The organism is Acinetobacter sp. ACZLY 512, assembly GCF_023614015.1.
Lineage (GTDB): Bacteria > Pseudomonadota > Gammaproteobacteria > Pseudomonadales > Moraxellaceae > Acinetobacter > Acinetobacter soli.
Window position 1 is genome coordinate 1 of record NZ_JAKIVI010000017.1, and the last position, 54,643, is coordinate 54,643.

At 44.0% G+C, this 54,643-nt stretch carries 48 protein-coding genes; 24 read left to right on the forward strand and 24 right to left on the reverse strand.

The window, feature by feature from the left end; translation table 11 throughout:
- Positions 1 to 282: 282 nt before the first annotated feature.
- From L2096_RS14865 to L2096_RS14880, 4 genes are all read right to left on the reverse strand, one after another.
- The gene (locus tag L2096_RS14865; protein WP_004933392.1) at positions 283 to 843 is read right to left on the reverse strand and encodes a peptidylprolyl isomerase A; all 561 of its coding nucleotides are present in this window, start codon (positions 841 to 843) and stop codon (positions 283 to 285) included.
- Between the two features lie 115 nt (positions 844 to 958).
- Positions 959 to 2,029, reverse strand: coding sequence for an alpha/beta hydrolase (locus L2096_RS14870; RefSeq protein WP_151746910.1), 1,071 nt, complete (start codon positions 2,027 to 2,029; stop codon positions 959 to 961).
- Positions 2,030 to 2,542: 513 nt separating this feature from the next.
- On the reverse strand, positions 2,543 to 2,779 hold the full coding sequence (locus L2096_RS14875; protein ID WP_004933398.1) for a hypothetical protein: 237 nt from the start codon (positions 2,777 to 2,779) through the stop codon (positions 2,543 to 2,545).
- 392 nt (positions 2,780 to 3,171) lie between these two features.
- Positions 3,172 to 4,035, reverse strand: a complete 864-nt coding sequence (locus L2096_RS14880; protein WP_250365742.1) for an MBL fold metallo-hydrolase — start codon at positions 4,033 to 4,035, stop codon at positions 3,172 to 3,174.
- Between the two features lie 107 nt (positions 4,036 to 4,142).
- Here L2096_RS14880 and L2096_RS14885 point away from each other — a divergent pair, with 107 nt between their 5' ends.
- From L2096_RS14885 to L2096_RS14920, 8 genes are all read left to right on the forward strand, one after another.
- The gene (locus L2096_RS14885) at positions 4,143 to 5,036 is read left to right on the forward strand and encodes a LysR family transcriptional regulator (RefSeq protein ID WP_250365743.1); all 894 of its coding nucleotides are present in this window, start codon (positions 4,143 to 4,145) and stop codon (positions 5,034 to 5,036) included.
- Between the two features lie 164 nt (positions 5,037 to 5,200).
- Positions 5,201 to 5,755: a nucleotide exchange factor GrpE gene (gene grpE / locus L2096_RS14890; protein ID WP_004933414.1), complete on the forward strand. Its 555-nt coding sequence runs from the start codon at positions 5,201 to 5,203 to the stop codon at positions 5,753 to 5,755.
- 119 nt (positions 5,756 to 5,874) lie between these two features.
- Positions 5,875 to 7,821: a molecular chaperone DnaK gene (gene dnaK, locus L2096_RS14895; protein WP_004933419.1), complete on the forward strand. Its 1,947-nt coding sequence runs from the start codon at positions 5,875 to 5,877 to the stop codon at positions 7,819 to 7,821.
- A 95-nt stretch (positions 7,822 to 7,916) separates the two neighbouring features.
- Positions 7,917 to 9,137 carry a lactonase family protein gene (locus tag L2096_RS14900; protein WP_025095841.1) on the forward strand — a complete coding sequence of 407 codons (1,221 nt, stop codon included), beginning with the start codon at positions 7,917 to 7,919 and terminating at the stop codon, positions 9,135 to 9,137.
- A 225-nt stretch (positions 9,138 to 9,362) separates the two neighbouring features.
- Entirely contained in the window at positions 9,363 to 10,859 is a 1,497-nt protein-coding gene (locus tag L2096_RS14905) for an anti-phage dCTP deaminase (protein ID WP_250365744.1), read from the forward strand.
- Between the two features lie 2 nt (positions 10,860 to 10,861).
- Entirely contained in the window at positions 10,862 to 11,020 is a 159-nt protein-coding gene (locus L2096_RS14910) for a hypothetical protein (protein WP_171076851.1), read from the forward strand.
- 92 nt (positions 11,021 to 11,112) lie between these two features.
- Positions 11,113 to 11,472, forward strand: a complete 360-nt coding sequence (locus L2096_RS14915; RefSeq protein WP_250365745.1) for a hypothetical protein — start codon at positions 11,113 to 11,115, stop codon at positions 11,470 to 11,472.
- A 115-nt stretch (positions 11,473 to 11,587) separates the two neighbouring features.
- A complete protein-coding gene (locus tag L2096_RS14920; protein ID WP_076033279.1) occupies positions 11,588 to 11,992 on the forward strand; it encodes a hypothetical protein in 405 nt (134 codons plus the stop codon).
- 57 nt (positions 11,993 to 12,049) lie between these two features.
- On the opposite strand, the gene L2096_RS14925 is transcribed toward L2096_RS14920, so the two are convergent.
- From L2096_RS14925 to L2096_RS14945, 5 genes are all read right to left on the reverse strand, one after another.
- A complete protein-coding gene (locus L2096_RS14925) occupies positions 12,050 to 13,345 on the reverse strand; it encodes a lytic murein transglycosylase (protein ID WP_250365746.1) in 1,296 nt (431 codons plus the stop codon).
- 535 nt (positions 13,346 to 13,880) lie between these two features.
- A complete protein-coding gene (locus tag L2096_RS14930; RefSeq protein WP_250365747.1) occupies positions 13,881 to 15,005 on the reverse strand; it encodes a 5-(carboxyamino)imidazole ribonucleotide synthase in 1,125 nt (374 codons plus the stop codon).
- Between the two features lie 10 nt (positions 15,006 to 15,015).
- Positions 15,016 to 15,531: a 5-(carboxyamino)imidazole ribonucleotide mutase gene (gene purE / locus L2096_RS14935; RefSeq protein ID WP_004933436.1), complete on the reverse strand. Its 516-nt coding sequence runs from the start codon at positions 15,529 to 15,531 to the stop codon at positions 15,016 to 15,018.
- Between the two features lie 350 nt (positions 15,532 to 15,881).
- The gene (locus L2096_RS14940) at positions 15,882 to 16,226 is read right to left on the reverse strand and encodes a DMT family protein (protein WP_004933440.1); all 345 of its coding nucleotides are present in this window, start codon (positions 16,224 to 16,226) and stop codon (positions 15,882 to 15,884) included.
- Positions 16,227 to 16,285: 59 nt separating this feature from the next.
- Positions 16,286 to 16,867: a hypothetical protein gene (locus L2096_RS14945; protein ID WP_250365748.1), complete on the reverse strand. Its 582-nt coding sequence runs from the start codon at positions 16,865 to 16,867 to the stop codon at positions 16,286 to 16,288.
- 198 nt (positions 16,868 to 17,065) lie between these two features.
- Between L2096_RS14945 and mpl the strand changes: the two genes are divergently transcribed.
- The 3 genes from mpl to L2096_RS14960 all read left to right on the forward strand — a co-directional run bounded on the left by mpl (position 17,066) and on the right by L2096_RS14960 (position 20,453).
- A complete protein-coding gene (gene mpl, locus L2096_RS14950) occupies positions 17,066 to 18,427 on the forward strand; it encodes a UDP-N-acetylmuramate:L-alanyl-gamma-D-glutamyl-meso-diaminopimelate ligase (RefSeq protein ID WP_250365749.1) in 1,362 nt (453 codons plus the stop codon).
- 168 nt (positions 18,428 to 18,595) lie between these two features.
- The gene (locus L2096_RS14955; protein ID WP_250365750.1) at positions 18,596 to 19,192 is read left to right on the forward strand and encodes an undecaprenyl-diphosphatase; all 597 of its coding nucleotides are present in this window, start codon (positions 18,596 to 18,598) and stop codon (positions 19,190 to 19,192) included.
- 295 nt (positions 19,193 to 19,487) lie between these two features.
- A complete protein-coding gene (locus tag L2096_RS14960; protein ID WP_004933450.1) occupies positions 19,488 to 20,453 on the forward strand; it encodes a TerC family protein in 966 nt (321 codons plus the stop codon).
- A gap of 56 nt (positions 20,454 to 20,509) precedes the next feature.
- On the opposite strand, the gene L2096_RS14965 is transcribed toward L2096_RS14960, so the two are convergent.
- The gene (locus tag L2096_RS14965) at positions 20,510 to 20,902 is read right to left on the reverse strand and encodes a DoxX-like family protein (RefSeq protein WP_250365751.1); all 393 of its coding nucleotides are present in this window, start codon (positions 20,900 to 20,902) and stop codon (positions 20,510 to 20,512) included.
- A 295-nt stretch (positions 20,903 to 21,197) separates the two neighbouring features.
- Here L2096_RS14965 and guaD point away from each other — a divergent pair, with 295 nt between their 5' ends.
- The 3 genes from guaD (at position 21,198) to L2096_RS14980 (ending at position 23,675) form a co-directional block, all read left to right on the forward strand.
- Positions 21,198 to 22,523 carry a guanine deaminase gene (guaD, locus tag L2096_RS14970; protein ID WP_250365752.1) on the forward strand — a complete coding sequence of 442 codons (1,326 nt, stop codon included), beginning with the start codon at positions 21,198 to 21,200 and terminating at the stop codon, positions 22,521 to 22,523.
- A 209-nt stretch (positions 22,524 to 22,732) separates the two neighbouring features.
- Positions 22,733 to 23,260, forward strand: a complete 528-nt coding sequence (gene hpt / locus L2096_RS14975; RefSeq protein ID WP_004933458.1) for a hypoxanthine phosphoribosyltransferase — start codon at positions 22,733 to 22,735, stop codon at positions 23,258 to 23,260.
- A gap of 157 nt (positions 23,261 to 23,417) precedes the next feature.
- Positions 23,418 to 23,675: a GlsB/YeaQ/YmgE family stress response membrane protein gene (locus tag L2096_RS14980; protein ID WP_004933462.1), complete on the forward strand. Its 258-nt coding sequence runs from the start codon at positions 23,418 to 23,420 to the stop codon at positions 23,673 to 23,675.
- A gap of 33 nt (positions 23,676 to 23,708) precedes the next feature.
- On the opposite strand, the gene L2096_RS14985 is transcribed toward L2096_RS14980, so the two are convergent.
- The 12 genes from L2096_RS14985 to rpmH all read right to left on the reverse strand — a co-directional run bounded on the left by L2096_RS14985 (position 23,709) and on the right by rpmH (position 36,871).
- Positions 23,709 to 24,404, reverse strand: coding sequence for a DsbC family protein (locus L2096_RS14985; protein ID WP_250365753.1), 696 nt, complete (start codon positions 24,402 to 24,404; stop codon positions 23,709 to 23,711).
- A gap of 173 nt (positions 24,405 to 24,577) precedes the next feature.
- The gene (locus L2096_RS14990) at positions 24,578 to 25,741 is read right to left on the reverse strand and encodes a hypothetical protein (protein WP_250365754.1); all 1,164 of its coding nucleotides are present in this window, start codon (positions 25,739 to 25,741) and stop codon (positions 24,578 to 24,580) included.
- Between the two features lie 12 nt (positions 25,742 to 25,753).
- The gene (locus L2096_RS14995; RefSeq protein ID WP_250365755.1) at positions 25,754 to 27,055 is read right to left on the reverse strand and encodes a TolC family protein; all 1,302 of its coding nucleotides are present in this window, start codon (positions 27,053 to 27,055) and stop codon (positions 25,754 to 25,756) included.
- Between the two features lie 21 nt (positions 27,056 to 27,076).
- Complete coding sequence (locus L2096_RS15000) at positions 27,077 to 28,681, reverse strand: GH3 family acyl-acid amido synthetase (protein ID WP_250365756.1); 1,605 nt, start codon at positions 28,679 to 28,681, stop codon at positions 27,077 to 27,079.
- Positions 28,678 to 29,436, reverse strand: a complete 759-nt coding sequence (locus L2096_RS15005; RefSeq protein WP_227265873.1) for a hypothetical protein — start codon at positions 29,434 to 29,436, stop codon at positions 28,678 to 28,680. Before L2096_RS15005 ends, L2096_RS15000 begins: the two co-directional genes overlap by 4 nt.
- A gap of 213 nt (positions 29,437 to 29,649) precedes the next feature.
- Positions 29,650 to 31,200 carry a DHA2 family efflux MFS transporter permease subunit gene (locus tag L2096_RS15010; RefSeq protein WP_055414715.1) on the reverse strand — a complete coding sequence of 517 codons (1,551 nt, stop codon included), beginning with the start codon at positions 31,198 to 31,200 and terminating at the stop codon, positions 29,650 to 29,652.
- 36 nt (positions 31,201 to 31,236) lie between these two features.
- Positions 31,237 to 32,304: an HlyD family secretion protein gene (locus L2096_RS15015; protein ID WP_250365757.1), complete on the reverse strand. Its 1,068-nt coding sequence runs from the start codon at positions 32,302 to 32,304 to the stop codon at positions 31,237 to 31,239.
- Positions 32,305 to 32,780: 476 nt separating this feature from the next.
- Complete coding sequence (gene mnmE / locus L2096_RS15020) at positions 32,781 to 34,136, reverse strand: tRNA uridine-5-carboxymethylaminomethyl(34) synthesis GTPase MnmE (protein WP_004944540.1); 1,356 nt, start codon at positions 34,134 to 34,136, stop codon at positions 32,781 to 32,783.
- A gap of 96 nt (positions 34,137 to 34,232) precedes the next feature.
- Positions 34,233 to 35,981 carry a membrane protein insertase YidC gene (gene yidC, locus L2096_RS15025; protein ID WP_151840477.1) on the reverse strand — a complete coding sequence of 583 codons (1,749 nt, stop codon included), beginning with the start codon at positions 35,979 to 35,981 and terminating at the stop codon, positions 34,233 to 34,235.
- 5 nt (positions 35,982 to 35,986) lie between these two features.
- Positions 35,987 to 36,307, reverse strand: a complete 321-nt coding sequence (gene yidD, locus L2096_RS15030; protein WP_004933497.1) for a membrane protein insertion efficiency factor YidD — start codon at positions 36,305 to 36,307, stop codon at positions 35,987 to 35,989.
- 10 nt (positions 36,308 to 36,317) lie between these two features.
- Entirely contained in the window at positions 36,318 to 36,713 is a 396-nt protein-coding gene (gene rnpA, locus L2096_RS15035) for a ribonuclease P protein component (protein ID WP_171063717.1), read from the reverse strand.
- A 23-nt stretch (positions 36,714 to 36,736) separates the two neighbouring features.
- Positions 36,737 to 36,871: a 50S ribosomal protein L34 gene (gene rpmH / locus L2096_RS15040; RefSeq protein ID WP_000831329.1), complete on the reverse strand. Its 135-nt coding sequence runs from the start codon at positions 36,869 to 36,871 to the stop codon at positions 36,737 to 36,739.
- Positions 36,872 to 37,533: 662 nt separating this feature from the next.
- Between rpmH and dnaA the strand changes: the two genes are divergently transcribed.
- The 4 genes from dnaA to gyrB all read left to right on the forward strand — a co-directional run bounded on the left by dnaA (position 37,534) and on the right by gyrB (position 43,853).
- A complete protein-coding gene (dnaA, locus tag L2096_RS15045; RefSeq protein WP_048763243.1) occupies positions 37,534 to 38,928 on the forward strand; it encodes a chromosomal replication initiator protein DnaA in 1,395 nt (464 codons plus the stop codon).
- A 162-nt stretch (positions 38,929 to 39,090) separates the two neighbouring features.
- Positions 39,091 to 40,239, forward strand: a complete 1,149-nt coding sequence (dnaN, locus tag L2096_RS15050) for a DNA polymerase III subunit beta (protein ID WP_004933506.1) — start codon at positions 39,091 to 39,093, stop codon at positions 40,237 to 40,239.
- A gap of 15 nt (positions 40,240 to 40,254) precedes the next feature.
- On the forward strand, positions 40,255 to 41,337 hold the full coding sequence (gene recF, locus L2096_RS15055; RefSeq protein ID WP_004944545.1) for a DNA replication/repair protein RecF: 1,083 nt from the start codon (positions 40,255 to 40,257) through the stop codon (positions 41,335 to 41,337).
- A gap of 47 nt (positions 41,338 to 41,384) precedes the next feature.
- Entirely contained in the window at positions 41,385 to 43,853 is a 2,469-nt protein-coding gene (gyrB, locus tag L2096_RS15060) for a DNA topoisomerase (ATP-hydrolyzing) subunit B (protein ID WP_004933512.1), read from the forward strand.
- 55 nt (positions 43,854 to 43,908) lie between these two features.
- On the opposite strand, the gene L2096_RS15065 is transcribed toward gyrB, so the two are convergent.
- A complete protein-coding gene (locus tag L2096_RS15065; RefSeq protein WP_004933517.1) occupies positions 43,909 to 45,843 on the reverse strand; it encodes an ATP-binding cassette domain-containing protein in 1,935 nt (644 codons plus the stop codon).
- 378 nt (positions 45,844 to 46,221) lie between these two features.
- Between L2096_RS15065 and L2096_RS15070 the strand changes: the two genes are divergently transcribed.
- From L2096_RS15070 to erpA, 3 genes are all read left to right on the forward strand, one after another.
- A complete protein-coding gene (locus tag L2096_RS15070) occupies positions 46,222 to 47,232 on the forward strand; it encodes a putative solute-binding protein (RefSeq protein WP_004933520.1) in 1,011 nt (336 codons plus the stop codon).
- A 244-nt stretch (positions 47,233 to 47,476) separates the two neighbouring features.
- On the forward strand, positions 47,477 to 48,484 hold the full coding sequence (locus L2096_RS15075) for a putative solute-binding protein (protein ID WP_151676313.1): 1,008 nt from the start codon (positions 47,477 to 47,479) through the stop codon (positions 48,482 to 48,484).
- A 130-nt stretch (positions 48,485 to 48,614) separates the two neighbouring features.
- On the forward strand, positions 48,615 to 48,950 hold the full coding sequence (erpA, locus tag L2096_RS15080; RefSeq protein WP_004933526.1) for an iron-sulfur cluster insertion protein ErpA: 336 nt from the start codon (positions 48,615 to 48,617) through the stop codon (positions 48,948 to 48,950).
- A gap of 60 nt (positions 48,951 to 49,010) precedes the next feature.
- Here the strand turns inward: erpA and L2096_RS15085 are convergent, their stop codons facing one another.
- The gene (locus L2096_RS15085) at positions 49,011 to 50,141 is read right to left on the reverse strand and encodes an anhydro-N-acetylmuramic acid kinase (RefSeq protein ID WP_004933530.1); all 1,131 of its coding nucleotides are present in this window, start codon (positions 50,139 to 50,141) and stop codon (positions 49,011 to 49,013) included.
- A 61-nt stretch (positions 50,142 to 50,202) separates the two neighbouring features.
- Here L2096_RS15085 and tyrS point away from each other — a divergent pair, with 61 nt between their 5' ends.
- The 3 genes from tyrS to L2096_RS15100 all read left to right on the forward strand — a co-directional run bounded on the left by tyrS (position 50,203) and on the right by L2096_RS15100 (position 54,363).
- Positions 50,203 to 51,435, forward strand: coding sequence for a tyrosine--tRNA ligase (gene tyrS, locus L2096_RS15090; protein WP_171429207.1), 1,233 nt, complete (start codon positions 50,203 to 50,205; stop codon positions 51,433 to 51,435).
- A 508-nt stretch (positions 51,436 to 51,943) separates the two neighbouring features.
- Positions 51,944 to 52,198: a hypothetical protein gene (locus tag L2096_RS15095; RefSeq protein WP_004933535.1), complete on the forward strand. Its 255-nt coding sequence runs from the start codon at positions 51,944 to 51,946 to the stop codon at positions 52,196 to 52,198.
- 230 nt (positions 52,199 to 52,428) lie between these two features.
- Positions 52,429 to 54,363, forward strand: coding sequence for a bifunctional metallophosphatase/5'-nucleotidase (locus tag L2096_RS15100; protein WP_250365758.1), 1,935 nt, complete (start codon positions 52,429 to 52,431; stop codon positions 54,361 to 54,363).
- Positions 54,364 to 54,643 lie beyond the last annotated feature (280 nt).

Sequence of the window (54,643 nt, forward strand, 5' to 3'; positions counted from 1 at the left end):
CTATTCTCTTAATGATCGATTTGCTCTTCGTCAGAGACAAATTCAACGCAAAACACTTTCTTTCAACTTAACCCTGTAAGCTAAGTTGCTTTCGTGTATCGCGTCGGGATGAGTGCATTATAGGAGATTTTTTTTGGCACGCAAGTGTTTTTAAACCTTTGTTTTGTCGAGTGTTCTATTTTTATGCACCAACTTGATGCAAAAATTACCAAATAACAACCTAAACCTCTAATTATAAAAGAGAAATATGAAATAAATATTTCTCTTTTATTTTATTTGCTTTTATTTGTGTGTGGTTTTTATTTGAACGCTCAAGATTTTTACCGCTTGTTTAGGTACGTTTTGGTGCATTCCCACATTGGCAGTAGGTACATTTGCGATTTTATCGACCACATCCATACCCTTGGTCACTTTACCAAACACTGCATAACCTGCATCACGCGATGATGCATTTAAGAAGGTATTGTCTGCCACATTAATAAAAAACTGACTGGTGGCCGAATTTGGATTACTGGTTCGCGCCATTGCCAGTGTACCGCGTGTATTACTCAAACCATTTGATGCTTCATTTTTAATGGGAGCAGCCGTTGGTTTTTCTTTCATGTTGGACTCTAGCCCACCGCCTTGAATCATGAAGCCTGGAATCACACGATGAAAAATCGTGCCGTTATAAAAGTTACTCTTAATATAGTTTTCAAAGTTTTTTGCTGAAACAGGTGCCTTTTGATCATATAGCTCAATTTCAATATTGCCCAGTGTGGTTTTCATTTCCACCTGAGTATTAGCAAGCGCATGCGCACTCATGAGCAAAGCAGCAGATAAACATAACGATTGTTTGAGCATTTTAATTCCTGATACATCATTCAAAAAATAAGCCTTAGGCTCTCATCTAATCAACTCATCTGATGATCAGTGAAGACCAGACCTGTTGACCTAAGGCATAAAGCGGATTCAGCATTTAAGCATATTTGTTCCAAAACTTACGAAAACCGCGACTCATCTGAATCAGGTTAGCTTTGGCTTGATGCGATACTGGCGTTAGATTAATAAAGCCATGTGTTTGATCGAGATACTCTTCAAAATGTACTTTAACGCCATTTTGACGTAGCTTGTGGCTGTAAATCTCACCTTCATCATGCAAGACATCATGCCCGGCCGTAACAATATAGGCAGGCGCCAGTTTTTTGAAATTACCATAGGTAGGTGAAATAATTGGATCATCTAAATGTATAGCATGCTTTGTTGCATAGTAATCAGTCACATAGTCGACATCATTTCCAGTCAACACCAATCCATCTTTATAGGCATAAAATGAGGGGTGACGGCTTTTAAAATCAACTACTGGATAAATCAGGAACTGTGCATCAGGCGCATAAACTTTACCCACTGCACGCTGCGCGATCACCGTACTGATGTTTCCGCCCGCACTATCTCCAGCCACCGCAATTCGATTTTTTAAGATTTTGAAGTGTCGTTTGTTTTGATATACCCATGCCAGTGCATCTTCACAGGACTGAATTAAACGTTGCGGCGAAACTTCGGGAGCGAGCGGATATTCAATACTGAGTACCTGAGCTTGACTGTATTTTGCAATTAAGCGACACGCTTCATCATGGGTATCTACACTACCAACGACAAATCCGCCTCCATGATAAAACACAATCATCGGCAATTTTTTGCTGGGTGCAGGATGATAATGCCGCGCAAAAATCGTTCCGCTTTGCAAAGGTAGACGGATATCCTCGACAGATGCAACAGCGGTGGGTTTACGCCGAATGGTTTGCATTTGCAGCTCAAACGCTTGACGAGATTGCTCTACATCGGAACCAATAAAGCCGACCAAACCTTGTTTAAGTTGGACAGCCATAAGGCATTTGGTAAAACTGTCTAACTGCGGATATTGATAGGGATAGCCCAATACGCGGACAAGCGATTCCTGCACAAATGAAGGAAGCTTATCGAGAACACGAGCCGCAGGCCCCTGACCTTTTTCAAGTAGTTCCTGAATATTTTGAGTAATGGCAACCACCGCTGTCTCCCTTCGATGTTTATATTTTTGGCATATGTGGGTCATGTATGACTATATTCTTGTTTAAAAGTGGCAATCAAGCCTGTTCTGTGTTGCTTTTATTAAACGTAGACGGTTTTTGTTAAATGTCATTGACCGCAGAAACACGGATTTTTCATGATTTGCCCATAAACATCAAATCAAATTGAGATGGTCGTTCAATCGACAAAAAATAAACCCCTAAATCATCAGGTGACTTAGGGGTTTATTGATGGGTTTGTTACTGCACAATCCGTTGTGACATATTGATAAACAAACCAGAGTGAACATCCTGTCCGCTTTCAAACATCTTAATCGAATACCTCATGCTTACCCAGAGGAGATTCCTGCGCAAGCTGTAGGTTATTTCTTCGGCGACTGTCATCTTATGTAGACACTTGATCTCAGTAGCAGCTTTGATCAGGTTAAGTTTTTCGCCTAGGTGGCATCCTGAAGGCAAATAAACGATCTAATTAAGTGACCCGTACGCTGATATTACTGAATTGTTGAAGCGTCAGTAGACGGCTGTGCCATTTCAGGCGCTGCTTGTACAGGCTGTTGAGTTTGAGTTGAAGCACCCGCTTCAGCTGCAACACCACCTTGTACTCCGGCTTGCGGACTAGATGTTGTTTGAGCAGAACCAGATGCATTCAAACCGGCTTCAGAGGCACAGCCTACAGCAGTTAACGCAACACCGGCACACACCAACGACATAAGCGCTAATTTTTTCATGGGATCTTTCCTTTCACTATGACAAATTAAAAATATGCAAAGTCCAACTTTGCGCTGCCTATCATTCCCAATTTTTTTTAGTGGTGCTCGCACAATTCGTTGGAGTTTTTAGGCTTGCCAGTAGCGATTGTGAAATTTTTTATTAATCGATTTTTTTGCATAAAAATCTTCATATTTTGCTTTAAAAGCTCGTAATTTTTTAATCTTTTTGATGTTTTTTGAAATTTTATGCTTTTTAGCGCATAAACCTGTTGTCTCATATATTTATAAAAACCATACAAAGAAGATTACGCCGCGAAACAATGATTTTCGCGGCTCAGATACCCTTCGCTATGTGAGTTGTATTTCATGCAGGCTTTTTTTTTAAAAAGTTCTGCATCTGCAGATCTTGATTAGGGCCATTTCATCTCACCTTTAACCACTTTTGCACCCAGTTCCAGATTGCTGTTTTCAGTTAAAGTGGGATACTGCTGTTGCATGATTTGAATCACGTCGGCCGATGTTTTACTGGCCTGAACGGCTTTTTCATAATCTTTGATGTAATTAATCGAAAAATTAACCGCAGCCAAATCTTGTGGTGCATGCGCTGCCATATGTGCTGGAATCACGACTTTCGGATGTAACGCCTGAATACTGCTTAAGGTCTCTAGTACGGCTTGACGGTCTTGAGTGCGCGGTGTATCCGCCATCCACAAATGAATGCCTGACGACACAGCAATTCCGCCCACCACAGCTTGAGCATCTGGAATATATAAATACGTCAGCTCATTTTTGCCTTTGATTTCGATCTTTTGATTTCCAAGTTTCAAAGTTTTAGCTCGATAAATTTCGGGCACGATGATCTTTGAAGGTGCATTTGCGCCCATGAGAGGTGCCCAGTAGTTCACTTTGAGGGCCTGAGTTTGCTGAATATGCTGCACTGTTTCTGGTGTAGCTAAAATTTTGGCTGCCGGAAAGTATTGTTTTAAGACATCCAAACCAAAGTAATAATCTGGATCGCCATAGCTGATAAAAATGGTATTGAGTGTTTTACCACTGTCGAGTATTTCGGCCGTAAGACGCAGTGCCTCAGATTTAGAAAACTGAGCATTGACCAGCATCACTTCTTTATCATTTTCAATGAGCGTCGAGGTCACACCAAAATGCTCTGGCTGTGCCACAAAGCTTTTAATCGTCACGGTTTGAGCAAAAGCCGTGCTGACTGCAAGGCTGGTCATTATGGCGGCAGCAAGTGTGGTATTTTTAATAAAATTCATGTGTGTCTCCTAAAGATGGAATACACTTTAAGCTGCAACTTATGTTTAATAAATCGGCATTTTCAAGATAAACTGTTGCATATCTTGCAACAAAAATGTGGTTAATGATGGATACTTTAAAAGCCATGCGGGTTTTTGTCGCAATTGCTCATCATGGCAGTTTAGCCAGAGCTGCCGATCAGCTGGATTATTCGCGCGCCATGGTGTCACGTTATCTCCATCATTTAGAGCACACCTTCTCGATTCGCTTGTTTCAACGTAATACCCGTAAAATCTCACTAACGCCATCGGGTGAAAAAGCACTGCGTTACTGTGAAAATATTTTACAGCAGCAGTTGTTACTGCATGATTTAGCCGCGCATGAACAACAAAGCGGCAGCATTCGTCTTACCTGCGGTTTGTTTTTGTACCAGTTGGGACTGAATCGTTGTTTACGTGCCTTTCAGGCAGCTTATCCTCAAATTCAGTTTGATTTAACGCTCACAGAAAATGCATTGGATTTAATCGACGGCAATATCGATTTGGCGCTGCGCATTACGCAGAAAATTGCCGATGGCTTGATTGCACGCCCCATTTACACCATTGCTTCAACCTTTTGTGCCCATCCAGACTATTTGGCTCAAGCACCTGAATTGAACCATCCGAGCCAGTTATTGCAACACGCCTGTATCAGTCATCAACATTATAGTCAGTACTGGACGCTCATTGATGCCGAGCAGCATCCGCAAAATTATCCAATCCAGAGCAGCTTTAAAAGTAATGATGTGAATGCTTTATATGATATTTGTATAAATGGTCAAGGCATTGCTATGTTGCCCAGTTTATTGGTACAGCAAGATTTGGCAATGGGTCGACTGGTTCGCGTCTTACCAGAGTATACCGCAATCGATTTATCGCTCTCGCTGGTGTATGCCTCTCGACAGCATTTGCCGCACATGACCCAGATTTTGATTGCATTTTTAATGGAACATCTAGGCAATTACCTGAATTGTGAAGAATAATTTTTTTATCTGTTTTCTATGACTTGAATTTTTAAGCAATGCCCATACCTCTATGATTATTCACAAATGAACAAAATTCGTGGCAGTTCAGGAATTTGCAGTTACAAACACTGATGCCCAAAGGACTGTACATGTTTAAGAACCCTTTTAAACGGAGATCATCAATGGCTAATGAGCAAAACGAGCAGGCTCAAGACTTATCTTCAGAGCAAGCAGCACTTAACACTGAGCACACTCAAACTGAAGAAACCGAGCAGGTCGCTGAGATTAGCGTTGAAGATTTGCAAGCTCAGATCAGCAAGCTTGAAGAAAGCCTCAAGCTTGAAAAAGCACGCGCAGCCAATGCCATTTACGAAGCTGAAAAAGTAAAAGAACGCGCTGAACGTGAAGCAGAAAGTGCCAAAAAATTTGCGCTTGAAAAGTTTGCAAAAGGCTTGCTCGACTCAGTCGACAACCTTGAGCGCGCCATTCAGGCTGCGGGCGACGAAAAAACACCTTTAGTTGAAGGTATTGAGCTGACCTTGAAATCATTGACCACTACGCTTGAAAAATTTGAAGTGGCTGCGGTAGATACCTCGAACGGCTTCAACGCCGACCTGCATCAGGCCGTCGGGATTGATCCAACAGCAAAGGCCGGTGAGATTGGTAATGTCTTACAAAAAGGCTATACCCTTTCAGGTCGTTTGTTGCGCCCAGCCATGGTGACTGTCGGTCAATAATTGAATAAATCGGAACGTGTTTTGATTTTTTTTGATGAAAATGCTTGAAAAAAATCAATTCACTCTCATATCGGATAACAAGCAAAAACATTGCAAAAAAATTTTGAGGAATTGAACTCATGGCAAAAATTATCGGTATTGACTTAGGTACAACCAACTCATGTGTCGCTGTACTTGAGGGCGATAAAGTTAAAGTAATTGAAAACGCGGAAGGCGCGCGTACTACACCATCGATCATTGCGTACAAAGATGGCGAAATTTTGGTAGGTCAGTCTGCAAAGCGTCAGGCGGTAACGAACCCTAAAAACACATTGTTCGCCATTAAGCGTTTAATCGGTCGTCGTTACGAAGATCAAGCCGTACAAAAAGATATCGGCTTAGTCCCTTACAAAATCATCAAAGCAGACAATGGTGATGCGTGGGTTGAAGTAAACGACAAAAAATTAGCGCCACAACAGGTTTCTGCTGAAATCTTGAAAAAGATGAAGAAAACGGCTGAAGACTATCTTGGCGAAACAGTAACAGAAGCGGTGATTACTGTTCCTGCATACTTTAACGATGCACAGCGTCAAGCCACTAAAGATGCTGGTCGTATTGCAGGTCTTGATGTGAAACGTATCATCAACGAACCAACTGCTGCGGCGCTTGCGTTTGGTATGGACAAGAAAGAAGGCGACCGTAAAGTTGCTGTTTACGACTTGGGTGGTGGTACATTTGACGTATCGATCATTGAAATTGCTGACCTTGATGGCGACCAGCAAATCGAAGTGTTATCGACCAACGGTGATACTTTCCTAGGTGGTGAAGACTTTGATAACGCATTGATTGAATACTTGGTTGAAGAATTCAAGAAAGAACAAAGTGTGAATCTGAAAAATGATCCGCTTGCGTTACAACGTTTGAAAGAAGCTGCTGAAAAAGCAAAAATTGAGCTTTCTTCGTCGAATGCGACTGAAATCAACTTGCCGTACATCACGGCTGACGCAACTGGTCCGAAACACTTGGTGATCAACGTTACTCGTGCAAAACTTGAAGGTTTGGTTGCAGACTTGGTTGCGCGTACCATTGAACCTTGCCGTATTGCGCTTAAAGATGCAGGTCTTTCGACTTCTGATATCTCTGACGTGATCTTGGTCGGTGGTCAGTCTCGTATGCCACTTGTACAACAAAAAGTACAAGAGTTCTTCGGTAAAGAGCCACGTAAAGACGTGAACCCGGACGAAGCTGTGGCAATCGGTGCTGCAATTCAAGGTGCAGTCTTGTCTGGCGACAAAAATGATGTATTGCTTCTTGACGTTACCCCATTGACTTTGGGTATCGAAACTATGGGCGGCGTACTCACAGCAATTATCGAGAAAAATACCACGATTCCTGCGAAGAAATCACAAGTGTTCTCGACTGCTGCTGACAATCAACCTGCTGTAGATATCTCGGTTTACCAAGGTGAACGTAAGATGGCTCAACAAAACAAATTGTTGGGTAACTTCCAATTAGGTGACATTCCACCTGCGCCACGTGGTGTGCCACAAATTGAAGTGTCTTTTGACATCAACGCCGACGGTATCTTGAAAGTATCTGCAAAAGACAAGAGCACAGGTAAAGAGCAATCGATCCAGATTAAAGCAAACTCAGGTTTGTCTGATGCTGAAATCGAAGCAATGATCAAAGATGCAGAAGCAAACGCAGAAGAAGACCGTAAGTTTGAAGAACTTGCAAAAGCGCGTAACGAAGCTGATGCATTAATTTCAAGCTCAAACAAAGCAGTGAAAGATCTTGGCGACAAAGTGACTGAAGATGAAAAAACTGCTGTTGCAACTGCGGTGACTGAACTTGAAGCAGCTACTAAAGAAAATGATGTAGACGCGATCAAAGCAAAAACTGAAGCGCTACAAAACATTTTGATGCCAATCACGCAACGTGCTTATGAGCAAGCTCAAGGCGCTGAAGGTGGTGCACAAGGTTTTGATCCAAATGCATTCCAAGGCGGCGAAGCTGGTCAGCAACAAAAAGCAGATGATGGCGTTGTCGATGCTGAATTCACTGAAGTGAAAGACGACAAAAAATAATTGATCGTTTTTTGAAAAAGCGTCCGATTTATCGGGCGTTTTTTTTATGTATATTGATATTATCCAAGAAACAACACTTTGCTGAAGGAACAGTAATGAAAAACAGCCTCTTTATTCAAACTCGCCATTCAAACACACAGCGCATTGAATGGATTAAACCGTCTGCGACAATCTTGTCACTCTTGGTTGTGCCCTTTGCATGGTGTGCGAGCGCCAATGTAGCAGCTCAGCAAATTGCGCTGGTGGGTACATGGACATCTATTCCGGATGCGCCGCTGGTGCAAAAGCCAGTTCAGGCCAGCGATGGGTTGTATCAACTTCAAATGAATGAGGATGGTACCTTAACGCCAACACATGTTTTTAAAATGAAAAGTCCTTCTTGGATTGTAAAATCTAAAGATGGACGTTTTGCTTACACCACCAACGAAGAAAATAAAGGTGAAGTGACTGCCATTTCAGTTCAGTCCAATCAAGTTAAAGTGCTCAATACAGTAGATAGTCATGGTGGACACCCGACGCATGCGTCCATCAGTCTCGATAATAAATTTCTGGTGGTTTCAAACTATTCAGCAATCGATAAAGATCGTGGTGGCGTGACTGTTTTTCCAATTTTGCCAAACGGCCATTTGGGTGAAAAAATTCAAAATATTGTTTTTTCGGAAGGATCAAACGTAGTAAAAGGTCGTCAGGACAGTGGCCATGCCCACTCGACGACGTTTAGTCCAGATGGTCAGTATTTGTATGCGGCCGATCTGGGCAATGACAAAGTATACGCCTTTCAATATCACCCCAATCAAACCCAGCCGCTCAAGGCAGATCCTCGCCGAGATGTGACCTTTGCTCCCGGTTCTGGCCCACGTCATATGGTCTTTTCCGCAAATGGTCAACATGCATACGTGACCGCAGAAATGTCGAGTGAAATAGTGACCTTCAAGGTGCAAGATGGTTATCTGAAAAAAGTCGCCCAGAATAAACTGGTTGCAGCGCATGCAACACCTAAATTTAAGAGTGCCAGCGGCATTATTCTCAGTCCAGATGGCAAATACATCATCACTGCCAACCGCGGCTCACATAACGCTCTTTTGGTGTTTAAAGTTCAACCGAATGGTTTACTTGCTCAACCCGTGTCTTATAAAGCCAATGGCATTGAACCGCGTGCTTTTTCATTCGATACCACAGGTCGATATCTGTATGTAGCCAATGTATTTAGCAATAACATCAGCTTATTTCATTTTGACTCGAAGCACGGCACACTAAAGCCTGCTGGTGATGCCGCCAAGATATCTACACCGACAGATATTAAGTTCTTTGAATAATCATCATTAGACGCAAGGCTCTAACACTGTAACTTCAGCTTTAGAGCCAATATGGTTTCGGTTCCAAATCAGGCTCCAATACTGATCATATCAGGACTTCATCTACTGAATGAAAAAAACGATTTTTTTTAGCGTTGAAAAAGATAGCATTGAAAATGCTTTTATTATTGATCTTTTAAATTAATTATTTAAACTAATATGAGAGTATCTAAAAAAGTAGAAAAAATGAATTATGAAGATATACTTAGTACAACAAATGACTCTGAATTATTTATTGCATTCGTCGGTGCAATTGGAATAGATTTGGATAATATATATAAAATATTAGAGAGTCGTTTAAGAGCATTTAGATACTCCGCTGAACATATTAAAGTGTCTAAGGATATTATTGCTGACCTGTTTGAAACATCAATTAATTTTGATAATGAATATGACCGAATTTCATATTTAATGGATCGTGGAAATGATCTTAGAAAAGACTTTAATGGTGCTACTTCATTAGGAATAGCGGCTACAATTTCAAGGAAAAGAGCCTCTAGAGATAAACCTGAGAAGCGAATTGCATATATTATAAATTCATTGAAACATCCAGAAGAAGTACAGCTATTAAGAAAAATTTATTCTCATGGCTTCTTCCTAATTAGTGTATTCTCTAGTGAGGAGAGAAGGATTTCCTACCTAAAAGAAACCAAACTAATTTCAAATGGAGATGCGATAAAACTAATTCAAAGAGATGCAGATGAAACCATTAAAAATGGTCAACATACTGCAGATACTTTCCATTTATCTGATTTCTTTATAAATGTAGATGGGGACTCAGATAAATTAAATAATGATATTTGGAGAATATTAGATTTAATTTTCGGTAATCCTTATATAACTCCTACATTTAATGAATATGCAATGTATATGGCTTTTTCAGCTTCATTAAGATCAGCAGATTTATCTAGACAAGTAGGTGCTGTTATTACACAAAATTCAAATATACTTTCAACAGGTGCCAATGATATTCCTAAAGCAGGAGGTGGTTTATATTGGCCTATCTACAATTATGATAAGAAAAAAGTAGAGGATTTAGAAAATGGTAGAGATTATAAAATTGGAAAAGATTCAAATGTTAAAGAAAAACAGGAGATTATTTCAGATATAATAAAAAATTTACCAAAAACCATTATTAGTAAGTTAAATAAAGATGAACTAAATGAGCTAAAACATCATTTAGCTCAAAGTAAAATCAAAGATATTACGGAGTATGGTCGAGTAGTTCATGCTGAAATGGAAGCTTTATTAGCTTGTGCAAGAAATAATATACCTACCCTTAATACAACTTTATTCTGTACAACTTTTCCTTGTCATAATTGTGCAAAACATATTATAGCCTCTGGTGTTGAGAAAGTTATATACATTGAACCTTACCCTAAAAGTAAAGCAATTAAGTTTCATCCAGATTCAATTTCACTAGAAACAGTCAAACAAGATAAAGTAAATTTTGAAGCGTTCGTTGGTGTTGGGCCTCGTAGTTTTTTTAATCTTTTTTCAACAAATCTTGGTAGTGGATATGCTATAACAAGAAAAGATAAGGAAGGAGATACTATATCTTGGAGAATGCAGGATGCTTCTGTTAGAATGCCGCTCCTCGCTGTTTCCTATCTTGAAAGAGAAATATCTATGGCAACTGATCTAAAAGCTCTGATTAAAAAAGCAATAAAAAAAGGAAATTAAATATGTCTGTATTACTAGATTATTTAAATAAAGTTGAAGAAGAAGTGAAAAAATGGCCTGCATGGAAACATGAAAGTTTAAAAAATGCTTTTCAAATTCCAGAAGATAAATTGAAAAAAAAATATACCAAGAGAACATCCCCATTAATATATGTTAAATAAAAAACCGCGCAATGCGCGGTTTTTTATTTGAATTTTCAATCATAACATTCTATAGAACCAGCTTAAAATACGTACAAAAGGAGCAACTCGCAATGAGTTATGACATACAAGTGTTTTCCATACACACCAAAGAAAAGCAACAACAATCAAATAACGAAAATTTTTTTGATGATCCAGAGCAGCTTGTTCCCTTTACGCCAGTTCAAATGCAATTTCTTCAACAGCAATTGATCACACTCAACTATGTGCTTCAACAAGATTATATCGAGAATTTGAGCTTTATCCACGCAGATGAAAATATTCATGCGCTCTTGACATCGCATGGTTTGTATTTTTCTGCTGGTTTGAATACTGACAGTATTTTTGAAGCAGGGATGACAGCTTCTGAGCTAACAGACAGCGGTGAATTTGCCAAATATGACCCACAAAATAATGGCTGGGAAGCGTTTTAACTGCATGACATCACTCTCTGGTTTCACGCCGACTGACTAAGCAAATCCTGCACAGCGTAAAAGGCGGTGATTGTATCTAAAATTTTGCCGTGCTACGGTATAAACAATATTGAAGATGAATGTTAGTCGGGAGATATCAGTGAGTTATTATCATATTTTGATTGAAGTGAACGATCACATCAGCACAATTGAGCAAACACGTGATATCGAGATTTTTGATATTATTGAGATCAAACCCTTTTTACATTCGATTTTACTGCCGTATTTCAACGAACAAATTATTGAATTAGAAGATGAAAATCTTGATTATCAGGATATTTTACATCTTGAAGTTAAACAAACGCTGCTACCAATTAAAGACTTGATTGAAGAAGAACAAAAACTGCTACCAAGCGACACCGATGTCACCATCACGGCTTACGAAATTTTTAATGATCGTGAACTCAGCCAAGATGTCACCACCGTCATTATGGATATTTTAGAAGCGGTAAAATTGGATCAGCCTCCAATCGAACTTTAACTATCAAACAGTCAGCATAAAAAAAGGGCGATACCGGTCTGATCGCCCTTTTTTATTTTATTGCATCATGCGTCTTGCTTGCTCTTGTCGGAAGGCACGTAAAATTTGTTGCCCCGCCCGACCCGTCGGATTTAGGCCCAATCGGGTTTGCTCTTGCTGAATCGCCTGACGACTTTTATCTCCAATCAAACCATCTACCGCTCCGATATCATAGCCACGCTGAAGTAAAAACTGCTGGATTTCACGGCGCTCGGCACGTGAGGTTCCCGGATCATCTGTGGGCCATGCGGTTAGAAAAGGTCCGGCACCTTGGAGACGATCTGACAAATGTGCAATTGCCAGACCATAACTTTCTGCCGCGTTATAGCTATAAATGGCATCGAAGTTTTTAAAGACCAAAAATGCTGGTCCGGTCGCACCTGCAGGTAGCATTAAGCCCGCTGGCGTATTCGACGAGAGATTTCCCTGAATTAAAGCCGTTCCATCTGCACGTGTTAGGCCTTGTGCCAACCAGTAGCTCAGTGGACGTTTATTACGACGCCCTTCGCCCGAGACAGACATCCCGGCAGGTAACTGCACTTCAAAACCCCATGGCATCCCCGTTTGCCAGCCTGCCTGTTTTAAGAAATTGGCTGTCGATGCCAAGGCATCTGGCACACTTGAAACCAAATCGCGACGCCCGTCTCCATCAAAATCGACTGCCAATCGATCATAAGTCGATGGCATAAACTGCGTATGGCCAAACGCCCCTGCCCACGAGCCTTTTAACTGATCTAAACGCAGATCGCCGCGCTGCAAAATACGTAGTGTGGTAAAAAATTCACCACGGAAATAACTTTGTCGACGCCCTTCACAGCTGAGTGTACCTAAAGCCTGTAATAACGGATATTTACCAGAAATATCACCATAATTACTTTCGACACCCCACACCGCCACAATGGTTTCAACAGGTACACCATACACCTGCGATGCGCGGTTCAACACATCTCGATACTGTGCCAGTTTTTGCTTTCCAGCGTCTACACGTTCGTTATCGACCAAACCAGACAGATAATCCCAGATCGGCGTTGAAAATTCGGGCTGGTAATTAAGTTTATCTATGACTGAGTAATCTGGAGTCAAATTTTGTGTGTATTGGTCGTAGGTCGATTCAGAAACACCCGATGCAATCGCCTGTGAGCGTAGATTTGCAAGACAACGCTGAAAATTATCATTTTGTGGTGTAACGGCTGTGGTCATGACAGATTTATTTGTGGTTGAGCCATTCACCACTTTTTCATTCAAAATTAATTCGGCATGCGCGGGCGCCATCAGCAATGAACACGTACCAAGAAAAAAAGACAAACGTCGCATTATTATCATCACCTGTTTTAAATTTAAAAAAGCAAATCCTGTGCTTACCTTAGCACTATGGCAACGAAATCAAAGCGTGAATTCGTAAATTTGAATTCATATTCTGCACTTTAAATTCAAAGTATAGAAAAAGTTATCCACACCACTCATTTTAAATTCAAAAACAGTCCGAAAAGTTTAAATTCAAATCCAGACATTTTAAATTCAAAAATTTTTCACGCTTTTATTGCATTCGAGCTGTGGATAAGTCACTTTAACTTGGTTTTGAATTCAAATAACATCTAAAGAAAAACTTTGAATTCAAAGTTTTCATATTGTTTTAAATTTAAAGTTTTATTGTGCGCAGAATTTGAATTTAAAACAGATCATTTGCAGGAATTCATCACGGCTAATTGTATTTTTTGAACACGATTTTAAATTCATTGCGGTGGCTGAATATCTACTGTTCCAAAATCAGGGCGGCTATCTTACCCAAAAAAAAGTTAAAAAAAAGCGACCAGCTTGCTGATCGCTTGATTTATACACCTGAAATGAACTAAATGGTTATGTCTTGAGTTAATGCCAACGGTTCTGGCAAAATTTCCGCCAATTGACGACATAAATGCGTCAATTCACTTTGATTCAACGGCATTAAAGTGATGTGTCCCAATTTACGGCCTTCACGTTCACTCTTGTTATACAAGTGCAAATGCGCGCCGTTTAGTGCCAAAACATCTTCAGATTTTGGATGCTGACCAATAATATTCACCATCACTGTCGGGCGAACCACCTCGGTCGAACCCAAAGGCAAGCCAGCGACGGCACGAACATGATTTTCAAATTGTGAGCACACCGCACCTTCAATCGACCAGTGGCCCGAATTATGAACACGTGGTGCCATTTCGTTGGCAAATAAGCCCTGTTCGGTGACAAACAGTTCAAGCGTTAGAACACCCACATAATTCAGATGATTCAGCAGACGCGTAATGTAATCCTGTGCAACAGGCTGTAAGGCTTCACTGCGAGGTGCAGGCACAATCGAATGCGACAAAATGCCGTGATGATGGTGATTTTCTGCCAACGGCCAAGTTTTCACTTCACCATCTTGACCACGCACTGCAATAATCGAAACTTCACGAGAAAACTGAACAAAACTTTCTGCAATCAATGATTTGGCAGGGCCAAGCTCTTGCCAAGCTTGATCAATTTGCTCCGCTTCACGCAGTACAAACTGACCTTTGCCATCGTAACCGCCAGTGGCTGTTTTCAGCACAATCGGTAAACCTAGCTGCGCTACAGCAGTTTGAAGCGATTCAAGGTTATCGACGGCTCGAAACGGCGCGACTGGAATCTCCAGACGCTGAAACAGCTCTTTTTCAAGCAAACGATTCTGCGCAGTTGCCAAGGCCTGACGTGGCGGATAAATGGCTTTGTCTTGACTCAGACGGTCTACATCGGCCAATGGCGTATTTTCAAACTCAAGACTAAATACATCTGCACTTTCAATAAATGCCTGCAATGCATTCGGATCTTGCTCGGTAGAGTAAACCTGACCCAAGATTGCTGCTGGACAATCCGCATTCGACTCGAAGAACGTACATTCAAGATTAAGGGGCAGGGCCGCTTGTGCCATCATACGGCCAAGCTGTCCACCACCAAAAATTCCGATGGTTTTATTCATGATCGCCTCGTTATGCCTGACCTGGAATGTTATTGCTGGCTACCTTATCGGTTTGTGCAGCACGAAAATCCGCCACGTTTTGCGCAATCTCTGGACGCGTCAGCCCTAAAATCTGTGCCGCCATAATCGCTGCATTGGTTGCGCCTGCCGGGCCAATCGCCAAAGTACCCACTGCAATACCCGCAGGCATTTGTACAATCGAAAGCAAAGAATCGACACCGTTTAAGATCGATGATTTGACTGGAACACCCAATACAGGCAAATCGGTTTTTGCTGCACACATACCCGGGAGGTGCGCCGCGCCGCCTGCACCGGCAATAATTACTTGAATCCCGCGATCACGCGCTGTCTCTGCATATTCAAACAAACGATCTGGTGTCCGATGTGCTGATACCACCTCAGCCTCAAATGGTACGCCAAGCTGTTTGAGCATATTGGCAGTATGTTCCAGTGTTGCCCAATCCGATTGAGACCCCATAATAATTCCGACTAAGGGTTGAGCATCTTTCGCTGCGACCGCGTTCATTGGCACTTCCAGAGAGTAATAAGAAAAACGGGATATCCTGACTTGCATCAAGACAAAAAAGATTATGCGCGCCATTATAGCGTCTTTTTTCGACGTCTCCAAAAATCTTCATCGATTCTGCGATGCTTTTGTACGCTTTTGCTGACAGCAATTCAGGAAATTTTCGACTGTTTTGATGCTGTCAGATCGCCTATTCTAAATTCATCAGGAACAGGACGTTCCAGAACATAAAACAACAATGATACGTTCATGCATCAGGATGTGAGGTACGACAGGCGTTATACCTAGGAACCAAGATACGAGAAAGCCCGACAGGATGTCGGGCTTTTTTGATGATCTCGATTTTTTCTTTACTGACTACGAAATACGAAATACACACAGCCCATCAAACACAGCATGGCCCACAAATAGTCAATCTTAAACGGCTGTTTAAACATAAATAGCATAAACGGCGTAAAGACCAGCAAAGTCACCACTTCTTGGGTAATTTTCATTTGTCCCAGACTCCAGCCATGCTGATCTAGATAACGCGTGGCCGGAATCATAAAACTGTATTCGAGTAGGGCAATGGCCCAGCCAAATAAAATCGCTTGCCAGAGTGGAGCGTGGTGCAAAAACTTTAAGTGTCCGTACCATGCCAAGGTCATGAAACAGTTGGAAATAATCAGCAGCAATAAAGGAAAGGAGAGGGCCATAATGTGCTCAAAAGTGATTGATGCCTGCTTAGCGTACACGGCAATGCTTAAAAGTAAAATCAGTCAATATCACGACTGGCATCACTATACCAATACACGCCATCGGCGTAATGCTTATAGCGCTGTCGTACAGGCAAAAAATTAAGTTCGCGCTGCGCAGTTTGCAGAAATTGCTTGAGGATTATCTGGGAGGATTCATCGACTGAACGCCGATAATCCGAATCGTTCAACATAATCTTCTGTCCGTTTCGTAAATAAAAGTGGATGCAAATTTTAGAACTTTTTAAGGCAGGTGCTTGAGTGGCATAGTCATAACTATAAAAACCTACAATATCGGCTTTGGCATAGCACTGTGGCAGCGCCTGACCCAACTGCACATACATGCAACTGGCATCAAACCAGATCTGAACCTGCTTTGAAAACATGCGCACCAACCCTGCCACCGTCCCGAAATACAGTAGAAATAAGAGACTAACAGGCCCTAAATGAAAGCCTGCACCCACTACATAGACATAGATCAGTACAAAAACCAGCAAAACAGGCACACACATCCATAGCACCTGAAATGCTGAATAAGGATACACCCGCTCAAAGCTAAAAATTCGGGTAGGTTGCGTCTGTATAATGGATGCTTTACTCACTGCTCAGCTTGCTACAAATTTACGCGCTAAGTATTACTATGCCGTATTTTTAGCCAGAATGCGACGACCTCAGCCGATAACAAGAAAAACTATCTTTTCAGAAACAGCCTTGATATCGTTGCACTCAAATTTTAACGATTTAGACAACAGCACCGAGCAAATGAAGTGATGTGTCAATGACAGTGGAGTAGGCAAGTAATGCATCTGCATATTTTGGGTATTTGTGGCACATTTATGGGTTCTTTGGCGCTTTTGGCCCGCGATCTGGGTCATAAAGTGACAGGTTCCGATGCCAACGTCTATCCACCCATGTCGACTCAACTCGAACATGCAGGCATCGAATTGATGCAAGGTTACGACCGAAGCCACTTACAACCACATCCAGATCTGGTCATTGTGGGCAATGCCATGAAACGTGGTATCGATGCGATCGAGTACATGCTAAATCAGGGCCTACCTTATATCTCCGGCCCACAATTTCTGGCCGATCATGTATTGCAAGGCAAACATGTGTTGGGCGTTGCAGGGACACATGGCAAAACCACCACTACAACTATGCTGGCCTGGGTGCTCGACCAGGCGGGTTTAAATCCCGGCTTTTTGATTGGCGGTGTTCCGCTGGGTTTTAGCGAAAGTGCGCGTTTGGGCGGCGGAAAATATTTCTGTGTTGAAGCGGATGAGTACGATTCTGCTTTTTTTGATAAACGCTCCAAGTTTGTTCATTATCACCCTAAAACAGCGATTTTAAATAACCTCGAATTTGACCATGCCGATATCTTTGATGATCTGGCTGCCATTCAAAAACAGTTTCATCATCTGGTACGTACCATTCCAAGTGAAGGCTGTATTATTAGTCCAACCACCGAAACCAATATTGATGAAGTCTTGGCTATGGGCTGCTGGACGCCTGTGGTTCGTACCAGCTTAAATGCCAACGATGCACAAATCAGTGCCGAGCAACTCAGCGCCGACGGTAGTCATTTTAAAGTCCTTGAACACGGCGTGGTTCAAGGTGAAGTTCGCTGGAATATGATCGGTCAGCATAGCGTCGCCAATGCACTTGCAACTATTGCGGCGGCTCAGCATGTCGGAGTGAGTATTGCACAGGCCTGTGAGGCGTTATCTGCTTTTGGCGGTGTGAAGCGTCGTATGGAACTGTTGGGAACCATTCGGGGGATTGAAGTGTATGACGACTTTGCCCATCACCCCACTGCAATTGAAACTACGCTCGATGGTGCACGTCAACGTTTGGGTAACCGCCGTTTATGGGCGGTGATTGAACCGCGCTCGAACACCATGCGCATGGGCAGTCATAAAGAGGGATTGGCAGATGCTGCACGTCTGGCTGATGAGGTCATCTGGTATCAACCAGAAGGTCTGGACTGGGATTTGCAACCCGTGATTGAGGCTGCGGTTAATTCTGCACAAGTCAGTCACTCGCTGGATGAGATTATTCAGCGAATTCGCTCAGAAGCCGCTGAAGGTGATGCGGTTGTCATCATGTCGAATGGTGGTTTCGGTGGGCTGCATCAAAAATTAATTTCTGCTTTACAAGATTAATTCAGCAGCGCTGCTTGAGTGAAGGGGCTTCATCTGTGCCTTCACTCGAATCATGTCTTCAATTGCTGCTTAAACAGTCAATTCTTACAAAACTGTGCGGATTTACAATTTCAGATTGTGCTGATTTCTTTATGATGCGTGCTTTCTTCATTTGAGAGTGGAGGGCACATGCCTATTGAAACGCTCAATCTCGAGCTGTTTAGCCTGATCAATGCATCGGCCGAAGCGAAGCCGTGGATCATTCATCTGGCTATTTTTATTGCCAATGATTTACTGTATCTGGTGTTAGGTCTGCTGGTTTTTTTGTGGTGCTTTGGCGATCTTGCCAACAAGGAACGTGCCTTAAGAGCAGTCTTATTGACCTCGATTGCACTCGGTGTTGGTTATTTGATTTCACTGTATTATCCACATTCGCGTCCCTTTGTACTGGGTGTTGGTCATACCCTGATTGAGCACAGCGCTACCGCTTCCTTTCCAAGTAATCACATGCTGATTTTTAGTACCATCGCATTGTCATACTTGAGTGTTGGGCGACGAGTGGCTGGCGGCATTTTATTGCTCATGGCGTTTGCAGTGGCTTGGTCACGTATTTATATTGGGGTACATTTCCCGCTGGATATGCTCGGCGCCTTTGGTGTGGCGTTGGCAATTAATGGCCTTGGCGTATATATATGGCCGCTGTGTCAAACGCATATTATGCACATGGCAGTTGCCGTATATTCATGGTTATTTTATCCGCTACTGCGTCGTGGCTGGTTGAAATAAAGCTGTGACTCGGTGCTTGATCTTTGATCGCGACTGTGGCATGCTTTGCAAACAATTGGATGCTTTTCATCCAAAGCAAAATTTAGTTTGACAAGGGGAGTAGCCTCCTCCAAGCGTTTCGAGCATGACTCAAACGCGTCAGATATCGTCAATACACTTTGAAAAAAGTCGGTATCTGAGCACAGAATACTTATTCTGTGTAGGCAAGACCTTGATCATGTTGTTTCAGATTATTATGTTATCTGGCAGCTGGTCGAGGTTTTTTTATGACTGCTTGCCGGATAGGGAGAAAAAAATGGACTCTATCGGCAATCCATGGCTGTATCTGGTCTTCTTTGGCATCGTGTTTGTGATGTTATTGATTGACTTTTTAGGCTTCAAACAAAAAAAAGCAGACGAAGTACCGCTCAAGCAAGCACTGACTTGGAGTATTGCATGGGTCACAGTTGCACTCTTGTTTGCAGGCGGACTCTGGCTCTATCTACAACAAACGGCAACACTGGCGATCGCTAATCAGAAGACCATGGAATATCTGGCAGGTTATCTGCTTGAAAAATCCTTAGCAATTGATAATGTCTTTGTCTGGCTAATGATTTTTGCGGCCTTTGCTGTGCCAGCAGGACTGCAGCGTAAAATTCTGCTTTACGGTGTACTGGGCGCCATTATTTTACGCAGTATCTTTATTTTTATTGGTGCTTGGTTCGTTCAAGAGTTTTCTTGGGTGCTGTACATCTTTGGTGCTTTCTTGGTGTATACCGGCTTTAAGTTCCTTAAAGGTCAGGGCGAAGAAGAACAAAACATCGAAGATATGAAGGTACTGAAATGGTTACGCAAGCATATGCGAATTACCCAGAACTTCCATGGCGATCGTTTCTTTATCCGTGAACAAGGTGTGCTCTGGGCAACACCGTTATTTATTGTGCTGATTCTGGTTGAATTTTCGGATGTGATTTTTGCAGTCGATTCAATTCCTGCAATCTTTGCCGTAACCACCGATCCGTTTATTGTTTTAACCGCAAACTTGATGGCGATTTTAGGCTTGCGTGCCATGTTCTTCTTGCTGGCAGGTGCGGCATCTAAAATGCACTATTTACCGTATGGTCTGGGCATCATCTTGCTGTTCATCGGTTTCAAAATGCTCATGCTGGATGTGTTCCACATGCCAATCTGGATCTCGCTCAGTTTTATTGTGATTGTATTGGGAATCACGGCGTGGCTTTCGATGCGTCACAACAAGAAACAAGAGTTGTCTGACTCTTAAGCTAAAGCACCACATAAAAATGCCTTTGACTTGTTCAAAGGCATTTTTTTATAGCATTAACGCTTTTGCGAGTGCCTTAAAGATGCCACATAGCGCACATACACCCATGAAAGCCCCATCATGGCCAGATTCATAATCACTGGATTAAAGGCCTGAACCAAAGTGGAGGGCAATAACAACATTACGAGCAGCAACAGAAACAGCAAACCTAGCAAATTAAAGTAATGCAGGACCTTGCTGGCATAGAACAAAAACAACAAGCCAAAGATTACCTCAGCCACACCTGAAGCATAGACAGCACGTAGTGCCCATACCTCAGAAACACCTAAAACCTGCCAGATTTTGAGCTCGTCGGGATGCTGCCATATCAATTTCGGTACCACCCCCTGATAGCACCAAAAAAAGGCAAGAAGGCGATTAATGGTTTTACAAATTGGATCATTGTGCACGTGGATTCATCTCTGAGCGTCCTTAAAGGAATAAATACGCTCACATATTCTACATCCACAGTCCGCAAACCTGTAAAGGATCAATCATTTATCTGTGCACATTACCAAGTGCCTTTCTTGGCAAGAAATTTGCAGCTATAAAAAATAAAAACCTTGCATTTTTTAGGGCTTGCTCAGGCCCTTTCTTTTTATCTGTATTTTTGAATAATCATGTTGCGCATCAACATATAGTGCCGCCAAGGTAGATGAAATACGTTACAATCAACCGAAAAAATTACACGTTGTAGGGTTCAGTATGTCATTTTCTGCTCCGCAAGCCATCATTCGTGGTCGCTTTTTGGATATCCAGTCTCTCGTTAATCAAGCCGATCAAATTGCAGAGCACGTACGCTATCTTGAAGATGGCGTGATGCTGATCGAGCAAGGTAAGATTGTGGCCTTTGATCACTGGGAAAATTTAAAAGACCACTTGCCTGCCCATGTAGAGATTACCCATTACCACGAGCAATTGATTATTCCGGGCATGATTGATACTCACATTCATTACCCGCAAACCGAAATGGTCGGTGCCTATGGCGAACAGCTCCTGAGCTGGCTCAATACCTACACCTTTCCAACCGAACTACAATTTAAAGATGCGGCCTATGCCAAAGAACTTGCCGAGTTTTTTCTCGATGAATTGCTTAAAAACGGCACCACAACGGCCTTGGTGTTTTGTACCGTACATCCTGAATCGGTAGACGCGTTATTTGAAGCGGCACAAGCGCGCCAGATGCGGGTGGTGGCTGGTAAGGTATTGATGGATCGTCATGCCCCAGACGGGCTCTGCGATACCGCAGAGCGTGCCTATAATGAATCTAAGGCGTTGATTGAAAAATGGCACGGGAAGGGGCGCGCGCTCTATGCGATTACGCCGCGTTTTGCTCCGACGTCTACGCCAGAACAACTGGCACGGGCAGGACAGCTTAAACAAGAATTTCCTGATGTCTATGTGCATACGCACTTGAGCGAAAATAAAGACGAAATTGCGTGGGTGAAAGATTTATTTCCCGAGCAGACGGGCTATTTAGATGTCTATCAGCACTACGGCCTCACCGGAAAACGTTCGGTATTTGCACATTGTGTTCATCTTGAAGAGCACGAATGGGACTGCATGCACCAGACCGACTCAGCAATTGCGTTTTGTCCGACGTCGAATCTGTTTTTAGGTAGTGGGCTGTTTCCACTGAAAAAAACATGGGATAAACAGGTTAAAGTCGGTTTAGGCACAGACATCGGTGCAGGTACATCGTTTAGTCTGTTACAAACCGTCAACGAAGCCTACAAAGTCCAACAGCTTCAGGGCGATAAACTTTCTGCCTATGAATCGTTTTATCATGCCACACTTGGTGGTGCCAAAGCGCTTGATCTAGACGATAAACTGGGCAATTTTGCACTGGGCAAAGAAGCCGATTTTGTGGTGCTCGATTTGAAAGCCACCGCTTTGCAGGCGCTGCGTCAGTCGAGAGCCAAATCGCTTGAAGATGCCTTGTTTGCACTCTTTACCATGGGAGACGATCGTAATGTCGAATCGACCTACGTGTACGGACAAAAAGTCTATCAAAAAGCGGCGTCGAACTAATCTCGTCCGTTGGACTGTGCTCTTACTGGGCTGTGCATGTTTACTCAAATCGGACCAGTCAGTTCAGCCTGACGCATGATGTATACACAACAAATGATGCATCGCAGGCTTTTTTGCTTTAAACTTTAGTCATCGATTTATGATTTTGAGGTGTTGCTGGTCAACACCTTTTTTATTTGAAAACTTTCTGATGTTTTAGGTTTCTGCACATGACCGTCGAAATGAGCGTAATGATCTCTGCCGAAGAGATTCAAGCCAAAGTAAAGCAGCTCGGTGAACAAATTAATGCTCACTATGCCAACAGCAACAAAGATCTGGTCCTGATTGGCCTGTTGCGTGGTTCATTTATTTTTATGGCCGACTTATGTCGTGCGATTGCAAAACCACATGAACTCGATTTCATGACGGTTTCAAGCTATGGTGCCAGCACGGTATCGAGCCGAGATGTCAGAATCTTAAAAGATTTAGACGGCGAAATTCGTGGCAAAGATGTTCTGGTGGTTGAGGATATTATTGACTCTGGCAATACCTTGAGCAAGGTTTTGGAAATCTTGCAAACGCGTGAACCGAATTCTATTGAGCTGTGTACGCTGGTGAGCAAACCTTCACGCCGTGAAATCGAGCTTGAAGTCAAATTCTTAGGCTTTGAAGTTGAAGATCGTTTTATTGTGGGCTACGGACTCGATTACGATCAAAAATACCGTCATTTGCCGTTTATTGGCGAAATCGGTCTTTAAGAAAAATGGTGCAATCGCACCATTTTTTTTGTTTACACTCTGCACAAAACACCTACAGGATGTATCTGAGTTTCTCTGTCACTTTGATCGGTTTCGTTTCATCATAATCAAACAACATCATGTAAAACCAAAAAAATGAGAAACAAGGAGAACATCCATGTGGTCATTAATTGTGGCAATTGTCGTGGGTTTCATTGCAGGCCTGATTGCACGCGCGATTCATCCCGGTGACGATAAAGCCGGATTCATCGTGACAACATTACTCGGTATTGCTGGCTCTTTACTGGCAACTTATGGCGGCCGGCTACTCGGGCTATACAGCAATAACTCCAGTGCAGGCTTTATTGCCTCTGTGATTGGGGCAATCGTGATCTTGTTTATTTACAACCTGATTACCAAACGAAGTAACGCCTAAACGGTTAGATTCAAGGTGAGGCAACATCTTGCCTCACTTGATCTCGCTGAGCACCTGTTCAATCTGCGCTGCACTTTGTGCGCCAGTCACTTTTAGTCCGTTGGCAAAAAACAAGGTCGGCGTGCCCTGAATCTTTAAGCGTTCGCCCAGCGCCAGATTACGTTCTACAGGCGTAGTACAGTTTGCGTTGGCCTGTGGTGCGACATTGTTCGAAATTAAATTCTTCCATGCATAACTGCGATTTGCTGAGCACCAAACCTGTTTTGATGGTGTAACAGATTGCGTTTTGAGCGGATAAAGAAAAGTATAAATGGTCACATTGTTGAGCTGACTCAAGTTTTGCTCAAGCTGTTTGCAATAAGGGCAATTCGGATCTGAAAATACCGCGATCTGGCGTTTACCATTACCTTTTACGGTTTTAATCGCATCCTGCAAGGGCAGATCACTCCAGCGAATGCGATTATTTTGCATCACCAGATCCTTGGTCAGATTGCGCTGGTCTTTCAGGCGAATCATTGAACCCACAAATATATGTTCTGCGTCTTCGCCGATATACACTACCTGATTGTCCAAGGTTCCGCTATAGAGGCCATTCATCGCCGTTTTTTCTAGATTTTCAATTTTGAGCTTGGGGTATTGAGTTTGCAGATGCTGTTGTACGTTTTGCAGATTGGCATGTGCCACACCCGTCATCGCTGTCAACAATGCCATCATTACACGAACTTTCATCGCCACGCCCTTCATTGCTTAAAAAAGTGCAGTGTAGTCGAATCGCTAAAAAAGTATGTTGTATTTTATAGTGAAGCAGATGAGGTTCCACGTGGAACACGTGACTTCTCATCGAAATGAGATTTAAGCCTCGTTATGTTGGAAAAAGCAGCCCCGAAAGACTGCTGTCGTCGTTAAATGCGTCCCGCTTCCAAAAAAGGAATCCGAGCTGCATCAAACTGCCCCCGAGGATCCTGCTCGAAGGTTAAAAAGCCATGCATGCCTACCAACACATCGCCTTTATAATAGGCGTTGAGCCGCTGTCTTGGGTCTTTATGCGATAAAGTAAAGGTAATCGCGTCGATTCCCCGTTGTTTAGATAACTTGAAGGCATCACGCAACATAGTGTCGTGTAGCGCGAGTTGTTCAGGTTCACACAGCAGTGAATGCAAAATATGATACTTAAACGATTGTCCTTTTTTTGGCAGTTGAATACGGCCATTGAGTTTGGCCCACACATTGTAAAGCGGGCGGAAGGTCTGAATTTTTTTACTATAATCGAGCACCTTACTTTGTTTAAATCCACTTTGGTTCCATAAACCAAACATTCCTACCAAACGATCCTGCTCAAAGTAAAGCTGAAAATCATCTAAAGTTAAGCCCTGAAAATACGGATCGTTGTGCAATAGCTGCGCAAAGTCATAGGCTGGAATAAAGTTATAGTGCGCTGCCATCTGCTGGATAAATGCATTCATTTGCTCGATATGGGCCGCTGTAGCGACGCAGCGCTTGAGCTTTGACAAATCGATCGATTGCTTGGCATGCAGCAGCGTTTTAGGAAACTGTGCGTGTTTAAAGCCCGTCAGGGTTAGGGTTTCAATGAGTCCTTCATCAAAATACTGAAAGCCTAGCCGACCACTTTGTATGGCACGGCGCGCGGCAATGTTGTCATCAAAAATAATCATCTGACAAAAATCGGGATTTTTTAAACTGGTTTTAAAATGCGGTGTCATCTGCTTCAACACTGCTTTACCACGCACTTGCGGTGAAAGACGCAAATCGCCCCCGTAGCGAAACGGCATTACGGTGCCGTTAACATAACAGGGCCGCAGACCAATGTTGTAACACCCGACCAAGCAACCAGTACTGTGATCCTGCGCTACGGTACTGTCAATTTGGGTATAAATCACTTGGCTGGCTTTAAAATAACTTGGTTCGCGCTGAAAACTGAGTGTCAGCCCTCGCGTGGTCATCGGCAGACTGACCAGTTTTCGTAGTTCTTGATCATCACTTGTCGCCACATGACGGACTTCAATTCCTTGCGGCTTTTTGGTTACGATTTGCTCGGCACTGTTCATGAATTTTAGTCCTTATGGCATCGGGGGAGCATCATTCGATGCGACTGTAAACACGCTGGAGAGGCGTCCCATCTGATCCAATAATTGATACGTTAAAACAAGCTCATCTTGCTGATTGAGGATTTTTTGCGTTTTGACATCGAGTAGGCTTTGTTCGGCATTGAGTACATCGCTACTGGTTTTGGTGCCAAATTCCAGCTCCCGTTTAGTGAACTGTAACGCAATCGTGGCCGACTGAATGGCCTGATCGAGTGCACGCTTGTTTTGTCGTACGACCTGTAATTGTAAATATGTGGTTTGTGCCTGCTGCTGAAGCGACTGTTGCAGCGCATTCATTTTTTGGCTGGCCAGCGCGACATCCACGGTAGCTTTTTGTCGATTGGCCTTGTTTAAGCCACTGTCATAAAGCGGAACATTAAACTGCAATCCCACCAGATAGCCCTTACTTTCACCATCTTTTTCTTCATATTGCATTCCCGCTCGCCCCGTCAGGCCAATCGACGGTTTGAGTTCCAATTTGCTTAAACGATATTGTTTTTGCGCAGATTGCGCATCTAAGCGGGCTTGTTGCAATGCTGGGTGCTGTTCTATCGAATAGGCAATATCGTCAATTGAGCCAGGAATTGGCGGTAATTCAATGGGTGTTTCTAAGTGATCTGCAGCTTGACCTGTCAGTTGATAAAACCGGGTTTGACTGATCTTGAGCTGCGCCTCGCTACGCATGGTATCGGCCTGTGCCTGTGCCAACTGCGCCTCGATCTTGGCCAGATCGGCACGCGTGATCACCCCCGCATTCAAGCGCTTTTGTGCATCACTGAACGAACGTTGCAGCGTACTTTGCACATTCAGCTTGAGGGTACGGATCGCCTCTTGCTTGAGTACCTCGCTGTAGGCCTGCACGGTTTGTAAAACCGTAGTCGATTGCTGTGCACTCAAGGCCTGTGACTGCGCAGCTATTTGCGTTTTGGCCAGCTCGATTCCGAGGCGTTCACGTCCCGCCGTGTAGAGGGGATAATCAAATTTCAGCATCAGGCTACGGGTGCGCCGAAAACTTTCATCAATTGAAAATAACGGGCTGTAATTGGGTGGATTATCGACTTGTCCTACGCCTAAACGTCCTTCTACACTGACATTAAGCCCATAACGACGCTCGGCCTGTTGTAATTCGGCTTCGGCACGTCCCACTCTTAAATCACTAATTTTCAATTGTGGCTCATAGCTCAGCGCACTTTGCACGGCATCTTGCAGGGTCATACACCAGACATTCGGCGCAATCAATACTCCCAGCAAACCCAACCAATGTAATTGTTTCATGACAGATTCCACAACATCCCGCTAGACAGGCTCGGCACATAACATGTGTTCAAGGCTCGATAAAGTGACTTTTTTTAACGGTTCGGGCTTGATGTTGCCCTCGATCATTCCTTCTCGCATGACCACGTGCTTATAACCTTCCCAGCCATTGTCGACATAACAGACGCGTGGCTGATCGAGCTGCCCCAAGTCACGTGCCAGCTCATAGTGAAAGTGCTGACGAAGCGCCTGATCGATTTGCTGGGTACACACCTGCTGGCTCGTCTCACCCTCTACCAAAACACAATAAAACGGTTTGGCCTGTTGCTGGGTATCTACCGCAAACAGAGAAACGGCCTGTATCTGTTGCTGTTTAAGCTGCGTAATCAAGCTATGGGCGACATCTGGAGAGAGCTTTTCCCCCACCAGATCGACACCAAAACGGCGTCCCTGAAACTCAAAACAAGGCACTTGACCAAAAAAACCGGTCACACGCAGGCTGTCGTCGAGACAGTAACGTAATAAACCATTACCCGACGTGAGGACTGGACTGACATGATCATTCAATTGCAGTTCCCATGAAGCAACGATTTCGCCCTGACGCGGCCCACTTAAGTATTCAAACTCATAAAAATGACTGTGATAGGCCAAAGGATAGCAATCGTCGTAGGGAATCGTCACCACGCCTTCAGTGGCCCACAATCCTTTCCCTTCAAACTGCGCAAACGGTAGTGCTGCATGTAAGCTGGCTGCCCATTGTTTTGAGCCTGCGGTATCCCAACTCGACACCAGACTCAGTTTTGGCCACAACTGCTGATAATCCAGTGGTGACTGTTGCATCAGGCGAGCCAGCAACAGCGCTCGCTGCGGCTGGTGCGGTGCTTTGACTTGGCTCAGTGAGGCTGCACGCTGCTGCCACGTTCCGCTTTGTAAGACCTGAACAATCTCTTCGGCTTGTTCGTTTAATTTTTCAAGCAATTGCAACGCAAAGGTGGGACTCCACACCGACATCATGGCCAGATCTGCATCTGCCACCAAATAGCATAAAGTCGCAAACAGTGCATCATCGGCTTGGGCAGCAAAGGAGACATCACTCGGTACGGCTTGGGTAAATTTCGATAAAATGCGTTTTCCTAAACCAAGCAATGCACTGTCGTCGTTGAGATTTTCATCTTTGAGTACTTCACGCTGGCTTTCGGGTAACCATGATACCGACCAGTAATGCGTGCCGCGATCGAGTTGATTGCATTTACGGTACATGCTCGACAGCCACGGTGCAATTGCGGCATCGAGTTCATCTAAAAATGCCTGTGTGTAAGGGATAAACTTAATCTGCTCACTCGATCCGCTGGTCGGCTGATAGCGCACCAACTTGCTACTCGACAGCGTGGTTTTACTGCTTCGACAGGCCGTGATCTGGTCACGCCACTGCGCATAGCGCGTGACCGGAAAACGTGTTTTAAAGCTTTCATAGTCGGTCACACCCGCCTGCTGGGCGAGTGTAGACATCTGTAAAATCTTTTCAAGTTTTTCACGCTGCACCTGTTCAAGCGCATTTTTTTGCTTTTGAAAACGCTGATCGGTCTGACGACAGAACAGCTTGAGCACTTGATGCGAGAGCGGCGTGATTGCCATGGACTTCATCATGAAGATGCCCCTTCTGGGGTATTGTAGGATGGGCGTGATTTGCTGCTTTGTTTGCCCTTGCTGGCCGGTTTGGTCAGCATACGTAGTGGAAAGCGAAGTACATCCTGCCATGCCAGACGGCCAATACATGGTAATTCTGTACCCTGAACCCAAGTCGGATTTTCACGCTCGAAAAACGAGATTTTAGGATTATCCTGACGCATCTGCTGCGTAATTGGCGCAACATCGGCTTTAAGGGGCTGATAGTCACTACCAAAGTTGAGTAAACCACTGTCGTGATCAAAATACTCATTAAAATAGGTTTTGCAGTAATGCTCGACAATCGGTTTCAGGTGCGCGTGCTTACCCTCATGGTGCGGGTAGTAAACAAAATAGTTATTGGCCAAAAGTAGATAGGTTTTGTAGCCCTTCGAAATCAGGAGCCAATACAGCTCATCAAACGGAAAGCGAAAGCGCAGTTTGATCAGCAGCTTCATCATGGTGGTTTGCAGGGTGCGGCAGCCCCAGAATTCTTTTTGAATCACGGTATCGCCGCTAAACAAGAAGGTATAGTTTTTATTGTTGAGGGTAAATTGATGGAGCGCTACTGTTGAAAAACCCACAACTTCATTGCGCTTCGGGTGCAAAATTAGAATAGCGCCGTGTTTCTTTTTAAAATCCTCCAAAAAGATCGACTTACGCGTATTGGCATAATACTCTGAATAAATTTCATACATCTGGTCTAGATATTCTGAAGAGATATCTTCACGCTTCATATAACGCCCGCGTGGTTTTGCTTTAGATTTTGTGCTCACCACCTCGGTGGCTTGTGTTAATTCGATAGATGACATCAAACTGACCCCTATTATTTTTGATAATGAATAAACATTTCTTGTTTAAACTGGCATCCAGCATTGAGAGCGAGTGGCCGGATTGCCTTATTTTTTACTGCAACAATATTTTTCCCCATAGGTCACTAACCTGAACATTTAGAGTGAGACTTTTTTCCCCCGATCCATAAAAAAGGTAAGAAAAGCCATCACCAGCATGATCATGGCCAGTAGTTTCAATAAATCGTTAAAGCTTGATGCAAGGGCCTGATAATGGACTTGCTGGTAAATGACTTGCGTGGCCAACTGCTCTGAAAGATCGCCCAATTCAGCATACTGCGCCTTCAATTGCGCCATCTTTTCGACAAAAATCCAGTTGTCTGGAGTGAGGCCACTATTGAGTTCATTGCTGTGCCATGCCGTCAGCCAGTCGATACGTGAATTGATCAGCGCCAGCCCTACGGCTCCGCCAATGTTTCGCATCAGGTTATAAATTCCGCTGGCATCGGCAATCTTGTGTTCGGGCAGGGTACTCATGGCCAACTGTGAAATCACAATCAGGCAAATCATCAGGCCAATTCCCCGATACACTTGCGGCCAAAACATAAAATCGTAATCGCTTTGAATGGTTAAATGCGCATTCAGCCAGACACCAAATGCAGCCATCAACATGCCCACAAAAACTGTTTTACGCGCATCAAAGTTGGGAATTAACCATGCCAGCACTGGCGCGAAGAAGAACATCACAATGCCGGTGACCATCATGATGTGGCCAATCTGGCTGCTATTCATCTCGCGCACTTGCCCTAGAAAGACTGGAATCATGTAGCCCAAACCATACAAGGCCATGCCAATCACAAAAGTAATCATGCAGCTTAAGGTGAAGTTTTTATTTTTAAATACACTCAGATCCAGCAAAGGTTTGGGGGTCACAAAACTGCGATAAAAGAAAATCATCGCGCCCAACAGACTCACCAAAAACGCAACCCGTACACCGACATCGGCAAACCAGTCATAGCGACCACCTTCGTCGAGGAAATACTCCAGTCCTCCCAAAAACATGGCCATGCCGACCAAGCTAAACCAGTCCAGTTCTCGAACCAATTTATAATTGGCACGGTCAATCGCGGGATTGGCATACACCACCACCGAAATAATAATCCCCGGAATAATATTGATCAGAAACATCCAGTGCCACGAAAAATTGGTGGTGAGCCAGCCACCAATCGTGGGCCCAATCGCGGGCCCCAAGGTACTGATCATTCCAAACAGCACCAATGGCACTGCACGTTTGGCTTCGGGAAACAGTAAAAATAGCGCGGTCATAGATGTCGGGATCATCCCGCCGCCCATAAAGCCTTGTAAGGCGCGAAACACCAATAAGCTTTCTAGATTCCATGCCAGTGCACATAATAGTGAACTGAAGGTAAATCCGACCGCGCACAAGGTATAGTAAACACGGGTTGAAAGGATTCGCGACAAAACACTCGACATCGGAATCGCGATAATTTCAGCAATCAGATAGACCGTTTGCACCCAAGTGACTTCATAGCGACTGGCGCTCATGCCTGCCTGAATTTCATTGAGTGAACTGGCCACAATCTGAATATCTAAAATGGCCATAAAGTTGCCAAAAATCATGGCAACAAAAATCACCCACGCCACGCGAGGTGCAAAATTCCACTGGTTAGTCTGAGCTGAAACGGTCATGTGGTTCGATCCTCATGCATCATGGTTTGAGCCTCGTTAACTTCTCAAGTCCACTTTGGCCACCACCGACATCCCCGGTTTGATCAGATCAATCTGCGGATGTGGAAGAATCGAAATACGCACTGGAATGCGTTGCACCACCTTGTTAAAGTTACCCGTGGCATTATCTGGCGGCATCATGGAAAAGGTTGCACCAGAAGCAGGAGAGAAACTTTGTACCTGACCGTTAAAGGTCAGACTCGGATAGGCATCGAGTACCAAGCTCACGCGTTGTCCTGCGCGCATTTTTTCAATCTGGGTTTCTTTAAAATTGGCCTCTACATACAGACTATTTTTGGGAATAATCGCCATCAGGCGAGTTTGTGGATTAACTCTGGAACCAATCTGAACAGCGAGACTGCCGACTTTTCCAGATACTGGCGCGACAATTTCAGAAGCATTTAAATCGATATCGTAAAGTTTGACGGTGGCTTTGGCGTTGTCTAGATCGGCATACAATTGTGTGCGTCCCGCCTGAACACTGGAAAACTGAGCCTGTGCAGCTTGAATCGCTGCCTGTGCCTTATTTAACTGTGCCTGTGCAGTCAAATATTCAGCCTGAGTGGCTTCAAAACGCTGACGTGTAATCACGCCCTCTTTCAGTAATTGCTGATAACGACGAAAATCTGCGCTCAAGCGGCTTACATCTGCCGCTGCCGCATCACGTGCACTTTGGGCTTCTTGAATGCTGGCCTGTGCGGATTTCTCATTTTCAGTTTGTACCGAAAGACCAGCTTGTTTCAGATTCACCATCGCTTTGGCTTGATCTGCACGGGCTTGTAAATCGCGATTATCCAGTGCAGCCAGTGGCTTACCCTTTTCAATCGTTTGATTTTCATGGACATAAAGTGCCAGCACTTCACCAGAAACCTTGGGCATAATCCAAGTTAAATCTGATTTAACATAGGCATTTTCGGTCGACTCATAGAAACGATACACAAACCAGTAATACAACACCCCCAGCAGAATGCCTAAAAATAAAAGGGTGAAAATCCCCCAAGCGATTTTTTTCCGACGAGCATAATCAGGTTCTGGCTGATTATGCGGAACAGGAAGCTCATCCATTGTGTCTGACCTTATAACACTTTAATTTAAATGCTTATTTTTTACACAGCAACATGCATCAATGCATCATAGGTGAGGAGCTTGAATATGATGAAAAAACAGGTCGCACGATTCCCCTACAGGCGGCTGCCCTAATCGTATGCTTTCCCGCTAACTACACATTATTATTAAGTGATTTTTCATCTAAATTTTATTATCTATTTGACACATTAACCCAAATGAAGTGCGTAAATTGTCAAATTAATAATCATTAAACCCCTGGGTCACAAACAATAGTGTGTATTGTGAATCGTGTCAATTACATGAAAAATTAACTGATTTACCGAATTTTTCAGTATTTTGGGTGCAATTTGCTCAAGTTAAGCGAAAATATTAAAAAGAAGAATTAAAAAATGATTGAAAATCAATGATAAAAAAATAAAAAAGCATTTCCCTAAAAAAAGGGAAATGCTTTGAATTATACATGAGAATGACTATTATTTGCCAATACAAAATGAGCCAAAAATTTTGCCTAACAAGTCATCGGCACTAAATTCACCAGTAATTTCCGATAAAGCGTTTTGAGCCAGACGCAACGATTCGGCCACCAACTCACCTGCGTGATACACCACCAGTTGCTCACGTGCCTCATGCAAATGTAGCTGAGTGCGCTTCATTGCATCGATATGACGAGTACGGGCAATAAAGGTATCTTCTTCAGGTTGAAAGCCCGCATGCGCTGTAATCGCTTCTATGAGCGCCTGAACACCGGTTTCTTGTTTGGCCGAAACCCATACATGTCGAAAGCCTTCAAACTGCTCGGCATGCGAAGGGGTATCGATCAAATCACATTTGTTACCAATGAGCACCAGCCGACGCGGATCTAAATGCTCAGCAAAATATTCCCGCGCCAAATCCAGTGGATGCTCACCTTGACTCAAGTCATACACCAATAACAGCAGATCGGCTTGCTCGATTTCCTTGATAGCGCGGCGAATCCCTTCTTTCTCGACCACATCACCTGTCTCACGCAGTCCCGCCGTATCGGTGAGGGTGATGGGCAGTCCATTCAGACTGATTTTTTCATGCAGCACATCACGTGTAGTACCCGCAATATCCGTCACAATGGCACGTTCATTTCCGGCCAGAGCATTGAGCAGACTCGATTTACCGGCATTGGGTTTACCTGCAATCACCACTTGTAAACCTTCACGTAGTAATTGTCCCTGACGTGCAGAACGCTGAACCTGAGACACCGAATCACAGACATCTTCGAGTAATCCCAAAATCTTACCATCGGCCAGAAAATCAATTTCCTCTTCAGGAAAATCAATCGCAGCTTCTACATGCAGGCGTAAATGGATCAACTTTTCCAGTACTGCATTGATCTTAACTGAAAATGCGCCTTGTAATGAGCGTACTGCTGAACGTGCAGCGGCCTGTGAAGTGGCATCAATCAAATCGGCAATTGACTCGGCCTGCACCAGATCCAGTTTGCCATTTTCAAAGGCGCGCATGGAAAACTCACCCGCTTTGGCAGCTTGTGCTCCAAGTTCGAGTAGCCGACCCAAGATGGCATTTAAAATCACCGGCCCGCCGTGTCCCTGAATCTCCACGACATCTTCGCCAGTAAAAGAGTGAGGATTTGGAAAGCACAGTAGCAATCCCTCATCCATCACCTGTGCCTGTGCATCGTAAAACTGTCGAAAGCCAGCCATTCGAGCTTTGGGCAAGGCCTTAGCGGTCAACTGCTCGGCAATTGCGTAGGCTTTAGGGCCTGACAAGCGGATCATACCCACACCGCCACGCCCGGGTGCAGTGGCAATTGCGGCGATTGTGCTTTGATAGTGCATACAAAAACCTAAAAACAAAAAGAAGGCGGTTCAATAAAAAATCCGCTTAAGCGTAACATCTTAAGCGGATTTATTCAGCTGTTGCGTCTCGCTCAATTACGAGGTCGTTTCAACTTTATTTTCACGTGATTTAGCAACGCTTTTGTTGATAAACCATTGCTGTGTGATGGTAATACTGTTGTTGACAATCCAGTACAACACCAAGCCAGCAGGGAAGAACAACATGAATACCGTGAAAATGATCGGCATAATGCGGAACACTTTAGCCTGCATTGGATCTGCCGGTTGCGGGTTCAGCATTTGCTGAATGAACATGGTCGCGCCCATCAAAAGCGGCAAGATAAACCATGGGTCCATTGCAGACAAATCTTGAATCCAGAGTATCCATGGTGCATGACGAAGCTCGACACTTTCCATGAGCACCCAGTACAAGGCCAAGAAGATTGGCATTTGTAACAACAGCGGTAAGCATCCAGACAACGGGTTGACTTGCTCACGCTTGTAAAGCGCCATCATTTCTTGGGAGAAACGCATGCGGTCTTCGCCAAACTCTTCTTTCATACGCTGCATTTCAGGTGCAATCACACGCATTTTGGCCATCGAGCGATAGCTCTTCGACGACAGCGGCCACAAGATGAGTTTCACTAAAACGGTCAATAAAATGATTGACCAGCCCCAGTTGCCGACGATGTTATGGAAGAATTGCAAACCAATAAACAGTAGTTTTGCGATTGGCCATAACCAACCATAATCGACAGTCTGATTGAGTCCGACAGCCAGATCTTTGAGTTCAGATTGGATTTTTGGACCCGAATAGAACGTCGCATCCACGGTCATGGTTTTGCCCGCAGGCACATTAATGGTTGGAGAAGTAAAACCAATAATGTTCATGTTATCGGCAGATTTGCGCGACTCAAGCTTGGCGGTATACGCCTGCTCACCAAAATGACCTGGAATCCATGCACTTACAAAATAGTGCTGAACCATCGCCACCCAACCACCTTTGGCTTCTACGTTTAACTTCTCGTCTGAGAAGTTGGCAAACTTCAGCTTGTTGTAGTGCTCGTCAGGAGAACCCCATGCACCGCCTAAGAAAGTGCCAAGTGTAAAGATACCTTGATCAGACTTGCCTGGATCTTCAGAGTTGTCTCGTTTGATTTGACCAAACATTTGACCCTGCCAGTTTTGCTGACTGCGGTTGACCACCTGATAGCTCACTACAACTGGATAATCGCCTTGCTTGAAAGTAAAACGCTTGATGATTTCCACACCATCTGCTGTTTTGTAGACCATTGGAACAGTAAGCGTTTTAACCAGCTTGCCGTCTTTGTCTTTCACTTCTTTAGCATCGGCTAAGGTGTATGCAGATTTTTCTACATCATACACCGGACGACCTGCACGGCTGCTGTCAGGACCATTTAAGCCAATCAAACCCGACTGTGCGACATAGGTACGTTTGGCATCACTTTCAAGCATTACAAACGGTTGATCACTGTTTTTGCTTTGATCATGATTAAGTAATTCAATACGCACAATATCACCACCTTTTGGATTGATCCAAAGGTGATAAAGGTCAGTCTGTATTGAAATAAGCTGTTGACTTACAGATGCTGGAGCAGCTGTCGGTGTTTGCTGGGCAGCAATATTTGCTTGCGGTACGTCAGAAGACGTAGCAGCTGCTTGGCTATTTGGCAAATCAGCAGACACATCATGCGACACTGCAGCAGCCGTTTGTGGCTGTACGGGTGTATTTGCATGACCATAATCTTTTTGCCAAGCCAAAATGAGCAAATATGCCGTGACAAACATGGCCCCGAGAATTGCAAACCTGGCCCATTGTTGCATATCTATTACCCCAAGTGGTTAGAGTGATTTAGGTTCATTAAACGATCACGAAAGGGTACAGCAACGTGATGCGTTTGAGAATCTATTTGCTGAAACGAAATAAAATGAATTGCTTTTGACGGCACGGGGTCATAACCCGATCCACCCCACGGATGACAGCGGCAGATCCGGCGAATAGCCAGTCCAGTGCCTTTGACTGCACCATGCGTATGAATTGCTTCGAGGGAATACTGAGAACAGGTCGGAATATACCGGCAACGAGGACCAAGCATCGGACTAATTGCGATTTGATAAAAACGAATCAACCAATGAAGGATACGAACCATTGGCGCATCTCTAATGCAAAGAAGGAGAAACAGCTACTTTTTGATATTTTTTAGCCTGACGAAGAAGTTTTTGCCAAGCAAACTCAAGCTGCTGATGCAAATCAGCATTAGATACCGCTTCAATACCTATCTTAGGCATGACCACAATATCAAGTAAACCGACGTGTTGCTGATGCAAGCGAAAGCTTTCACGAGCAAGTCGTTTTATTCTATTTCGTTCGTGCGCACGGCGCACTTTTTTCTTGGCGACAATCACCCCCAAGCGACTTTTTGCGTGCTCGGACGGTTTCGCAAGAAACAAGAAGTGGGGCTGATGCACTTTAAAAAGCGCACCATTAAACACACCTTGGTAATCTGCAGCACAGCGTAATCTTACCTCTGTGCTGAAGCTATAAAGTGTCATCACCCGATCGTATCAGCTAACTGTGATTAAACAGTTAAGCTGTGACGACCTTTTGCACGACGGCGAGCCAATACTTGACGACCAGCTTTTGTAGCCATGCGAGCACGGAAACCATGAACGCGTTTACGTTTTAATTCCGAAGGTTGGAAAGTACGTTTCATGTCGAAACTCCCATATTGATCTTTCTGTAAAGGTTCGCGATTGTATTGTGCAATCTTTACACTGTCAATGAAAAACAGGAATCTTTACATTTAAATGTCTGTCGAGAGCTCAGATCATATCTGGCAAAACCAGTACTTGAAAGATCACACAAAAGTTATACACAAACTAATACTTTAGATTTATGGCATTTTTTTGTATATTTGGCACTTATTCTCAACCTTATCAACAGCTTTAACTTGATCGATAGCGTCATCCTCTTGATTTGAATTTAAATTCATATCTCGCTAAATTATCCACAAGACATGAACGCTTATTAAATAAATTCAAATTTTAAAATTTAAATTTATTCTTATTAGGGATAACTTTTTCTGTGGAATAGCCTATTTTAAATTTAAAAACCAATAAGATAGGTTGTGGATAAGCTTGTTTTAATCACATTTACAGATTGTGGATAACTTATCCCTAAAAACTATCCACAGGATGTGGAAAACCTTATCCACAAGTCAATTGAATTTAAATTTATAGCGTAAGCGTTTTCTTTTTAGACAAAATCAAGATAATCCTTCATGACAGATGTGGATAACTTGGTTAGAATGGCCACCCCTTTTCAAGAAGGGTGGGTGGATGTTGTGGTTTTTGAATTTAAATTAAGGGGATTCACATGCTTTGGACGGACTGCTTAACTCGCTTGCGACAAGAGCTCTCTGATAATGTCTTTGCGATGTGGATTCGTCCTTTGGTAGCCGAAGAGACGGAGGATCGTCTACGTCTATACGCGCCAAATCCTTACTGGACGCGTTATATACAAGAACATCACCTTGAATTAATTTCTATTTTGGCCGAACAGTTGTCTGAAGGCCGAATCCGACAGGTCGAGATTTTGGTCGACTCACGTCCGGGCGCAATTTTATCCCCAGCTGAACAACCCGCAACCACGACGGCAGCGTTATCCACAGCACCCGTAATCAATAAAGTCAAAAAAGACAGCACCGATACCGCACCTGCATCGAATGCGAAAGTTTTAAATTCAAAAAAGCGTTTACTCAATCCACTGTTTACCTTTTCGCTATTTGTTGAAGGTCGCTCCAACCAGATGGCTGCCGAAACTTGTCGTAAAGTGCTCACACAGTTAGGTGCCTCTCAGCATAATCCGTTATTTTTGTATGGCCCGACTGGATTGGGTAAGACTCACTTGATGCAAGCGGTGGGCAATGCACTCTTACAAGCCAAGCCAAATGCACGCGTGATGTATATGACCGCAGAGAGTTTCGTACAGGACTTTGTCAGTTCATTGCAAAAAGGCAAAGTAGAAGAATTTAAGAAAAATTGTCGTTCACTGGATTTACTTTTAGTCGACGATATCCATTTGCTGGCCGGTAAAGAAGCCAGTTTGGTTGAGTTTTTCTATACCTTTAATGCGCTGCTTGATGAGTCAAAACAGATTATTCTGACCTCAGATCGTTATCCAAAAGAATTAACCGAACTCGATCCGCGTTTGGTTTCACGTTTTTCTTGGGGATTATCGGTGGGCGTCGAGCCACCCGATATTGAAACACGTATCGAAATTTTACTTAAAAAAGCAGAGAATAGCGGCGTTGATTTACCGCGTAACTGTGCATTGTTTATTGCACAGCAAGTGGTGGCCAATGTGCGTGAGCTTGAAGGTGCATTAAATAAAGTGGTCGCGATTGCACGCTTTAAAGGCTCGCAGATCGATCTGGATGTCGTCCGAGAATCACTCAAAGACGTGCTGGCGATTCGTGCGCGAACCATCAGTGTGGAAAATATTCAGCGTGTGGTCAGTGAATATTTCCGTATACCTTTAAAAGAATTAATTGGACCTAAACGTACCCGTATTTATGCCCGTCCACGTCAGTTGGCAATGGGCTTGGCACGTGAACTCACCGGCGACAGTTTCCCTGAAATTGGCATGGCTTTTGGTGGGCGTGATCATAGTACGGTCATGCATGCCTGCGAAAAAGTGCAGAGCTTAAGGCAGGACGATCCTATTTTTAATGAAGATTACAAGAATTTGCTGCGTTTGTTGCAAAGCTAGACGTTCTTCATACACTTTTTATCGCTGCATGGCCTGATCAAGTGATTCAGGCCATTTCGTAATCGTGTTAACCGTCAACATCGGATCGCAATTTTCATCCTATCTTTTCAGACAATTTAGGTTAGAATACTTTTTAGTTTTTTTGAGTTTAAGGGTTAAAACGTGCGACTAAAAATAGCCAAAGAAAGTTTACTCAATGTTCTCTCTCATGTGGTCGGTGCCGTGGAGCGTCGCCATACATTGAATATTCTTTCCAATGTGAAAATTCAGGCTAATGCGCAGGCTTTGACCATCACTGGATCTGATCTGGAAGTGGAATTGGTGGCCAGCACCACACTGGCAGAGGGGGCTTGCCTTGAAGTCGGTGAAACTACAGTTCCAGCACGTAAACTGGTCGATATTTGTAAATCTCTTCCTTCTGCGGCACTGATTGATCTGCAAATTACTGAAGATCAGCGTTGTATTTTAAAGTCGGGCAATAGCCGCTTTGTGCTGGGGACTTTACCTGCTGAAGATTATCCACTGCTGACCACAGAAAGCAGTCAGGGCACACAGGTTCAGGTGACTCAGCGTGAATTAAAGCGATTATTTGAAAAAACATCTTTTGCCATGGCGGTGCAAGATGTACGTTTTTATTTAACAGGCACTTTGCTTGAAATTGATCAAAATCAATTACGTGCAGTGACCACCGACGGTCACCGTTTGGCTTTATGTGAAGTTCAGGCGTCCTCAACTGCGACTCAAGCGGTTCAGGCGATTGTGCCACGAAAGGCAGTGGGTGAGTTACAGCGTCTATTGAGTATTGAAGATGATCAACTGAGCCTGTTGATTGGCCGTGAACTGTTAAATGTGACCATTCACATTGCCAACCGTGACAAAGAGCAGCATCCGATTACGGTACGCTTTACCACCAAGCTGATTGATGGCAAATTTCCAGACTATCGCCGCGTTATTCCACGTGGTGGCGACAAGCATGTGCAAATCGCTCACGATGTCTTTAAGCAGTCGTTGCAGCGTGTGGCAATCTTGAGTAATGAAAAGTTGCGTGGCGTGTTTCTGAATTTTAATCCAGACGTTTTACAACTGCGTGCGAATAACCCAGAGCAAGATGAAGCGATTGAAGATTTAGCAATTCAGTATCAAAATACGCCACTCGAAATGTCATTTAATGCGCAGTATTTACTCGAAGTACTGAATGTTTTAGATGGCGACGATGTGAGTATGAGTATGACTGAAGCCAATCAGTCGGTTTTGGTACAAGACGCTGCGCATCCTGATCAGACCTATGTGGTCATGCCAATGCGCGTATAACCTGCCGATCCGCTGATGCAAATTACGCGTTTAAACATCGAACGTGTGCGCAATTTAAAAACGGTTGCTCTCTGTGGATTGCAACCGTTTAATATTTTTTACGGCGCAAACGGCTCTGGCAAAACCTCGATTTTAGAGGCGATACATCTCTTGGCGACCGGGCGTTCTTTTCGAACGCATATGCCGAAGCATTATATTCAGCACGATGCGCAGGATGCCATTGTTTTTGCCCAATCGATATCTGAAAAAATTGGTATGCAAAAGCTGGCATCGGGTGAGCAATTGATCAAGGTCAATGGCGACACCGTCGCCACTCAAGGTCAATTGGCCAAACTATTGCCTTTACAACATCTAGATCCACAAAGTACCGACATTATCGATTACGGCGCCAAGCCGCGTCGACAACTACTCGATTGGTTGATGTTCCACGTGGAACCCGAGTTTTATTTTGCTTGGCAATATTATTCACGCGCGCTCAAGCAGCGTAATATGCTGCTCAAAACCAAGCGGCAGCTCACGCTGGCTGAACTTGAACCGTGGAACAAAATGCTCAGTGATTACGGCGAAATGCTGCATTCGCAGCGTCTGGTCACAGTCGAGCGCTGGAAAGGGTTTTTTCAGCAAGATCTTGCGCATTTGCTTCCTGAGCTTGAGATCGAGCTGGAATACAGTCCTGGATTTCATACTGAGGTCGGGCTGTGGCAGGATCTGCTCAATTATCATGAAAAAGACCTTGAACGACGCTACACCGAATACGGTCCGCACCGTGCCGATTTACGCTTAAAAACGCCACTCGGTGCAGCGGATGATGTCTTGTCACGTGGGCAAAAGAAATTGCTCATGATGGCACTAAAACTGTCACAGATTGCAATGTTACATGCGAGTAATAAGGAAACTGTGGTATTATTAGATGATCTGACAGCAGAATTAGATAGTAACGCGCAACGACGTTTAATTGAACGATTGAGCCAATTGGGTAGTCAAGTTTTTATTACCACTTTAGATCATCAGGCTGTGACTCAACATTTAGATGATCTGTCTATTTCTTATCAATTATACAATGTTGACCATGGTCAAGTTCATGCTGTTTCACGTTGATTTTTTACCCATCTTTGGATAGACCTAATTTTTGCTAGGGAGAAACCATGAGTTCAGAATCGCAATCTGCCTCTCCAACAGAACAAACAATTGAAAAGGCGTATGATTCCTCTAGTATCAAGGTATTACGTGGGCTGGATGCTGTTCGTAAACGTCCGGGCATGTATATTGGTGATACTGACGATGGGACTGGCTTGCACCACATGGTGTTTGAAGTCGTCGATAATGCGATTGATGAAGCGTTGGCTGGACATTGTGACGAAATTATTGTCACCATTCATGAAGATGAATCGGTCAGTGTCTCGGATAACGGCCGTGGAATTCCAACCGATATTCACCCAGAAGAAGGGGTTTCTGCCGCAGAAGTCATCCTGACCATTTTGCATGCCGGCGGTAAGTTTGACGACAACAGTTATAAAGTGTCTGGTGGCTTACACGGTGTAGGCGTGTCGGTGGTGAATGCGTTATCTAGCAAATTGCAGCTAACGATTCATCGCGCCGGTCAGATTCATGAGCAGGAATATCAGCACGGCGATCCGAAATATCCGCTTAAAGTGGTCGGTGAAACCACCACCACAGGAACAACAGTGCGTTTTTGGCCAAGTGCGGAAACGTTCAGCCAAACTATTTTTAGTGTCGACATTTTAGCGCGTCGTTTAAGAGAGTTGTCATTCTTAAATGCCGGTGTAAAAATCGTCTTGCGTGATGAGCGTGTAAACTTTGAACATATTTATGCTTATGAAGGCGGTTTGTCAGAGTTTGTAAAATACATCAACGAAGGCAAAACTCATCTCAACGACATCTTTCATTTTACTGCTGATGCCGATAACGGTATTGGCGTTGAAGTTGCGCTTCAGTGGAACGACAGCTATCAGGAAAATGTTCGCTGCTTTACCAACAATATTCCGCAAAAAGATGGCGGAACACATTTGGCGGGTTTCCGTGCCGCACTGACACGTGGATTAAACAGCTATCTTGAGAGCGAGAATATTCTCAAGAAAGAAAAAGTCAGTGTGACTGGTGACGATGCACGTGAAGGTTTGACTGCCATCATTTCGGTTAAAGTGCCGGATCCTAAGTTTTCATCACAAACCAAAGAAAAATTGGTTTCAAGTGAAGTGAAGCCTGCGGTTGAGCAAGCCATGAACAAGGAATTCTCGGCATATTTGCTGGAAAATCCGCAAGCGGCGAAATCAATTGCAGGAAAAATTATCGATGCGGCGCGTGCGCGTGATGCGGCGCGTAAAGCACGTGAGATGACGCGTCGTAAAAGTGCGTTGGATATTGCGGGTTTGCCGGGTAAATTAGCCGACTGCCAAGAAAAAGATCCTGCATTGTCTGAGCTGTATCTGGTCGAGGGTGACTCGGCAGGTGGCAGTGCTAAACAGGGTCGTAACCGCAAGATGCAGGCCATTTTGCCGCTCAAAGGTAAAATTTTGAACGTGGAACGTGCGCGCTTCGACAAGATGATTTCAAGTCAGGAAGTGGGTACTTTAATTACGGCCTTGGGCTGTGGTATTGGCCGCGAAGAATATAACCCAGATAAGTTGCGTTATCACAAAGTCATCATCATGACCGATGCCGATGTCGATGGCTCGCATATTCGTACCTTGCTGCTTACATTCTTCTTCCGTCAAATGCCGGAGTTGGTCGAGCGTGGTCATATCTATATTGCCCAGCCACCTTTATATAAGCTCAAAAAAGGCAAGCAAGAGCAGTATCTCAAAGACAACGATGCACTCGAAACCTTCTTGATTTCAAATGCCATCGATGACTTGGCCTTACACATCAGCGCCGATGCACCAGCCATTACGGGTCAAGCTTTGGCAAGCGTGATTGACGATTACAAGGTATCGCAAAAGAGCTTGCAACGTTTAACCCAGCGTTATCCTGCGACCTTACTCGATGGCTTGCTTGAAGTAGAGCCATTTAAAGCCGATCAAAGCCATGATCGTCCGTATGTCGAGCAATGGGCTGAGCAGCTCGGTCAAGTGATTGCAAAATTACAGCCAAGCTTGCGTCCTGAAGTGAGTCTGGAAAGCTTTGAACGTGAATCTCCAACAGGCGAAAAATCGATTCATTGCTGGCCACGTATCACGGTCTATGTCCACAATTTACCGCATCATTACCTGCTCGATGCCGGTCTGCTCAATTCAGCCGAATATGCACGTTTGCTAAAAAATTCGAAAAGCTGGTTCAAGTTGATCGAAGAGGGTGCTTATTTGCAAAAAGGTGAGCGACGCATTCCTGTGAGTAATTTCCATCAGGTGTGGCAGCAAATTTTGCAAGACTCGCGTCGTGGCATGATGATTCAACGCTACAAAGGATTGGGCGAGATGAATGCCGAGCAGTTATGGGAAACCACTATGGACCCAGAAAACCGTCATATGCTGCAAGTGACCATCGATGATGCCATTGAAGCAGATCGTATGTTTAGCTGTTTGATGGGTGATGACGTAGAACCGCGTCGTGCGTTTATCGAAGAAAATGCATTAAATGCCGATATCGATGCTTAATGCTCAATAAAAAAAGGCGCCTCAAGGCGCCTTTTTTTATTTCAGTGTGCTTGGCTTAATCAAAGGAACTTTCCAGTTCTTCCAGCTCCATCATGAGCCCGAGCATTTGTTCTTCCGCCTGTTCAAGCTGTTGTTTAAGCTCGGTTTGCTCGTTCATGAGCTTAAGTAACTCATCTTTACGTGCTGCATCGTAAATTGAGCTATCGCCCAGTGCGATTTCAATTTCAGCCAAACGTGGCTGCAAGCGACCGATCTGGCTTTCAAGCTTCTCAATATTTTTTCGAATCGGACGCGTCTGTTCACGACGTTTTGCAGCTTCTTTACGCTGTGCTTCTTTGTCCAGTTTTGAAATAACCGGTTGTGCCTCAACTTTGGATTGAACTGGCGCTGCCGGCTGTTGACCCTGTTTCATCAGATCATTACGGGCCTGACGAAGCCAGTCCGCATAATCATGTAAATCCCCATCAAAATCACGACTATTGCCTGCATGAACCAAAATCAATTCATCACATACACTGGCAATCAATTGACGCTCGTGCGACACCAGCACAACGGCACCTTCAAAGTCCTGTAATGCCATGGTCAGGGCATGACGCATATCCAGATCCAAATGGTTGGTAGGTTCGTCCAAAATCAACACATTAGGGCGCTGCCATACAATCAATGCCAATGCCAGACGCGCACGCTCGCCGCCTGAAAAACTCTCACTCGGCGTATCCATACGTTCACCACTAAACCCAAAACTGCCTAGAAATGCGCGCAGTGTGGCTTCACTGATTTTTTTATCCGCAATACGAGACAATTGCAACATTGGGCTGGCTGCACCGTCTAGGGCATCCATTTGATGCTGGGCAAAATAACCGATATTGAGCAGCTCTGAGGCATAACGTGTGCCCCGCAATAGCGCCAAATCACCCACCAGCGATTTGATCAGCGTCGATTTTCCGGCACCATTCATACCCAGTAGACCAATCCGGCTGGTCGGGGTAATTTGTAAATTGACATTGGTCACAATCAATTTATCGCCATAACCAATATCAGCGTGTTCAAGTGCCAGCAGTGGTGAGCTCATTTTCGATGGCTCTCGAAAGCTAAAGGTAAACGGCGTATCTACATGGGCAGGTGCCAGTTCTTGCATTCGCTCTAACTGCTTAATACGGCTTTGTGCCTGACGAGCTTTGGTGGCCTGTGCTTTAAAACGATCGATATATTTTTGTAGATGTGCGCGAGTTTCTTGCTGCTTTTCAAAAGCCTGTTGTTGTTGCGCGAGACGTTCTGCACGTGTGGTTTCAAAGGTGGAGTAATTACCGGTGTATAGCGTGAGCTGTTGGTTTTCGATATGCAGAATATGATCGGTAATTGCATCGAGGAAATCACGGTCATGCGAAATCAACACCAAGGTGCCTTCGTACGCCTTGAGCCAGTCTTCCAGCCACAAAATCGCGTCTAAGTCTAAGTGGTTGGTTGGTTCATCGAGCAGGAGTAAATCTGAGCGACTCATCAGTGTACGTGCCAGATTCAAGCGCATTCGCCAACCGCCTGAAAAGCTTGCAACATCGTATTGTGATTGATAGTCGAAAAATCCTAAACCGGCCATAAGCTGGGATGCCTTGGCCGCGGCTGCATAACCGTTAATTTCATCAAAACGACTGTATAGGTGTGCCAGCTCGTCGTTACTCAGTTGATCTGGATGCTCGAGTTGGTGCTGAATGGTCCAGTATTCTTCATCACCCGACAACACGAAATCGATCGCTTTCATGTTCAGTGCTTGAATTTCCTGTGCCATGTGCGCCACAGTCCAGACATTCGGGCGGGTTAAACTGCCGCTGTCCGATTCTATGCCACCTAACAACGCAGCAAAAAGGGTGGATTTTCCAGCTCCGTTGACCCCCGTGAGACCAATTTTCCAGCCTGGATGCAATTGCATTGAAGCTTTTTGAAATAAGACGCGTCCGCCACGGCGAACTGAAAATTGATCAAGTTGAATCATGGAGAAAGTGACGCTATGCAGAAAACAGTAGCGCTATTCTAAAGACATCCGCAGATGAAGACAAAAATTTCATCTCGACAACAACACGCGAGATCGTTTAAAGTCAAAAGGTGACTCGGCAGTCCATAGGAAAAAAGAATCGAAATGATCAAATAATTTATTTATCCATTAAAAAACAAATAATTAAAGAAAATGAATAATATGACAATGAAACAATATGAATAAAAAATGTGCGACAAAACACGATTAATTCGTAAAACTATTCATTTTGCCACAAAAAAATGGAGTAAAAGCTCTATTTTTTTTCAGACAACAACATTAATATTTGGGGTGAAAGGATACCCTGAACTAAAAAAAGTCAATTAAAGGAATCATAAGATGAAGAAAATTGCACTCGCGCTCACCGCTGCGTCAATTTGTGGCCTATCTGCAACAGCACAAGCTGCAAAGGTCGATGTCTGTGTCTTCGATTTACTGGGTAAATCGGGTGAATCATACAAAATGATGGAAGAATGGGCTTTGGCTGCCAAAGGCTGGGGCGCCGATATCAATTTGGTGCCGCGTCAGGATGAAGCCGTTGCAGACAACGATTTCAAAGCCGGCAAATGTGATGCCGTGGCCATGACCGCCATGCGTGCGCGTCCGTACAATAAGTTTGCTGGTTCAATCGATTCACTAGGCGGTGTTCCGAATAACCAGATTGCCCAGCGTGCAATCAGCTATGTACTCGATGGTCGTAATGCCGCCAAAATGACCACCAATCTGGGTGGTAAAAAATATGAAGTGGCTGGTATTTCACCATTAGGTTCGGCTTTCATTTTTGTCCGTGATAAAAACATTAACTCGATTGAAAAAGCAGCGGGTAAAAAATTCGCGGTACTCGGTTATGACGATGCACAAAAAATTATGGTGCAGCGTGTAGGAGCACAGGCGGTAATTTCCGATATTTCAAACTTCGCGGCTAAATTTAACAATGGTCAGGTCGATATTATTGGTGCCCCAGCCTATGCGTATAAGCCATTAGAGCTACAAAAAGGTTTGGGTGCAAACGGGGTGATGTGGAATTTCCCGGTTCTTCAGGTGACTGCCGATTTGGTGATTCGTCCAGATCAATTCCCGCAAGGCTTTGGACAAAAATCACGTGACTGGTTTGTTAAACGCTTGCCGAAGAGCTTTGCCATGATCAATCGTTTAGAGGCTGAAATTCCAGCCAAATACAAAATGAATCTAAACGCCGATGACAAGCTGAAATATCAGAAACTTTTACGTGATGGCCGTATGGATCTCACCAAACGTGGTATTTACGATGCCGAAATGATGTCGGTATTGAAAAAAGCACGTTGTTCGGTTGATAAAGCCAATTTCGAATGTGCAATGCCTGGCGAATAAGCTTGATTTAAAAATGAAAGTCCGGAAATTTCCGGGCTTTTTTTATGTATTTTTTGCTGTCATTTCAGCCATTGTTTCACACAACAGAAACGCTAAGCTAAATCATGACCCAGTGCCGTGCGCATATTTGAATTTGTGCCATACCTGCCTGCACCGTGTCGAGCAGATAACAACAACCACTTAAGACATGACTATAAAACCGAATCGTCTTGAGCAATCAATAACACCATCAAAGGACATGATGATGAACTGGATCTCCAAAACCTTCTGTGCAGCCCTCGTTATGACTGGTGCCAGTGCAGCAAATGCCAAACAAACCGTCTGTGTGTTCGACTTGGTCGGAAAAAATGGCGATGTATACAACCTAATGAAAGATTACCAACTGGCAGCTAAAAGCTGGGGTGCCGATATTGAACTTCGAGTCGCGCAGAATGAAGCCGTGATTGCAGATGATTTTAAGGCCGGCAAGTGTGATGCAGTCAGTATTACCGGCATGCGTGGGCGCCAATTTAACGGGTTTACTGGCTCGCTTGATGCCATTGGGGCAATCACAGATCTGAAGCTGGCAGTTAAAATCATGCAGGGACTCGCCAGCCCGACCTTCGCCAAATACATGGTGAATGGTCAATATGAAGTCGCAGGGGTGATTCCTGTTGGTGATGCGTACTTGCTGGTCAACGACCGTAGTATCAATACCGTTGCCAAAGCTGCAGGCAAAAAAATTGCAGTACTCGATTATGACGAAGCTCAAAAAATTATGGTGCAGCAAATTGGTGCGCAGGCCGTGAGTGCAGATGTCACCAACTTTGGTGCCAAATTCAATAACCATCAAGTGGATATTATTGGCGCCCCGGCGGCGGCCTTTAAACCACTTGAGCTACACAAGGGGCTTGGCAGCACGGGCGCAATTGTGAATTACCCGATCTTGCAAGTAACCGGAAACATTATTATTCGTAAAGATAAGTTTCCTGATGGCTTTGGCCAAAAATCTCGAGAATGGGTAAAAGGGCAGTTACCGCGTGCATTTGGTATTTTGGGCAAGATGAAAGCCGATATTCCACAAAAATACTGGATGGATGTGCCTGCTGCCGACAAACCGGGTTATCAAAAAATGATGCGAGAGGCGCGTATAAATCTTACCAAACGCGGCATTTACGATAAACGCATGATGAAGCTGTTATGGCAATTTCGTTGTAAAGAAGATCGCGCCAACTTTGAATGTGGTTTGAAAGACGAAAACTATAGCTCTTAAGCCCGCATGATCAGGATAGCATCACAGCAAGAATATAGTTTAAACTTCAAAGACAGTCCCCATATTGAATATGTTATACTGTCACATGCTTTAAAGATGATGTCTGAATCTAGTCTGAGGAACACCTGTCATGAATGCTCAAGCTCTTGTTATCACTGATAATGCTGCAAATAAAGTGCGCCAACTCCGCGACAGCGAAGGCAATCAGGATCTCATGTTGCGCGTTTACGTTACCGGTGGAGGATGTTCGGGCTTCTCGTATGGCTTTAATTTTGCCGACAGCCCAAATGAAGACGATGCCGAATTTGTAAATGGCGATGTCAAAATGCTGGTCGACTCGCTGAGTTATCAGTACTTGGTTGGCTCGGTGGTCGACTATATTGAAGGACTAGAAGGGTCACGCTTTATTGTACAAAATCCGAATGCGACCACCACATGTGGTTGCGGATCATCGTTTTCAATTTAAACCAATCCAGATTCAGCATAAAAAAATCCCCAATACGGGGATTTTTTTATGCGATCGGGTTTAACGCTGGGTGATGCTTCCCAGTACACGAAAGCCCTCTGCACCCGTCACTGAGGGTAAGTTCCCCGCTTGCTGATGCATAAAGCGCATGGCCAGCCATGCAAATGCAGTGGCCTCGACCCACGTTGGCGAGAGTCCAAGTACACTGGTGCTTTGTACCGACCAGTGGTGTTTGCGCAAACGCCAGCGCAACTGTTCTAAAAGATGCGAGTTGTATGCTCCACCACCACAGACATAGACTTCACCCGTATCTAAATCTGAACGATAAATGGCTTTTTTGATGGCTCGGGTGGTGAGCTTGAGTAAGGTGGCCTGAACATTTTCTGGCGTGTCTTCAAGCTCCTGATATTCAAGTTCGTCATTACGCCAATCGGCCAGTTGATCGTCAAGCCAGTCCAGATTGAAATCTTCCCGGCCTGTACTTTTGGGTGGCTCTTTTGAGAAAAAGGCATGGGCTTGTAAACGTTCGAGCAGACCGCGAATAGGTTGACCATAAGCGGCCCAATTGCCATTTTCGTCAAATGGATGTCCTGTATAGCGCTCGCACCAGGCATCCATCAAAATATTGGCTGGGCCAGTATCAAAACCATATACCCCATTCGGATTTCCTGCTGGCAATAAGCTGACGTTGGCAATGCCACCTAAATTTAAAATCACCCGATGAATGGTAGGATGCTGAAACACTGCCTGATGAAAAGCTGGAACTAAAGGCGCCCCTTGGCCTCCGGCTGCCATATCACGCCGGCGAAAATCTGAAATCACGGGAATCTGGGTGATCTCAGTAATAATATTCGGATCACCAATCTGTAGGGTAAAGCCATGTTCAGGCCGATGTCGAATGGTTTGCCCGTGTGAGCCAATCGCCTTGATTTGACTCCGATCTAAATGATTTTTTTCAATCAGCGTATTGATACCATGTCCAATCATGGTCGCTAGTGCTACATCGGCTTTACCCATACGATCTATTTCGTTGTCGTCGGGCAGTGTAAGTGCCATCAGTTCATCACGTAACTCTGGATCAAAAGGCAGTGTCAGGGTCGCATGTAGATAAAGGGGATCAAATGAAGCAGCAACAAAATCAACACCGTCCATGCTGGTGCCGGTCATTACCCCAATATAGATCGCTGTCATGAGCAACTTCGCCTGCAATATGCTGAAAAAGTGTTAGTATATCGCACAAATTGAATAACTGATGTGTTTAGGTTTTGTGATGTCAAATTTCTTGCCTGCTGAAGAACAGCTTGCCCTCATTCAACGAGGCACTCATGAAATTATTTCTGAAGAGGATCTGCTCAAGAAACTCAAAGAAAATCGCCCACTGCGAATCAAAGCAGGGTTCGATCCAACTGCACCAGATTTGCATTTGGGTCACACGGTTCTAATCAACAAATTAAAAGCATTTCAAGATCTGGGCCATGAGGTCACGTTCCTGATTGGCGATTATACTGCCATGATTGGCGATCCAACCGGAAAAAGTGCGACGCGTCCGCCACTTACTCGTGAGCAGGTCGAGGCCAATGCCAAAACTTATCAAGAACAGGTCTTTAAAATTCTTGATCCAAACAAAACCAAGGTTCGCTTTAACTCGGAGTGGTTTAACCAGCGTACTGCGGCAGATCTGATTCAACTGGCCAGCCAGCAAACTGTTTCACGCATGCTTGAACGTGACGATTTCACCAAGCGTTACAACAATCATCAACCGATTGCCATTCATGAATTTTTGTATCCTTTGGTACAAGGTTATGACTCTATTGCGCTTGAAGCCGATGTCGAGTTGGGGGGTACAGATCAAACTTTTAACTTACTGATGGGGCGTACTCTGCAAGGACGCTACGGTCAAGAATCGCAAGTGTGTATTACGGTGCCGATTCTAGAAGGTTTGGACGGCGTCAACAAAATGTCTAAATCTCTGGGTAACTATATTGGGGTATTTGATGCACCGGGTGCGATGTATCAAAAAGTCCTTTCTATGCCAGATACCTTAATCGAGCGCTATTTTGAACTACTCAGCTTTAAATCACTTGAAGAGATTCAGGGTTTACTCGATGAAATGGCCAATGGCCGTAACCCGCAAGATTTGAAAAAAATCTTGGCACTCGAGCTGGTGGAGCGCTTCCATGATGCAGATGCTGCTGCCAATGCCCACAAAGGTGCAGGCAATATCATCACAGAAGGTGAAATTCCTGAAGGTACGCCTGAAGTCACGATTTCACGTGGCGAATTCGGTGGAGAAATCTTTATCGCTTCGATTGTGCGTTTAGCTGGGCTCACCAAAAATGCTGCACAGGCAAAAGACGCTGTTTCACGTGGAGCCGTTAAAGTCGATTGGCAGGTGGTTGATGCAAATTTCTCGGTCAAAGAAAATAAAACCTATCTGATTCAGGCCGGTAAAAAGGCCATCGCTCAAGTCACCTTTACCGATTAATTCAAGCATATACAAAAGCAGATCTTAGGATCTGCTTTTTTTTGTTGATTTTACGGTGCCACACTATGGATTTAAAAGCTAAAAATAACCCTTCAAGGCACTTCTAAACAGATCAATTTATGCTATAAAAGTGGAAACAGTGACACAAACGCATATTAAAATTAAGCCTGTAAAACTGATCGTGTTTGAGCGATTGTAATTATTTTAAAACGGTTGTAGTTGAATGGTGATTAAAGCTACACAGATCGGCAAAATTAAGTTAATAAAGAAGTCAACAACACCCACAAGATGAAACTGCGTACCAATCTATTCTAGCAATTCACCCAACGACGTTTATTCGATATTTTTTAAAATTACACGCTTTTGATTTAGATTGATTAGCTCACAGGAGGCCAAATACCACAAATAAATATATCGCATCGATTGAGCCATCGACATTTTAATCTATACATCTTCATTTTAACTTTGACATGACTTTGATAATTAAAAACCAAGAGGAGCGACCAGCATGGGCTTTGATCAACAACATCTCAACTGGCTTATCACATTCCTATTCAATACCTCTCCAGACTCAATCGAACAGCAAGACTATCATCTCGCGCATTATTATTTAGATAAGCTCGATATAGCAGAAAATTATCAATTATTTAGTATGGTACTTGCACGCTTACCACAGCGCGCGAAACTGTTTTTCTTAGAAGAAAGTTACAAAGGTAAACAGCAGATGATTCGAGAAGTAGTCGACGTACGCTGTCCATTCTAACTCTATATCCAGATCACCCATTAAATAGTGGCTCAGATCAGAATGATCTGGGCCTTTTCAACAATATAGCTTTAAGTAAATTATTAAATTCAAATAATCATTATTATTGTGAAGTTAAATTAAAAACATTGTTAAAAAATGGTGTCAGAATTGCATAATAAAAACAGAATCCTGATTCATTACAGGATCATGTCTTCATAACACATTGATTATCGATAAAAGTTAAAACTATGCCCAACTTATCTTCATATGTGCAGTCGATTTCCTATACTGCAAAATCTTCGCTTTCTATTTCGCTTGCCTTCACCATGTGTTTAGGAGTGGTCGGCTGCCGTGATCAGCATTCATCTGATGCGACAACATCAACCACACCCACAGAGCCTAGCACACTTAAAATTTTGCATATCAATGACCATCATTCACATTTAGATGAAGAACAGATGGAACTCAGCATCGACAACGATCAAGGACAAAGTACAACCTATACCGTGAGTCGTGGCGGGTTTGCACGTGTCGCGGCATTGATCAAACAGCTCGAAACAAAAACTGAACCACAACTGAAACTGCACGCAGGTGATGCCACCACAGGGGATCTATATTACACCCTGAGTAAGGGTCAAGCCGATGCGGACTTGATGAATACCGTTTGTTTTGATGCTTTCACCATTGGCAATCATGAGTTTGATGGTAAAGATGAAGGCCTGAAAACATTTATCGATGCATTGGATCGGGGTCAATGTGCTAAGCCAACAGCCGTTTTGTCTGCAAATGTTCAGTTTGGTCCTTCTTCGGTGTTGTACCAAAGCAGTCGTGTACAGAAATCGACTGTAATTGAAACACAGGGGCAAAAAATTGGCCTTGTTGGACTCACCATTGCACAAAAAACTAAGAATGCATCGCAGCCCAATGCCGACACGTTATTTCTAGATGAGCTCAGCAGCGCACAGCAGGAAATAGACCATTTACGGCAAACGGGTATTAATAAGATTGTTTTACAAAGCCATGTTGGCTTTGAAATGGATAAAGTGCTGGCGACACAGTTACGCGGCGTCGATGTGATCGTAGGAGGAGATTCGCATACCCTATTGGGGCCAAGTGAACTGAGTCGCTATGGCATTACACCAGAAGCCTCCTATCCAACGCAGCTTCGCAATGGTGATGGTGATCCGGTTTGTATCGTACAGGCGTGGCAATATAGCTATGTGGTTGGGGAGCTGAATGTCAACTTTGATGCGCAGGGGCGGGTTAAATCCTGCCAAGGTACGCCGCATATACTGATCGGCAATGATTTTCAGCCTAAACAGCGTGGTCTTGTTCCACTGACGACACAGCAACAAACGCAACTCGGTGAGACGTTAATGCAGCGTGCTCCAGCCTTTCGTGTGATACAGCCCGATGCGATGGCGCTGTCTATTTTAAAGCCCTATCGCGAAAGGAAAACTCAATTTAGCCAAAGCTTGGTGGCTTATGCCGATGAGATCTTTTGCCTGCGCCGTGTGCCGGGAACACAGCGTGATATCAACCGCTCAGGACTTGGCGATATCTGTAACCAAGATGCGCACGTGAACCAATATGGGGGTGATATTCAACAACTGGTTGCAGAAGCGTTTTTACAGCAAGGTAAAAGCTATTTTGCTGCAGACCTGTCTTTATTAAATGGTGGCGGAGTACGGACCGATCTTGATCGAGGCGAAATAAGCGTGGCAAAGGTCTATCAGGTTCTGCCCTATAACAGCACTTTAGTGCAGCTCAATATGCGCGGAAGTGAAATCAAGGCAGCACTAGAAGATGCACTAGATGCAGTTATTCGCCTTAACAACACAGGAAGCTATCCATATAGTGCTGGCCTACGCTGGACAGTCGATATGAATCAGAACAAAGGCGAACGTATTGGTAATCTAGAGTTACAAACGCCGTCAGGGCACTATACGCCATTACACATGGAGCAGCGCTATCGTGTAGTTACTTTAGACTTTCTCGCCAATGGTTCAGATTATTACCACACACTGGCTACGATTAAAGGCGAACATCGAATTGATGTGGGGCTTGAATATGCCGATGCATTTTTACAGTATTTAAAACGCAACCATGATGTACGCCCAACCCTAAATAAATTGGCGACAGCGCAATACAGTACGCAGCAATTCATTGATCGTCCGCTTTAAATCCAATATTTATCGCTTCGATCCACATATTCAGTATGTGTTCATGCACACATAAACAGCAGCAGATGATTAAAATCGCCTGCTGTTTGTTCAAAAAAGCCGATTTTGTTTTAAAAACAAACGATCATGGCAAATAATTTAAAAAAGGGGTTGTAAAGGAATGGGGATGGTGTAGAATGCACATCCATCGGCGGTGATGCAGATAGAAACTTGTTGAAAAACAGTAACTTGGCTTGATTGGTTGGGTTATGGGTTTGGAGATAAAGTTTTAAAAATATCG

Excerpts from the sequence above, each read along its gene's own strand:
- purE (WP_004933436.1), bottom strand. The coding sequence starts at position 15,531 with ATGAACGCGGTCGCAGCGAAAGATGCTCAACCCTTAGTCGGAATTATT.
- L2096_RS14980 (WP_004933462.1), top strand. The coding sequence starts at position 23,418 with ATGTGGTCATTAATTGTGGCAATTGTCGTGGGTTTCATTGCAGGCCTG.
- L2096_RS14990 (WP_250365754.1), bottom strand. The coding sequence starts at position 25,741 with ATGAACAGTGCCGAGCAAATCGTAACCAAAAAGCCGCAAGGAATTGAA.
- L2096_RS15085 (WP_004933530.1), bottom strand. The coding sequence starts at position 50,141 with ATGACAGCGATCTATATTGGGGTAATGACCGGCACCAGCATGGACGGT.
- erpA (WP_004933526.1), top strand. The coding sequence starts at position 48,615 with ATGAATGCTCAAGCTCTTGTTATCACTGATAATGCTGCAAATAAAGTG.
- L2096_RS14905 (WP_250365744.1), top strand. The coding sequence starts at position 9,363 with ATGAATTATGAAGATATACTTAGTACAACAAATGACTCTGAATTATTT.
- L2096_RS14880 (WP_250365742.1), bottom strand. The coding sequence starts at position 4,035 with ATGAATTTTATTAAAAATACCACACTTGCTGCCGCCATAATGACCAGC.
- guaD (WP_250365752.1), top strand. The coding sequence starts at position 21,198 with ATGTCATTTTCTGCTCCGCAAGCCATCATTCGTGGTCGCTTTTTGGAT.
- L2096_RS14915 (WP_250365745.1), top strand. The coding sequence starts at position 11,113 with ATGAGTTATGACATACAAGTGTTTTCCATACACACCAAAGAAAAGCAA.
- grpE (WP_004933414.1), top strand. The coding sequence starts at position 5,201 with ATGGCTAATGAGCAAAACGAGCAGGCTCAAGACTTATCTTCAGAGCAA.
- L2096_RS14995 (WP_250365755.1), bottom strand. The coding sequence starts at position 27,055 with ATGAAACAATTACATTGGTTGGGTTTGCTGGGAGTATTGATTGCGCCG.
- dnaK (WP_004933419.1), top strand. The coding sequence starts at position 5,875 with ATGGCAAAAATTATCGGTATTGACTTAGGTACAACCAACTCATGTGTC.
- rpmH (WP_000831329.1), bottom strand. The coding sequence starts at position 36,871 with ATGAAACGTACTTTCCAACCTTCGGAATTAAAACGTAAACGCGTTCAT.
- L2096_RS15015 (WP_250365757.1), bottom strand. The coding sequence starts at position 32,304 with ATGGATGAGCTTCCTGTTCCGCATAATCAGCCAGAACCTGATTATGCT.
- yidD (WP_004933497.1), bottom strand. The coding sequence starts at position 36,307 with ATGGTTCGTATCCTTCATTGGTTGATTCGTTTTTATCAAATCGCAATT.
- recF (WP_004944545.1), top strand. The coding sequence starts at position 40,255 with ATGCAAATTACGCGTTTAAACATCGAACGTGTGCGCAATTTAAAAACG.
- L2096_RS15075 (WP_151676313.1), top strand. The coding sequence starts at position 47,477 with ATGAACTGGATCTCCAAAACCTTCTGTGCAGCCCTCGTTATGACTGGT.
- L2096_RS14940 (WP_004933440.1), bottom strand. The coding sequence starts at position 16,226 with ATGGCCCTCTCCTTTCCTTTATTGCTGCTGATTATTTCCAACTGTTTC.
- dnaA (WP_048763243.1), top strand. The coding sequence starts at position 37,534 with ATGCTTTGGACGGACTGCTTAACTCGCTTGCGACAAGAGCTCTCTGAT.
- L2096_RS14900 (WP_025095841.1), top strand. The coding sequence starts at position 7,917 with ATGAAAAACAGCCTCTTTATTCAAACTCGCCATTCAAACACACAGCGC.
- L2096_RS14925 (WP_250365746.1), bottom strand. The coding sequence starts at position 13,345 with ATGCGACGTTTGTCTTTTTTTCTTGGTACGTGTTCATTGCTGATGGCG.
- L2096_RS14875 (WP_004933398.1), bottom strand. The coding sequence starts at position 2,779 with ATGAAAAAATTAGCGCTTATGTCGTTGGTGTGTGCCGGTGTTGCGTTA.
- L2096_RS15095 (WP_004933535.1), top strand. The coding sequence starts at position 51,944 with ATGGGCTTTGATCAACAACATCTCAACTGGCTTATCACATTCCTATTC.
- L2096_RS14865 (WP_004933392.1), bottom strand. The coding sequence starts at position 843 with ATGCTCAAACAATCGTTATGTTTATCTGCTGCTTTGCTCATGAGTGCG.
- L2096_RS14960 (WP_004933450.1), top strand. The coding sequence starts at position 19,488 with ATGGACTCTATCGGCAATCCATGGCTGTATCTGGTCTTCTTTGGCATC.
- hpt (WP_004933458.1), top strand. The coding sequence starts at position 22,733 with ATGACCGTCGAAATGAGCGTAATGATCTCTGCCGAAGAGATTCAAGCC.
- L2096_RS14910 (WP_171076851.1), top strand. The coding sequence starts at position 10,862 with ATGTCTGTATTACTAGATTATTTAAATAAAGTTGAAGAAGAAGTGAAA.
- L2096_RS15100 (WP_250365758.1), top strand. The coding sequence starts at position 52,429 with ATGCCCAACTTATCTTCATATGTGCAGTCGATTTCCTATACTGCAAAA.
- L2096_RS14985 (WP_250365753.1), bottom strand. The coding sequence starts at position 24,404 with ATGAAAGTTCGTGTAATGATGGCATTGTTGACAGCGATGACGGGTGTG.
- L2096_RS15010 (WP_055414715.1), bottom strand. The coding sequence starts at position 31,200 with ATGACCGTTTCAGCTCAGACTAACCAGTGGAATTTTGCACCTCGCGTG.
- gyrB (WP_004933512.1), top strand. The coding sequence starts at position 41,385 with ATGAGTTCAGAATCGCAATCTGCCTCTCCAACAGAACAAACAATTGAA.
- L2096_RS15000 (WP_250365756.1), bottom strand. The coding sequence starts at position 28,681 with ATGATGAAGTCCATGGCAATCACGCCGCTCTCGCATCAAGTGCTCAAG.
- tyrS (WP_171429207.1), top strand. The coding sequence starts at position 50,203 with ATGTGTTTAGGTTTTGTGATGTCAAATTTCTTGCCTGCTGAAGAACAG.
- mnmE (WP_004944540.1), bottom strand. The coding sequence starts at position 34,136 with ATGCACTATCAAAGCACAATCGCCGCAATTGCCACTGCACCCGGGCGT.
- L2096_RS14955 (WP_250365750.1), top strand. The coding sequence starts at position 18,596 with ATGCCTATTGAAACGCTCAATCTCGAGCTGTTTAGCCTGATCAATGCA.
- L2096_RS14920 (WP_076033279.1), top strand. The coding sequence starts at position 11,588 with ATGAATGTTAGTCGGGAGATATCAGTGAGTTATTATCATATTTTGATT.
- yidC (WP_151840477.1), bottom strand. The coding sequence starts at position 35,981 with ATGCAACAATGGGCCAGGTTTGCAATTCTCGGGGCCATGTTTGTCACG.
- L2096_RS14930 (WP_250365747.1), bottom strand. The coding sequence starts at position 15,005 with ATGAATAAAACCATCGGAATTTTTGGTGGTGGACAGCTTGGCCGTATG.
- L2096_RS15070 (WP_004933520.1), top strand. The coding sequence starts at position 46,222 with ATGAAGAAAATTGCACTCGCGCTCACCGCTGCGTCAATTTGTGGCCTA.
- L2096_RS15065 (WP_004933517.1), bottom strand. The coding sequence starts at position 45,843 with ATGATTCAACTTGATCAATTTTCAGTTCGCCGTGGCGGACGCGTCTTA.
- mpl (WP_250365749.1), top strand. The coding sequence starts at position 17,066 with ATGCATCTGCATATTTTGGGTATTTGTGGCACATTTATGGGTTCTTTG.
- L2096_RS15005 (WP_227265873.1), bottom strand. The coding sequence starts at position 29,436 with ATGAAGCGTGAAGATATCTCTTCAGAATATCTAGACCAGATGTATGAA.
- L2096_RS14885 (WP_250365743.1), top strand. The coding sequence starts at position 4,143 with ATGGATACTTTAAAAGCCATGCGGGTTTTTGTCGCAATTGCTCATCAT.